Genomic DNA, 57,671 nt, shown 5'->3' on the forward strand with positions numbered 1-57,671 from the left:
ATGTAACCTACCATGGCGCCGCTGGATTGTTCATTGACCGGCAGTTTATCGACCTTCAAGGCCCAGACGGTGAATTGATAGCGATGCGGTTTATCGCCGGCCGGCGGGCAAGCGCCGCCGAAGCCTGATTGGCCATAGTCGGTGCGACCCTGGACGGCACCTGCGGGCAGTTGGCTGGCAGCAGGGTTGCCTGCGCCAGAGGGCAATTCGTGGGTGGAAGTCGGGAGGTTGACGACTGTCCAGTGCCACCAGCCGCTGCCGGTCGGAGCATCAGGATCGTAGACAGTGATGGCGAAGCTTTTGGTGCCGGCCGGGGCGTCTTGCCAGGACAGTTCAGGCGAAGTGTTGCCGCCTTCGCAGCCAAAGCCCTGGAACACCTCGCGGCTGCTCAACGGCTTGCCGTTGGCGATGTCGCGGCTGGTGAGGGTGAAGTCGGCGGCCTGGGCGCTGAGGCTCAGGCCGAGGGTGAGGGCGGTGAGGAGAAATCGGGTTTTCATGCTGATCTCGTCTTGGTAGGGAGAGGAGATACAAGTGTATTGAGGGACTGAACGGGTCGTTGTGCCGTTGCGCTCGACCATTGTGCCGAAACGCTCTCGGTGTTTTCTGTAGGTGCTGCCGGTCGGCGCCGGATTGTTTGCGATGTTTGTCGCAAGAGAGCGGAGCGTCAGGCGCTCCGCATCATCGTTGACGTTTATCGCCAGCAAGCCGGCTCCTACAAGGGCTGGTATATCACTGACGCTTGAACAACTTGCGGAAGAACCCGGCAACCACCACCAGTCCCACCACGATAAATTTCTTCAGCGCCAGCAGCATCACGCCGATCTTGGCGAACAACCCCGCCTTGGCCGCAATACCGCCCGCCACCAATGCCGCCAGCCCGTAAGGCGCCAGCTTGTCAGTCTTGGAGTCATAGTCGGCATAACGGTTGCCGTCGGTGAAGTTGGTGAACGCCAGAATCTTCGGCGTTTCCAGCTTGATGGTCTGCAAATCGGCCATCGCCGCCACCGCGTTGAGCTCCAGGACTCCCTCGCGACCCAGCACTCGGATGCTGTAGTTCAGGGTGGTCTGTTGCGCATCGTCGGCCTTCAGCTCACGGGCCCAGTACATCTTGTGGCTGCCCTGGTCGTAGCTCGGTGGCTCGGCCCAACCCAGCAGCGACAGGCCGGCGTAACCCTGCTTGTGACGCTCCTTGTTGTTTTCCTCATCATCGGCCTGCATCTGCTTGAGCAGGTCGGCGTAGTCGATCTTGGCCGCGTCATCGTCGGAAATATGCCCGTCGTTCTTGTAGCTGACGATCACGCCCCAGCCATTGTCCGCCAGCGGGCTGGTCGACTTGGGAATGATCATGCCCAGGGTCTTGTGACCGGGCGGGTTGCCCCAGCCTTCAGTCAGCAGACGCTCGGTGTCGGCCGGCGACAGGTAGTAGAAATCGTCATTGAGTTGCAGCGTGGCAATGCCACTGGGCAGGGTAATGGTGCCGTGCTGCTGCTTGAGGGTAGCCAGCCATTGTTCAGTCGTTTGGTGGGGCGGGGTGCTGGCGGTCGGCGCCGGAGCGGGAGAGCTGGCGGCCAGGGCAGGCAAAGTGAGGCTGCTGAGCGCCACTGCGGCCAATAGCTGGCGCAGGTGATGTTTCATCGTAGTCCCTTACATTTTGAATTGATTTGGTCGGCAGGATAGCTGAAGGGGCGAAGGTCGCGCTAGAGAAGGCGTGTAGTCGCTTTCAGGGGGCTTGGGGTGGTGTGACGATGGATTTGTGACACTCTGGTGCCATTGACACAGCGTGTTTTTGGCCAGGATTGCGAGGCAGCAAATGGCGCGAGAACAGTATCCATTCCAGGCGTCCTCACGAATCTACAAGCAGGCTCGCGAGTTGGCCGACAAGCTGCGTAAAGCCAGCATCGCGGGGAGCCGTCATTGCTTTTCCAGGGCGTCGGACAGCCTGGCCGCCCAAGGCCTGGGGCTCTTGCAGAGCGATGAGCAATGGCAGTCGGCGATTGAATGGGCAAGGAACGATCTGGATGCCCTGGCGCGCCGGGTTGACCCGAGACTCGCCATTCCCGCACTGATCGAGGCGGTGGACGATTTCTATTACGGCCAGAAGAACTGGCGCAAGAAGGTGCCTTGGTGTGGCTCTTCGTTGAAAACGACGATCGCGCTCATATGGCCCAATCGCAAGGAACCGTTGGCCGTTGATAGAAGCGCCGCCCAGTTGCTCAATCTGGTCAATGCGGTGATTGCCTGGGAGCAATTGAGAGAGATCTACGAGAGCAGCCAGGTTTTCAACTTTCAAGCGGTCAGTCTCAGGTCCCATGGATTTGAGTTTTCAGACAAGGCTGACCAGCGGCTGTTGGGGCGCTGGAACGCCATGGCAGCGCCCTACGGTGAAAACCAGAGAACGCTTGAACATTCGAAAGCGGTTATCTGGAAGGACCTCTTGCAGTTTTCCCAGGCCGTCTCTCTCGTCCTGTCGGGGCGCGACTCCACCACGATTGAATTGTTTGCCGGAACGGTCTTTGCGCTGGCTGGAAAGAACCCGGCATTCTGGATTGGGCTCAATGCCCGGCTGGTGTTGCTGGCCTGTGTGCGTCACATCAAGTCGACCGGGTCGAAGCGTATGGCCGGCGTGGTGCTGTTTGAGGATCTTCCTATTGTCACCGATGCTTTCGGTGATGATCCCGTGCTTGCGAAACAGTCTCTCGAAGCCTGTTTTTGGCAGGAGTCCTGGTACCCGGACCGAGTGAGGAGCTATCCCTCGAACATGTTGGTCGAGCGGCCTGTCGTGCGAATTGATGGCAGGACATTTGCCACAAGTGTCATGACCATAGTCGACTCCGTGAATTGTTTTGTTGAACACTCTGTTTTCCGCTACGTGGGCTATGGCGGGGCTCCTGTGGACGATGAGTCCTTTCGCGTGCATGTCTCGCAGCCTTTTGAAAATGCCGCGGTGCAATTGCTCCGCAAGGCCGGCTGGAAAGCCGGTGGGGTCAGTGATTCCGGATATTGGCAAGCCACAGAGTCTCGCCTGGAGCACGAGAGTGGCCAGAAAGTGCCCGGGGAAATCGATGTATTGGCATTGCACCCCTCCGGGCAGGTCGCCCTTCTGATCGAGTGCAAAGTGCTCAGCCAGCCTTTTTCAATGAGCAAGTTGAGCAATGTGGTCGGTAAGTTGGGCCCCTCCGACAGCGAGGGTTTTCACGCGAAGCTCGAGAAGAAAGTTGCTTGGGCCGAAGCGACCAGCGCCATGAAGGGCGCGCAGGTCGTTGGTCTGCTGTTGGTGGAGCATGGGAGTTTTCTCGGGAGAAACGCTGCCCATCTGGTCGTCGAGATGCGCCAACTGGAAAAGCTTGTCGCGCAGATCAATGAAAAAACCGCTGAGTGATCAGCGATCCCTCTGTTCCAGGCGCTCCTGCAACAGCCGGGCAAACGCGTCGCGAGCCGGATGGCGAGTTGTCTCCTTGTGCCAGATAAAGCAGTTTTCCACCGGCGCCAGTTCAGCGAAGCGGTGGGTTTCGAGCCTGGCGGACTGCTCATAACGTTGCAGGATGCCCTCGGGCACCAGGGATACGCCGGCACCGGCATGCACGCTGCCGATGATGGTGGCCCAACTGGCGTAGCTGGCAATGGTCGGCTGCGGGTCATGGGGCTGCACCCAGTTTTTCAGGGCCGCGCGATAAGGGCAGCCGTTGGGCCACATGATCAGGGTCCTGCCGCGCAGGTCGGCGGCCTCCTGGATCGGACCGCTGCCGGCGGCGCTGATCAATACCAGCTGTTCACGGTAAAGTGCGTTGCTGGCGATTTTCGGGTGCTGGATATCGGCGGCGATCAGGGCGCCATCAAGGCGACGTTGCCGTACGTCTTCCAGCAGTTGTGACCAGTTGCCAGTGGTCAATTCCAGGCTGACGCCGGGATAGGCCTGCTGATACTCGGCCAGCAGCGCGGGCAGGTGCACGGTGGCGCAGGACTCGATCGCACCGATGCGCAGGAGGCCCGACGGTTGGGTGTTGGCGTCGACGGCGCGCTTGGCTTCGTCCACCAGCCCGAGGATTTTCGTGCAGTAGTCGAGGAATACCGTGCCGGCCGGGCTCAGGCTCAGGCCGCGTCCGGCGCGGATAAACAGGTCGGTACCCAGTTCGCTTTCCAGCTGCTTGACCCGCGTGGTGATGTTCGACGGTACGCAGTGCAGTCGCTGCGCCGCCTGGGCGATGCTGCCGGTTTCGGCGACCGCTTTCACCATGCGCAGTTGCGCCAGTTCCATGATTCACTCCCGGTGAATTCTCGACTCAATATTGATCAATTGTTCTGGCTGACAGGCCGCTCGAGACTGTGCGCACACCTCGGATCATCTTGGATATCGCACGCTCGTGAAAGCCCTGTCCGCTTTAAAAGTCCCTCTGGCCACCACTGTCGTCATCCTCTGCTGGGCCTACTCGCCCGTGGGAATCCATATCGGCCTGGAAAGCTACAGCCCCGGGCACCTGGCGCTGTTGCGGTTTTTGATTGCCTCGCTGTTCATGGCGCTGGTCGCGCTGCTGAAGGGGATCGCGCTGCCACGCCTGAGGGATTTGCCCTGGTTGTTTGCGCTGAGCTTTTTCGCGATTTTCCTCCATCACATCAGCCTCAACTACGGTCAGCAGTGGGTCAGTCCGGGGGCGGGGAGTGTGCTGTCGCAGTCCACGCCGCTGTTCAGCACCTTGATCGCGTTTTTCTGGCTGAAGGAGTCGGTGTCACTCGGCCGTTGGCTCGGCGTGCTGTCGGGATTGGCCGGTGCCCTGGTGGTGGTCTGGGGCGATCATGGGGTGGGGACGTTCGATCCCCGGGCCTTGCTGATTCTCTTCGCGGCGCTGTCCTGGAGTCTTTATTTCGCCTTGCAAAAACACTATTCCGGGCATTACAGCGGGCTGACCACGGTGTGTTACATGGTCTGGGCCGGGACCTTGTTGCTCTGTGTCTATGCGCCGGGGCTGGCGCAGGAGGTGGTGGCGGCGCCGCTGCGGGTCAATGTCGCGGTGCTGTTGCTGGGGATTTTCCCCAGTGCCCTGGCCTACCTGGCCTGGGCCTATGTGCTGAGCCATTCGCTGGTAAGCCGTTCGTCCATTGCGCTGTATCTGATTCCGCCCGTGGCGATGCTGTTGGCGGCGCTGGTCCTGGGGGTAGGGGTTTCAGTGCTGGTGATGGTCGGCGGCGCGATTGTCCTGGGCAGTGTGCTGGCGCTCAATCTGGAAGGGCGGCGGCAACCCGCCACGGTGTCCGCCCAGCCCCGCAGCAGCGGGGTGGGGCAGCGCAGTGTGTAGCCATTTGGCGAGCGTATCCTGGTAACAGACAGGCGTGAGACTAAGGCTTGGACAAGGCTAGATCGACCGCCGCGATCAGCTTTCCCAGGTCCTTCGGGGGAGCGTTGTGGATGACGCCGAACAGGTAGGCACGCTGCTCGTCTTCGTCAGCCAGATCTGTGAAAAAGGCTTTAAGCTTCACCCCCAGGACATCGGCAAACAGGAACAAGGCCTCGACGCTGGGGGTGTAACTGCCGGTTTCGAAGCGGCTGATGGTTTTGGGGTCAAAACCGGTTTTCTCTCCGAGTTCAGCCTGAGTTAGCCCCGCTACCTTGCGGTAGCGCCTGATGGCCGTACCCAAACTTGAAATTTCCATCGCTCAATTCCCATTTAGAATCAAGAACTTAACGATAAATCTTTACATTAGACAACGCCATGGTTCATCACCTTCTATTGCATAATGTGATGTAATTCGTAGAATCAGCATTTAGGACAGGTATTTGGTGATCCGGTTTCCGGTGAAATATTTGTGAAACGGGAAATCCAGGCATTTCTTGGGTGCCCATGCCGTGACGGTCATAAGCCCTGAACAACGCATTGTCTCAGGACAGCCAAAAATACCTGTCCCAGCCAATGATGGCCTTCATTTAATCCTAGTTGATCTTCGTCGAAGTACGGCCAGGCGATGCCGCCAGGCGCGGTTGTGCTGCGAATTCGGGACAACCTCTAGCCGCCCAGGTGAGCTGATTCATGGATGAGACGTATCGCAGGGTCGTGGACGTCGCCGCCATTTTCTCCGAGACCGACCTGAACGGGCGGATCACCTACGTCAATGATCCATTCTGTGTGATTTCCGGTTATAGCCGTGATGAACTGCTGGGGCAGAATCACCGCATCTTGAACTCCGGCTACCACCCGTCCGGATTTTTTGTCGATATGTGGCGCACCATTGCCCAGGGCCGGGTCTGGAAAGGCGAAGTCTGCAACCGCGCCAAGGACGGTTCCCTGTATTGGGTCGACAGCACCATGGTGCCGCTGCTGGATGAGGCCACCGGGCAGGTCCGCAAATATGTGTCGATCCGTTTCGATGTCAGCGAAAAGCTGCGTCTGCTGCATACCCTGCAGTGGCGGGTGGGGCACGATGTACTGACCGGCCTGCCCAATCGGGCGTTTCTGTCGGACCTGCTGAACCAGGCCCTGGATTTTTCCCGACGCGAAGCCATTCCGCTGGCGGTCTGCATGCTTGACCTGGATGGTTTCAAGGCGGTCAACGATGGCTACGGGCATGCCAGCGGCGACCGGCTCCTGGTGGAAGTGGCGGAGCGCCTGCGTGGCATCATGCGCGGGGAGGATGTGGTGGCGCGGCTGGCGGGTGACGAGTTCGTGCTGATTCTGCGTTATGTGCACGACGCCGAGGAACTGAACGCCGCGTTGCAACGGGTGCTCGGCGCCATTTCGGCACCCTATTCGATACTCGGCCAGACCGTCCATGTGGATGCGAGTATCGGCGTGACACTGTTTCCCTCCGACGACGAGGACGCCGATACCCTGTTGCGCCATGCCGACCAGGCGATGTACCTGGCCAAGCAAGGTGGGCGCAATCGTTTCCATTTGTTCGACGTGTCCCTGGACCAGGAGGTCAAGGCCACTCACCAGACCGTGGCATTGATGCGTCAGGCCCTGGCCAATGGTGAGTTCCGCCTGGTCTATCAGCCCAAGGTCAATATGCGCACCGGCAGCGTGGTCGGGTTCGAGGCGCTGATGCGCTGGCAGCACCCGCACGAAGGTCTGCTCCAGCCCCAGGCGTTCCTGCCGCTGGTGGCCCAGACCGATGTGGTCATCGATATCGGCGAATGGGTCATGGACCAGGTCATGGCGCAGATGCAGGCCTGGCGCCAGGCGGGGCACGAGTGGCCGGTCAGCCTCAATATCGCCGCCCGGCATTTCCAGCGTGGCGATTTCGTCGAGCGTCTGCGCGCCTTGCTGATGCGCCACGCCGAGGTGCCGCCGCATATGCTCGATCTGGAGATCATCGAGTCGGTGGCCATCGAGAACATCCAGCGGGTCAGCCAGTGCCTGCAAGACTGCCAGACGCTGGGGGTGCGTTTTTCCCTGGATGACTTCGGCACCGGTTACTCGTCCCTGAGTTACCTCAAGCGCCTGCCCAGCCAGACCATCAAGATCGATCGCTCGTTCGTGCGCGATATTCTCCATGACCAGGATGACCTGGCCCTGACCACGGCGGTGATCGGCCTGGCCCGTGCGTTTGGCCGGGAAGTGATTGCCGAGGGGCTGGAGTCCGCCGAGCACGGTCGGTTGCTGATGAGCCTGGGTTGTGAGGTGGCGCAGGGCTATTTCATTGCCCGGCCGATGTCGGCGGACGAGGTGCCGGCCTGGGTCGAGGCGTTCGAGCCACCGGCCTTATGGCGCAGTGTCACCTGAGTCGAGCGCGTCCCTCTGGTCGTCATGCCCGGTATAGAGGTGGATGGTCCGGTCGATTTCCCCGGACATTTTCATGCGCAGCAAGGTCCTGAGGATGCGCTGTACCGGCAGGGCCGGGTCGTTGCGCACAAAGCAGCCCACGGCGTCTTCCTGCACGACCGTCACCGCGTGCAACTGTTGGTCCGGCATGCGGGTCTGGTTGAACCAGTCCAGTGCCCATTGGCTGCTGATGGCGTAGGCGTAGCGGCCGACCTCAAGTTTTTGCAGGACCTGTTGCTCATTGCGCGCCTCGTCGCGGATGAACCGACCGCTTTCGAACTGCGCCTGTATGGCCGGGTACGAGTAGCCCAGTACGGTGCCGAGTCGTTGTGGCTCAAGATCTTTCAGGGTCATCGCTTTGGGCGGCCTGGCCTTGCTGACCAGCAGGTTGCGTTGGGTGAGGAAGGGGATGCTCCAGATATAGTCGCCGGACTGGTTCGGTAGCCAGGATTGCGCGGCATAGCAGCGCACATCGATTTCACCGCGTTCCATGGCGCTCTGCACTCGGGCGCGGGCCAGCACATGAAACTCGGCCGGGCTGCCGACCTGGTGGGCCAGGCTGGTCATCAGGTCATACAAAATACCTTGGGTCGGTTGGCCGTGCTCGATCTCTATGATCGGCATGCTCCAACTGTCGGCCACGGAGAAGCGCAACGGCGCCGGGGCAGCGAAAGCAGGGGCGGTCATCAAGGCCAGGGCGTAAAAAACTGCACGCATCAAACTCTCCGGCGGGAGCATCACAAGGCCGCCAATCCATGCACAAAGTGCAGCTTAACCAGATTAGCATCCCATGCCGGATGCATTTTTACCCCTGCTCCGCTAGCATTAGCGGTCTTCCGCTTCCCCGACGCGATGGTTATCGATGAGTTATCAGGTTCTTGCACGTAAATGGCGTCCGCGCTCGTTCCGCGAAATGGTCGGCCAGACCCATGTGCTCAAGGCTCTGATCAATGCCCTGGACAGCCAGCGGCTGCACCACGCCTACCTGTTCACCGGTACCCGCGGTGTCGGCAAGACCACCATCGCGCGGATCATTGCCAAGTGCCTGAACTGCGAGACCGGCATTACCTCGACCCCCTGCGGGACCTGCTCGGTCTGCCGGGAGATCGACGAGGGGCGCTTCGTCGACCTGATCGAGATCGATGCCGCGAGCCGGACCAAGGTCGAGGACACCCGCGAACTGCTCGACAACGTGCAGTACGCCCCGAGCCGCGGGCGCTTCAAGGTCTACCTGATCGACGAAGTACACATGCTCTCCAGCCATTCCTTCAACGCGCTGTTGAAAACCCTGGAGGAGCCGCCACCCTACGTCAAGTTCATCCTGGCGACCACGGACCCGCAGAAACTTCCGGCAACGATTTTGTCGCGCTGCCTGCAATTCTCCCTGAAGAACATGACCCCCGAACGGGTGGTCGAGCACTTGACCCACGTGCTCGGGGTCGAGAACGTCCCGTTCGAAGAGGATGCCCTGTGGTTGCTGGGACGCGCCGCCGACGGTTCGATGCGCGATGCCATGAGCCTGACCGACCAGGCCATTGCCTTCGGTGAAGGCAAGGTCATGGCCGCCGATGTGCGGGCGATGCTCGGTACCCTCGACCATGGCCAGGTCTTCGACGTGTTGCAGGCGTTGATCGACGGTGATGCCAAGGCCCTGCTCGAAGCGGTGCGGCATCTGGCCGAACAGGGGCCGGACTGGAACGGCGTGTTGTCGGAAATCCTCAATGTGCTGCACCGCGTGGCGATCGCCCAGGCGTTGCCGGAGGGTGTCGACAATGGCCATGGCGACCGCGACCGGGTGTTGGCGCTGGCCCAGGCCCTGCCGGCCGAAGATGTGCAGTTTTATTACCAGATGGGTTTGATCGGCCGGCGCGACCTGCCGCTGGCGCCAGACCCGCGAGGCGGTTTCGAGATGGTGCTGCTGCGCATGCTGGCGTTCCGTCCGGCCGACAGTACGGCGCCGCCGAGACCGCCGCTAAAGCCAGTGGGGATCAGCCAGGCCACAGTTGATTCCGCACAGAGTGTGGCTGGCGCAGCCGTTGCCGCGCCAGCCGCACCTGTGGCACCCGTGGTCGCTGCTGTTGCCGAGACGCCGGTGGTAGCGGCTGCGCCTGCCGAAGTGGCAGCGCCGATTGCCGCGCAACCGGTGCCCGTTGCTGCGCCGGTCGAAGCCGTGCCGGTGACCCCTGTCGTGGCGGCCGCGCCGCCACCGGCCGAGCCCGTTGTCCCGGCGGTGGAGGTCGTGGATCTGCCGTGGAACGATCCGGTCGAGCCCGAGGAAATACTGCAGGAGCCTGCTGTCGAACCGGTGCTGGAAACCGTCGCCGAACAGCCGGAGCTGGCGGCCATGCCGCTGCCGACGTCGGACAGCGTGGTTCCGGATGCGCCCGAGTGGGTCGCCGCGACCCTGCCCGAGCCGACGCCCGCCCAGGTGGAGGCCGCGACGCCGGGTCCGGACCTGGACGACGAGCCGCCGCTGGATGAAGACTATATCGAGCCGGATATCGATTCGGCCTACAGCTATCTCGACGAACTGGCCAGCGAGCACGCCGCCGATCCGGCCCCGGAGCCCGAGCCGCAACCCGCGGCGGCCCCGGCCACCGGCCTTGCGCTGGAGTGGCTGGAATTGTTCCCGAAACTGCCGGTTTCTGGCATGACCGGCAGCATCGCGGCCAACTGCACCTTGATGGCGGTCAGCGGTGACGACTGGTTGCTGCACCTGGACCCGGCCCATAGCGCCTTGTTCAACGCCACGCAGCAACGCCGTCTCAATGACGCCCTGAACCAGTATCACGGGCGTGCGCTGAAGCTGACCATCGAGCTGATCAAGCCCGAGCAGGAAACCCCGGCCCAGGCGGCTTCCCGTCGGCGCCACGAACGCCAGGACGAAGCGGTGGCGTCGATTCATGCCGACCCGCTTATCCGGCAGATGATGCAACAGTTCGGTGCGGTGATCCGTGGCGATACAATCGAACCTGTCGATGCCCTGGTGGTCCAGGGCTAATAACTGAACGATGCCAGGCCTTTGCCTTGCATCTCTTTGTACATGTAACTCTTGAGGTGATTCCCATGATGAAAGGTGGCATGGCCGGCCTGATGAAGCAGGCGCAGCAGATGCAGGAAAAGATGGCCAAGATGCAGGAAGAACTGGCCAACGCCGAAGTGACCGGTCAATCCGGCGCCGGCCTGGTGTCCGTGGTGATGACCGGTCGTCATGACGTCAAGCGCGTCAGCATCGACCCGAGCCTGAAGGACGAAGACCTGGAAGTGCTGGAAGACCTGATCGCCGCGGCGTTCAACGATGCGACGCGCAAGATTGAAAGCAACAGCCAGGACAAGATGTCCGGCATGACCGCCGGCATGCAGCTGCCGCCGGGCTTCAAGATGCCGTTCTAAGGCGCCAGTTGCCTTACCTTGTAGGAGCGTGGCTTGTCGGGACGCCGCACCGCCGCGAAGCTTTTAGCGGTCCGAGGGCTTCTTCGTCGGAACGACGCCGGACCAAGCTTCGCTCCTACAAGGAATTGTGTTCCAGCGTGATCCCCGGACGCTGGCTGGAGGCGCGGCTATAAACCGCGTCTCGTGTTCTGTCGGACCCTTTGCCATGAGCTTCAGCCCCCTGATTCGCCAACTGATCGATGCCTTGCGGGTACTCCCCGGCGTCGGCCAGAAAACCGCCCAACGCATGGCCCTGCAACTGCTCGAACGTGATCGCAGTGGCGGCTCGCGCCTGGCCCAGGCCCTGGGCCAGGCCATGGAAGGCGTCGGCCACTGTCGCCAGTGCCGCACGCTCACCGAAGACGACCTCTGCCCACAGTGCGCCGACCCTCGGCGTGATGACAGCTTGCTGTGCGTGGTCGAAGGCCCGATGGACGTCTATGCCGTGGAGCAGACGGGCTACCGTGGCCGTTATTTCGTGCTCAAGGGACATCTGTCGCCCCTCGATGGCCTCGGTCCGGAAGCGATCGGTATCCCGCAACTGCTGGCGCGCATCGAAGAGCAGGGCAGTTTTACCGAGATCATCCTCGCCACCAACCCGACGGTTGAAGGCGAAGCCACGGCTCATTACATCGCCCAGTTGCTGGCCAACAAAGGCCTGATCACCTCGCGTATCGCCCATGGCGTGCCGCTGGGTGGGGAGCTGGAGCTGGTGGACGGCGGAACCCTGGCGCATTCGTTTGCCGGACGTAAGCCGATTTCGCTGTAAGCCCGCCCGGCGCTGGCCGCAACCTTTGAGGTCGCGAGGTTCCCGGGCGCGCCCCGGCGGCGCGACGCGGGTAACGGGTGAGGTCAGGAGGTCAGCAGCAGCAGGATCTGGTCCATGCGATTGTTGGCAATCCAGACCAGGGGCGCGCCGATGACCGCCGCGGCGCCAGCTATGTAGGTGAGTCGGCCCTTGATGGATTTCACATCGTTGCGCACCTCATTGAGGTCACGGTGGATGTATTCGAAGCGGGTTTCCAGCTCTGTGATTCGGGGTTCCATAGCATCGCCTCCAGGGGTACGGATCGTCTTGGCCTTGTCATGGCGGGGCGGGCGTTGCGGTTTGGCGTCGTGATGGCCCGGCTCGTGGGCCGCGGCGCTCAAGTGCGGTGCCGCGCAGTGCTGTAGCTCGACTTCCATGTGAATATGCTTCCTCGATGGTTCAGGTCCAGAGTGTTATTCGCTCGATAAAAAGAGCTTGAAGAAGTTCGCCTTATTTCGTCTCTGGGTCAATTGGGGTTGTTCGCTGATGGTTATCGGAAAAATCCTCATCGTTTGAAGGTCTGCCAAATCAGGCGTGCGGGCTGTCCCAGTAGCGCTTGTACATGCCCAGGTTCTTTTTCAGCCGCCTGGGCAGATGCCGCTCTTGCTGGCTCAGTTTGTAGGCGAGCAGTTTCACCGCATTGCGCCACAGTGAGCCGGGCCAGGCCAGGCAACGGGCGGGGCCGAGGAACTTCAGCTCCGAGATCACGTAGCGCAGGCCCTCGCCGCCGGCCCCGCCGAACTGCTGGCGGATCCACGGCTCACGGGCGTGAAAGACGCCGATATCGAAGTAGCGTCGGAACTCTTCACCGAGGCTGTAGTTATGGGAATGCCGGCAACGGGCGCTGCCTTCGTAGGCGACCTTCCACCCGGCCTGGAGCATTTTCGCGGCGACGTACATGTCTTCCGACAGGATCACATGCTGCGGGAAGCCGCCGACCTGCATCAGGGCCTGGCGCCGATAGGCGGAAAAGGAATTGGAGATGAAGGCGGTCTTGATGCCCAGCCGGGGGGCGTCGGCCAGGCTCTTGACCTGGGAGTCCGGCGGGTAGTTGAACAACCTGGCGTGCTCGGCCAGGGGGGTGGCATCCAGGTGCGGCAGTTGCCGGCCGCAGACGGCGCCGACCTGCTCGTCGGCAAACGGCCGGACGATATTGGCAATGCCGTCGGGATCGTCCAGGTAGGCATCCTGGGTCATGAACACGTAGAGCTCGTAGCCGGGGTTGTGTTCGACCATCCATTGGCGGGTGCCACCATGGTTGAAGTCCTTGCTGTCGATGCGTTGCACCCGTGGGCAGCGCGCGCAGGCCAGCTCGAAGGTGCCGTCGCTGGAGCTGGAGTCGACAATCAGGGTGTCGAAGGTCGCGGTCTGGAGCGCCAGGGAGTCGAGCAGGCGTTCCAGGTCGCGGCGTCCGTTGTAGGTCGGAATCACTACGGCCACTTGAGGGGTCGACATTGTTCGGTCTCCAGGTTCAGCCGGGCAGGGCGCGCCAGGGGCGCAACCACGCCGCCAGGGCAATCAGCAGGATCAGGCTGCACAGGCTGCTCAGGCCCAGTTGCAGCCAGATGCCGTGCAGCGGATGCAGGACCCGCGCGGCCACGACCATCACTGCCAACCCCAGCAAGGCGTGGCTGCGCCACGGTACCAAGGTTTGCAACTGTTGGCGGCGGATCAGCAGCAGGCCGGTGAGTATCACCCCGCAGATGGCGGCCAGGGCGATGCCGATCAATCCGAGGAAATACGGCAGTACCGCCAGCAGCAGGGCATTGAGCAGGCTGCCGGTCAGTTCGCAGGTGAGTGGCAGGCGGGTGTCGCCGGCGGCGTAGGCGTAGCGGGCGAGCAGGGCGTTCCAGGCACCGAAGACCAGGGGGATCGAGAACCAGGCCAGCAGTTCCGGCAGCGGGCTGTCGGCGGCCTGGTGGGGCAGCAGCAGACTGACCAGGGCCCCGGCGGCACCGATCAGCCCGACCACGGCGGGCAGGGTCAGCAGGCTGGCGCTGGCCAGGCCCTTGCGCAGCAGGTCCAGGCGTTCGCTGCCCTGGCTGCCGCTCATCAGGCCGAGCAGCACCTGGTTCAGGCTCATCAGGGCGATCAGCGGCAGGTTGATCAGTTTGCGCGCCAGGTTGATCCAGGTCACGGCACCTTCGCCGAGCAACGACGCGACCATGCGTTCGAGCAGGGCCAGGCCCTGGCTCGCGAGGTTGCTGCTGAGCAGCGGGCCGATGCGTTGCAGCAGTTCTTTGACGGCGCCGGGTGCGTGGCCAAGTTGCCAGGGTTTCCAGCCGCCGCGGTACAAGGCCGGCAACAGCAGCGTCGGCATCAGCAGGCTGCCCAGTACGCAAGCACTGGCCAGGCCGTTCGGAGTGGCGGCCTGGCGCAGGAAGGCCAGGTACAACACCGGCGGCAGGTTGAACAGCAGCGAGCCGAGTCCGGCCAGGACAAAGCGTGAACGAGCCTGCAAGGGTACGCAGAACAAGGCATGCAGGATAAACCCGGGGGCGCACCAGGCCAGCCAATGCAGACTGGCCCCGGCCAGTGCGTAGCCGTCGCTGTCGAGTCCCGGTCCGATCAGCCGAACCCATAATGGTGAGCCGACGCCCAGCACCAGCGCCAGCAGCAGGCCGCAGAGCAGCAGCCGGGGGGCCATCGCGCCGAGCCAGGCGGTTTGTTCGGTGGCGGTGCGTTGTTGGTAGAGCGGTAGCGCCGCCGCGCTGAGCAGACCGGCCGCCAGCGCCATGCGCAAGGCTTCGGGCAGGAACAGCGCCACCAGGAAACTGTCGCTGCGCCCGCCGGCGCCCCAGGCGGCGACCAGCAGCCACTCGCGGGCGAACCCGGCGACGAGGCCGGTGAGGGTCGCCAGGGTCAGCCACAGGGTGGAACCGAGCAGTTTCGAGTCAGGCATGCCCGCGGCTCAATGGAACAAAGTGAACAGGCCTTTGCCGCCCACCTTGTAGTTCAGGCCGCGGCAACGTTCGCCCTTGATCGCCGCGTCCGGCCCGCCGACGATGGCGTAGGCCGGAACCGGCTTGGAGACCACGCACTGGCCACCGACCACCGCGCCTTCGCCGATATCGGCACCGAACGAGAGCAGGGCGCGACTGGCAATCCAGGCATAGTCGCGGATATAGATCGGCCCGCCGACCGCCCAGAACTCCGGGGCCTGGATGTCATGGCCGCCGGCAATGATCAGCACGTGGGAGGCGATGGTCACATGGTCGCCAATGATCAGGCCGCCACGGGCATCCAGTTGGCAATGCCAGCCGACGGTGCTGTCGTTGCCGATGCGCAGGTTGTTCACCCCCAGCACCTCGGTGTTGCGCCAGACCGTCGAGCCCTTGCCGATCTTCGCCCCGCCCGCGCGCAACCAGAGCAGCCTCAGCGTATGGCTGGGAATCTTGCAGATGAGTATGTTGTAGGCCAGTTCCCAGCCGCGCAGCATGCGGTCGCGCAGGGTCGGCCAGTTGATCCCGTACAACGGGATCAGCTCGCCCTTGACCTCGCGGCCGAGCAAGGCATAGAACCGCCGGGCCAGGGGCGGCTCGATTCGCGATTCGATGTTCAGGTAGCTGATGAAACACAGCATATTGCCCTTGAGCGGCTGTTCGAAACACACGTCGTTTTCCAGCATCCACTGGTAGCTGCTTTCCAGTTCCTCCAGCCCTACGCCCATCTTCTCGGCGTATTCGGGCAGTGCCTGCCTCAGGTTCAACGAGTGGAATATGCGGTGTTTCATGGGTGGATTCCTGGCAGAGGGGTGGCCTTGAGCTTGAGACGCCGTGTTTCGTGCAGGTTCAGGCCCAGCATCAGCCAGAACAGGGCGATCAGCACATTGGTAAAGCTGAAATAGTGGTCGAAGAAGCCGCTGAGCAGCGCCGCCATCAAGCCGCAGGTAGTGCCGAGCCAGATGGCGTTGTCTTCATTCAACTGGAAGGCGGCCAGGGAAGAGCGGGTGTCGCTCCACCAACTCCAGATCACCGCGGCAAACAGGACCAGACCCGGCACGCCGAGTTTGTAGATGAAGTTCAGCCACAGGTTGGAGATACCCCACAGGCCGGTGCCGGGCACGGGCGGCTCGACCTTGAAGCCGATGCCGAAGGGGAACATGGCCATGGCGTTGGGGAAGTGTGAGTATTCGTCGAAACGCACATTGGTACTGGCGTCGTTGCTGGAAAAGAGCCCCAGCAGACGGTCCTGCAACGGCGGGTAGAACATCAGCAGCAGGCTGCCGAACACCAGGCCGGCGAGGATCACCTGACCGGCGTAGGGCACGCGTTTGCGGGCCATCCAGAACAGGACGATCAGCAGGCTGACCAGCGCCCCGCGTGAGCCCGAGAGCAGCAGGCCGATCACGCCCAGGCTTGCCACCGCCAGGCCCAGCGTGCGCCTCCAGCCTTGGCGGGCCAGCCCGTAGCAGAACGCCAATGGCAGCAGCAGGGTCATGGCGCCACCCAGGGCGTTGGGGTGCATCCAGGGCGAGCCCATGCGATTGGACAGTGCCGACAGGCTGTCCCCCAGCACCTCGATGCTGCCATAGCCGAGTGCGGCCAGGATCGGAGTCATGCCGGTGGCGCTGCCGTTCTTGAGGAACACCGGGATCGACAGCAGCAACAGCAACAGGGTCCCGAGCAGCAGGCCGGTGACCACCTGATCGCGAGCCTTTTGCTGATCGAGCAGGCGGGGCACCAGGAACAGCACCGACAGGTTGAGCAGCCAGCGGATCCAGTTCACCAGGCCGTTACCTTCGGCGTTGATCGTCAACTGGCCGACGATAAACGGAAAGGCACTGAACAACATCAAGGCCACCAGCCAGCGCTCGGTGCGCAGCAGGGGCTTTTTTTGCGGCAGGTTGTTGAACAGGCTTTGTACCAGCACGCTGCCCCAGACCAGCAGGATCAGGGCCTCGGACACCGTGGTGCGCAGGCCGATCTGGATCGTCGAGTAGGGCAGGAAGGTGGCGAGCACGCTGAACAGCAGCAGGCCCCAGAGCGGGTGGCGGATGATGGTCACCACGCCACCGATGGCGACCAGCACGACCGCCACCTTGAACGGCGGCAGCAGCCAGGCGAGGATGCCGAACAGCAATCCGAACAACAGGGCGATGGGCAGCGCCAAGGGCATTATTTCAGCTCCTCGATCAGGTGGTTGAAGCGCTCCTGGTAGGCCGCGGTGCCATAACCCGCGGCCCAGGTCCGAAGTGCCTCGGGGTCCTCGGCGGGGGCGTCTGCCAGACCGATCATCAGCGCGCTGAGGGCCGGGCCGTCAGTGGGCGAGAAGCGTGGGCTGTGCGGTGGCGTGATTTCGTCCAGCGCCGACCCGCTGGCGACGGCCACCGGGGTGCCGACGCTGAGGGCTTCGATCACCGGCAGACCGAAACCTTCGGCATAAGACGGTTGCCACAAACGCTCGGCCTGTTGGTACACCCCGTGCAGTTGTGCATCGCTGAGGCCGGTCAGGTAATGCAGGCCCGGCAGGTGTTGCAGCGACGCGGGCAGGTCCTCGGGGGCGCCGATCAGCACCAACTCCGGTACCTGCGGCGATTGCTGGCGGGCGGCGTGCCAGGCGCTGACGAACCAGGGGATGTTCTTGCGCGGCTCACGGGTGCCGACGGCCAGCCAGTAGCGTTCAGGCACTTGCAGGTCGCTGATGTCGGCGGCCTCACCGACGAAACCGGTGACCAGGTTGGGCAACACGCGGACCTTGTCGCGGGCTTCGGGAAACAACTTGACCAGTTCGTCGGCGGTGTATTGCGATGGGGTCCAGATCCGGTCGGCGACCTTTACCGAATGGCCGATGGAGAGGCGGTCGGTGGCCCGGTAGACGCGTTCCTTGAGTTTCGAACCGTGGCTGTTTTGCAGGGTCAGCTGGAACAGGTCATGGAGTTGCAGCACATAACGCATGCCGGCGGGCTTGCGCCCTGGCGGCAGGCCCATGTTGAAGTTGCAGAGGTAGACCTCAATCCCTGCTTCGCGCAACGCGCCGGGCAGGAAGCCGGCCTCGAAGCGCAGGCGTATCGGCAGACGGTGTACGCCGAACAAGGGCGAGCCCCATTTCGGACAGTGGACGCGGCGACGGATCGGGTGATCCTCCGGAGCTACCCCGAACAGTTGCAGGCTCACCTCGGGATGGGCGCGCAGGGCTTGCTCCAGGGCCAGGTTCTGACGGCCGATGCCGCTGTGGGTGTAACCCGCTGCCGGGCGATAATCCAGACCTATGCGCATACGGATTCTGCTTCCTTGAGGTGGGGGAGGCGGTTATAGACCGCTTCCAGTTGTGCGGCGGCCACGGACCAATCGTGTTCGGCCTTGACGTAGGCCCGGCCGGCTTCGGCGATCTGGTGCAGGCGCGACGGGTGTTCGAGAAGTTCGGCGAGCATCCGGGCCAGGGCTTGCGGGTCCTCGCTGCCCAGATAGTGTTGGCCGTTTTCGACCTTCAGTCCCGACACGCCCTGGCCGGTGGTGACCACCGGCAGGCCGGCGGCCATGGCCTCGAGCACCTTGAGCTTGGAGCCGCCGCCCTGGCGCAGCGGTGCGAAGAACACCGAGGCTTTGCTTTGCAGGGTGCGCAGGTCGGGGACAAAACCTTGCCATTCGATTCGCGGATCGGTCCAGCGCGCGCGCCAGGCATCCGGCAAGCCGAATCCGGCAATGGCGAAACGGACCCCCGGATTGAGCAGCCACAGGGCCGGGAGAATTTCCTCCAGGGCCCATTCGACGGCGTCCAGGTTCGGACTGTATTCGTAGTTGCCGATAAACAGCAGGCGTCGGGCGTGGAGGTCGGGTTGGACGCCGGCATAGAGGCCAGTGTCGACGCCGTTGACCACCACCGCCACCGGCTTGCCGGTCTGCTGGCGCAGTACCGTGGCGTCGTCGCGGGTCACCGCGATCAGTTCGGCGGCCTGGCGAAACACCCGGCTTTCCCAGCGCCGATAGCGTCGCTGGTCATATTGCGTGAAGGGCTTCATCCAGCCTGGCAGGCGGTCATAACTGGCGGCGCCGAGGGCCGACTCGACATTGTGCTCGGTGAGAATAAAAGGCTTGCCGGCATCGAGCAGTGGTTGTTCGAAGGGCTGGAAGCTGTAGCTGTGCTCGATCTGGATCACGTCCCAGTCTTCTTCCAGCAGGGTGCGCAACCGGGCCTGCAACTGCGGCGCCAGGCCGTTGATCGTGGCCAGCATCGGGTAGGGCGCGAGCAGCACGCCGAGCAGGGTTTTCAGGCTGCGTAACGAGCGTCGCGGGACCACGATCAGGCGTTCGACAATCGGCGCCAGGGCGTGGCGGGTAGCCTCGTCGACGTCGGTTTTCGATTGCACCAGCAGGGTAATCCGATGCCCGCGCGCGGCGAGGCTGCGCAGCAGGTGAAATTGCCGGGTCTTGCCGCCACTGGTGGTGGGCCAGGGCAGGTAGGGCAGGGTCCAGAGGATTTTCATGGCGTCCACACCAATAGCTGCAGGCTGGTTTTCAGCGGCACGGTAATGGCTGTGCTGTCGCTCAGAGTTGTCTGGGTGCCGGTCAACGGGTCGAACAGCGCCGCTTGGGTCACACCGGGCAATTGCAGGCTCTGGCCGCTGGCACTCCAGAACATCCAGACATGGGCGCCGTCATTGCGGGTCCAGGTGATGTTGTAGAGGTCGGCGGGCGCATTGCTCGACGACGGGGCGTCGGCCGGCTGGAGGGCCGGGCCGGTGACCGTGAGGAAGTTCTTCAGGGCGTTATACACCGGTTTCGGCTCGCCGTTGAGGTCGAGCAGGCCGTAATGCTGGTCGCGCGGGGTGGTTCGCTGATCCAGGTCGCTGAGGTTGAACAGGAAGATCCGTTGGTAGTCCATGGCGCTCATCAGTGCCAGGCGTCGCAGAGTGTAGTCGGCCTGTCCGTCGACGCCGATCAGTGCCTGCATTTCCTTGGGACCGTCATAGCTCGACCAGCCCCATTCGGTGGCCCAGACCTGGGTGACGCCCTTGCCGTGCAGATCGCTGTTCATGGCATTGCCCCTGAGCAGGAAGTCCTGGGCCGCGGCGTCGTCGCCTTCCGGGAATTGGGTATAGGGGTGATAGGCGGCGATGATGTTCTGGCCGGCCAGTCCCTGGCCCAACAGGGCGTCGAGCATCAAGCCGGGGGTACTGTGCATCTGGCCGAAGTAAGCGACGCCGGCGGTGGCGATGGCTTTGCCCGGCACCTGGGTGCGGATGGCATCGGCGGTGGTGCTCAGCATCTGGTAGTAGGCTGCGGGATCTTCCTTGGGCCGCCAGATGATGTTCGGTTCGTTCCATACCTGCCAGGTGCTCACCTGGGGGTAGCGCTGGGCCAGGGTGACCATGCGCGAGGCGAACAGCTTGAAGTCCGTCGGTGGATACTGGTCGCTGCTCGGGGTGCCGGCCGGAGCGCTGCTGGCGAACGGCGGCGAGCCGACCAGGTAGGCGACGGTGTTGTAGCCATGGCTCTTCATCGCCGCCATGGCAGCATCGAGTTCGCTGAACTGGAAAGCCCCCTGTTCGGGTTCGATGATGAACCAGTGCAGGGTCAGGCGCACCCAGTTCAGGCCCAGTGCATCGAGCTGCGTCATCTGTTTCTGGTAGATGTCCGGATCGAAATACTGGAACTGGGCGTTGACCCCGAGAAAGTTTTTCCACTCCACCGCGCGGGGCGCCTTGAGCGTCGTCTGGGCGGCGACCTGGGGACTCCAGGGGATCAGGCTGACGGCGAGCGCCATCAGCAACAGGGCCGGGAACCATAAAAAGGCTCTACGCCACATCTTGATGTCCTCCGCAGGCCTGTTGGAACAACTGCAGGAAGCGCTCGGCGGTGTGGCTCCAGACCCGCTGTGCGCCGATCGCGCTGGCCTGTTCGGCCCAACTGATCGCCAGTTCCGGCTTGGCGCACAAGTGGCTCAGCTCCGTCGCCAGGGCCGTGACATTGCCCTGGGGGAAAATCACGCCGTTGCCCTGGGACACTTCCTCGGCAAAGGAACGTGCGTCCGAGGTGATGACGCCGCGTCCGCAGGCCACGGCCCAGGACAGCGCGCCGCTGGTCCCGCGCAGGCTGCCCAGCAGTTTGAGTTTGCTCGACTCGCGGTACGGCAGCACCATCACGTGGTGGGCCTGGATTACGGCGGGGATCTCGGCGGCCGGCAGGTCCAGTTGCCAGTCGACGTTGTCTTGCAGGCCAAGGCTCTGGATGTGCTGGCGCAGTTGATCGAGATAGCTGCCCGAAGGGCCGAAGGCCATCTCCGGCTCGCTGCCCCCGGCCAGGGTCAGGCGCACGCGGGTCCGCAAAGCCGGTTGCTGGGTGAAGGTGATGGCCAGGGCGTCGAGCAGGTCTTCGATGCCCTTGCCGCGGTAGATGAAACCGAAGTACAGCAGTCGCAGCGGCTCCAGCGCGGGCAGGGGCTTTGCCGCGATGGCCAGGTTACCGTGGGCAATCACTGCCATCTGTTCGTTGCGCAACCCCATGCGCTGGCGCAGGCAATGGCCGCCCGAATGGGTGAGTGTCACCAGGCGGGTCAGGCTGCGGGCCAGTTGCCGCTCCTCGTACAGGCACAGCGGATCGGCCAGCACCGTGGCCATCTGTGGTAGCGGCGAAGGCAGCCGTGCGGCCAGCGACAGCGGCCAGGGCAAGCGCTCGCGGCGCCAGACCAGGCGTTCCGGGTCATGCAAGGTCGCGGTCAGCGGCAGCGCCGGGAAGCGTGCGCGCAGGGCCTTCAAAGCATGGAACTCGGCCAGGCGCCCGCCCCCGATTTCGGCGTGGACCAGATCGATGCCCTGCCACGATGCCTGCGCTACAAGCTCCCTGGCCCGTTGCGGGTCGTTGCCCACTCCCGCCAGGGGCGTGCTGACACGCACCCCGAGGTTTTCCAGCGCCGCTTTCAGATGCCCGGCGTAGTCGGCTATGCCATTCTGTTCCGGTGGCAGGGGCGCTATCAGGGCGATATGCATCAGGCATGGCTCCGGATGCGGGCCAGGGTATTGAGTACACGCTCGGGGATCTCGAAACGCCGGCGATTGAGGATGATGCCGTCGACGCGCTTGAACGCGGTATTGAGTGTCGACAGGGCATTTTCCAGGATCGGTACGGTGGTGCTTTCCGCTTCGATGATCAGCGCGATCAGGTCGGCCTGGCGCAGGGTCACGAAGGCTTCCTGGTTGGAGAAGAACGCGCCGGCATTGAGCAGCAGGATTTCCCCCGGATGCGCCGGGCCTTGGCCGTCGACGCGGACCCGATGGCCGCGTTCCTGCAGCAGGTTGGCCAGGTGCTCGATGACGAAGCTGACCCCTTCGCCACGCCGGGCCGAGGTCAGGCCGATGGCCAGTCCGTGTTCGGCGACCTGTTCCAGTGGCAGGACCCCATAGAGCCGGTACATGCTGGCAGTGAACGCGGTGCGACGCTGGATGCTGCCGTTGCTGATGTCTTGCAGGCTGGTCCAGATCTTGACCCCGAAGCGTGACTCGATCTTGTCGCCGTCGTGGATGCGCTGGTCCAGCAGATAGAAGAAATACAGGGCCAGCAGGCCGACCCCCAGGCTCAGCGGAATGGCCAGCAAGAGCATGGTCAGGCTTTTCGGGAAGACCCGGCTTTCGTTGAGGGTGGCCTGTTCGATCACCGCGATGTTGCTGATCTGGCTCTTGTCCAGTTCACGGTCGATCCGCGCTTTCTCGGTACTGGTGCTGTACAGGGCGAAGCTCTTTTCCGCGGCATCGAGTTCACGTTGCAGGCGGGCCATTTCCGGCTCCAGGGCCAGGGCCTGACGGCGGTCCTGTTCCAACTGGTTGAGCTGGGTTTCCTGCTGGGCGGCCTGGGTCTGCAAGCGGCTGAGGCTGGCCTCCTGGTCGGCGAAGCTGTTCTGCAGGCGGGTGTAGACCGGGTTCGGCGCCAGGTTATCGGTGCGCTGGACTACCGCGTTCTGCGACTTGAGCAGGTCTTCCAGGTTGGCAATCGCCTTGTCCATGGCCTTCACCGGCGGTGCGCCTTCCTTGAAGGTGCGGAGCATTTCCTGGCGTTCGATCTGCTTGGCGTTGATCCGCTGTTGCAGGTCCTGGCGGTCCGGGTTGATGCTCATCTGCCGACCGATGCTGATTTCTTTCTTCATGCTGTCGAGCTGGGCTTTGATCCGGTCCAGCCCGCTCTTGGTCGAGGCCACCGCACGGGTGGTGTTCAGGTGCTCGCCGCGCAGGTTGTTGAGGTTGCGCGAGATATCGTTCAGGCGCTCGCCGATGCTCACCGCTCCGAGCTCGTTGAGATGGGCCTCGATCTGTTTCTTGTAGTCGAGGATGCGTTTGGTGGTCGCGGTACTTTCGCCTTCATAGAAGGCGTACAGGCTTTTACGCCCCAGGGTGCGGGTGCGTTCCTGTTCATACTGCTCGATCCAGCTCTTGACGATGGTCTGGGCGACCTGCGGGTCGTTCCAGGTGAAGCTGATTTCCATCACCGAGGAGCCCACGGCGTGGGTCACGCTGAAGTACTTCGTCAACTGGTCGGCGAGGCGTTCGACCGGTGTCTGCTTCTCCACCAGACCGAGCAGTTGCAGCAGGCCGCGACCGACATCCAGCAGGCCCTGCACCGTGCTCTTGACCAGGGTCTTGAGGGTGGCGATAAAGCCTTCCTGGGGCGGTACCCTGGACAGCTCGTCGAGGTATTGCTCGGCTACCAGCCGGGCGATCGGGCGCCCGGTGAGGATGCGTTCCTCATCGATGATCGGGTCGCGCTGGGCGCTGGGGATAATAGTTGCCTGGCGGTCGGAGATCTCGATCGGCAAGGTGCTGGTGTCCCGGCCCGGCTTGACCAGCAGCAGGGCCGTGGACTCGTAGCGGTTGGGCAACAGGAAGGCTCCCAGCAGGATGACGACGAAAGTCACTAGCACAGTGGTTTTCACTTCGCGCTTGAAGATGAAGAATAGGCGCAACAAGTCTCGGAAGGAGCGGATATTGATCATGTCTGTTGTCCTTAACGATCAGTTGCCAGTGCTGGTGGAGTTGTTCAGGTTGTAGTTCGCGCCGATGCCAATGGATTTCTGGAAGGGAATCAATTGGTTCAGATACAGGTCGACCCACTCGATGCCGTTGCCCACATGGGACTTGGGCACGAACACCACGTCGCCGCGTTGCAGCAGCACCGGTGCGCGGTTGCTGGCGCCGGCGAGCATGGTGTCGCGATAGTCGAAGAAGTAGGTCTTGTAGCGACCGTCGTCGTCCTGGCGCAGCAAGGCGATATTGCGGCTGTCGCCCACCGGCAGCAGACCGCCGGCACCGATCAGGGCCTGTTCCAGGGTGGTGACGGTGGTCACCGGCAGGCTGGCCGGGGTGCGCACCGAGCCACCGACGAACACGGTGTTGCTCGGGGCCTGGGAGATATTCACCGTCAGGGCCGAATCCTGGTAGATATTCTTCAGCTTGTCTTCGAGGATCAGGGTCAGCTGTTGGGGGGTCAGGCCGGCGGCCTTGACGTTGCCGACATAGGGGTAGGAAAAGCTGCCGTCATTCATCACGATGAACAGCGTCAGTTCGTAGATCGAGTTGGCGGTGAAGGCGGAAATGGACGGCGCTTCACCGGTATTGCGCACGATACGCAAGGTGTCGCCGGCGCGGATGCGCTGGTCCGGCAGCGGCTTGCCGGCCAGGGCGTCGCCGGCCCGGTGACCTTCGCGCAGGACGTCGTTATCCGGTAATGCCACCTTGGCCGGTATGCTGCACGCGCTGATTAATAAAACACTGAGGATCAGCAGGAGTTTGTTCATTGGTCAGTCTTCCCTTTATGCATGGTTACCCCCCCCTTGACGGACCCGGGTCCGCGCATGTGGGTGCTCCTACTGTTTCAGGTGTCTCAGGTCTTGCTGGTTTCGACGGGAACCCGTCCATAAATATCGGTGAAACGCACGATGTCGTCTTCGCCGAGGTATTCGCCGCTCTGTACTTCGATCATCACCAGGTCGATCACCCCCGGGTTGACCAGCCGGTGCTGTTTGCCCGGCTTGATAAAGGTCGACTCATTGGTATCGAGCATAAACTCGTTGTCGCCGTTGGTGACCCGCGCCATGCCGCTGACCACGATCCAGTGTTCGCTGCGATGGTGGTGCATCTGCAGCGACAGCGACGCATTGGGCTTGACCACGATGCGCTTGATCTTGAAGCGCTTGCCTTCCTCGAGCACGGTGTAGGTGCCCCATGGACGGCTCACGGTACGGTGCAGGCGATAGGCGTCGTGGCCCTGGCGCTTGAGTTCCTGGGCGATCAGCCTGACGTCCTGGCTGCGTTTGCCGTCGGCGATCAGCAAGGCGTCCGGCGTGTCGATGATGATCAGGTCCTTGAGCCCGACGCCGCCCACCAGGCGCTTGGGCGAATCGATGTAGCAGTTGCTGACGTCATGCAGCACGGTCTCGCCGTTGCACTGGTTGCCCTGGGCATCGGCCGGTGTCAGTTCACGCACCGCCTGCCACGAACCGATATCGCTCCAGCCGAGTTGGCAGGGCACCACCGCGACTTTGCGCGAGCGTTCCATCAGGGCGTAGTCGATGGAGATGTCCGGCGCCCGGGCCAGGCTCTTGCCATCCAGTTCCAGTTGAAGTTCCTGGCTGCCTTCGCGGCTGTGGCTGAGGGCCAGGCACTCGGTCATGGCCTCGAGGACGTCCGGGGCGTGTTCGCGCAGTTCGCGCAGCACGGCGTCGGCCCGCATGCAGAACATGCCGGCGTTCCACAGGTACCGGCCGCCATTGAGGTACTGCTGCGCGGTCTTCGCATCGGGCTTCTCGACAAAGCGGGCGACCTGGAACGCCTCATCGCCCAGGGCCTGGCCTTTCTCGATATAGCCGAAGCCGGTCTCGGGGTGGGTCGGTACCAGGCCGAAGGTCACCAGCCAGCCTTGCTCGGCCAGGAGTCGAGCGCTGTCGATCGCCTTGGCGAAGGCGTCCAGGTCCTTGATCAGGTGATCGGCCGGCAGTACCAGCAGTTGCGCGTCGTCGCCGTAGAGCCTGGCCACATGCAAGGCCGCCGCGGCGATGGCCGGGGCGGTGTTGCGACCAAAGGGTTCGAGGATGAAGTCCAGCGCCGCGTCGGCCTTGTTCAACTGGCGGTAGTCATCCAGGGTACGGAAGAACACCTCGCGGTTGGTCACCGTCAGTACCCGCTGGACACCGGGCAGTTCGGCGGCCCGGCGGAAAGTCTTCTGCAACAGGCTTTCGCCGTCGGGCAGGCGCATGAAGGGTTTCGGCATGGCCTCGCGGGAGACCGGCCACAAACGGGTGCCGGCGCCACCGGCGATGATGCAGGGAATGAGTACGCCCATTCAGAAGGCCTCGCGGGTCATGAGCACTGCCGGGACAGTGCGGAACAGGATGTAGAGGTCGAACCAGATCGACCAGTTTTCGATGTACTCCAGATCGAACTCGACACGTTTTTCGATTTTTTCCAGGGTGTCGGTTTCGCCGCGGTAGCCATTGATCTGGGCGAGTCCGGTGATGCCTGGCTTGACCCGGTGGCGTGAGGTGTATTCCTTGACCGCTTCCTCGAACAGGATGCCCGCCGCCTTGGTGGCCGTGGCGTGGGGGCGCGGGCCGACCATCGACATGCTGCCGATGAAAACATTGAATAGCTGTGGCAACTCGTCGAGGCTGGTTCTGCGGATAAAACGTCCGACCCGGGTGATCCGCGGATCGCCGCGGGTGGTTTGGGTTTCGGCGTTGGCATCGCTCTGGTGCTGGTGCATCGAGCGGAACTTGAAGACTTCGATCAAGCGGTTGTTGTAGCCGTAGCGCTTCTGGCGAAACAGCACCGGGCCCGGCGAGTCGATTTTGATCGCCAGGGCCGTCAGCAGCATGATCGGCGACAAGAGGATCAGTGCGAGGCTCGACAGGACCATGTCCTCCAGGCGCTTGAACATCGGCGACCAGCCGCGCAGGGGAACCTCGGAGGCGTTGAACATCGGCAGGTTGGCGACTTCGGTGATGCGGTTGTGGGCATGCCGGAAGGCAACCATGTCCGGCACCAGCAGCACATTGACCGGCAGGCGGCGTAGTTCGCGGATGATGTAGTCCATGCGGTTTTCCGCCGACCAGGGCAGGGCGACCAGGACCTGGGTGACCTTTTCTTCGCGGATCAGGCGTTCCAGGTCATTGGAGTTGCCCAGCAGCGGCTGGTTGACCAGGGTCTTGGGCAGGCGGCCGATGCGGTCGTCGATAAAACCGATGACCCCGGAGCGGATGTCCTGGTGCTGGGCCAGGTATTCGGCCAGGCGCTGGCCGTTTTCAGTGGCGCCGAGGATAACCGCGTGCTGCAGGAAAAACCCCCGTTGCATCAGTTGCTGGAACAGGGTCAGCAGAACCAGGCGTTCGACACCGAACAGTATCAGGCTTGAAATAAACCAGATAAACAGTTCGGTGTTGGTCAGGAAGTTGAACAGTGACAAACCATGGTGCATGAACAGCAGCAGGCAGAACGCCGATGACCAGGCGAAGAGTGTGAGTTGAAAACGCAGCAGGTTGCTGAAGATGGTCTCGGCATACACGCCCAGCGCCTGGAAGATCAGCACGCTGATGAAACCGAAGAACAGCAGCAGGGTGAGGTAGCTCTTGATGACGGTCGGATCTTGCTCGCCCAGGTATACCAGCAGCATCAGGCCCGGCAGCATCGCGGTCACGCCATGGATCAGGCGGATGCCGAACAGGAAGTACTCGACCATACTGGGTCGTGTCAGTAACAGGCTGTCAACCGGCTGCAGGCGCATAAACACCCCTCCCGTCTTACCATCGTGAATGGTAATTACGAAATGTCGTGGCAGTTGTTTCAGTAGAAAAACCAAGGCTTTGTTGCGCTGACCCCATCCCTGAAGGTTGATCATTTTGCAGATTGAACAGCGTCAATCCAAGTGAGTCCTCCTACTGTCGTCTTGCGATTTTCATCGACCTGACGCTTCGTGTTTGCTTCCTGCTATGGGTGTTATGGGGTTGAGTAAAGCGCATGAAACAGCAGACTGCTATCCAAATGACGGCTTATTGTAAAAAAAATCCGACTAATTCTTTCGTATTAGGACTACATAAATAGCAGATAAATTCAATGGGTCGAGAGTCTTTTTGCTTCGGCCGCGGTCAACATCTTTCACGGTCACGTTGAAGGAAGACAAGGCTCATGAACGAGCGCAAGGCATTGTTGATTCTGCATGGCAAACAAGCCCTCAACGAGGCTGTGCGGGCCGCTGTCGAGGGCAAGCGGGCCGAGGGCTGGGACCTGGCGGTGCGCCTGACCTGGGAGGCCGGCGATGCCCGGCGCCTGGTCGGCGAAGCGCTGGCGCTGGGCTATCGGCAGTTGATTGCCGGCGGCGGCGACGGCACTCTGCGCGATGTCGCCGAGGCCCTGGCCAATGCCGAAGTGGACGCCAGCCTGGTGTTGCTGCCGCTGGGGACTGCCAATGACTTTGCCCGTTCGGCCGGTGTGCCGCTGGAGCCGGCCCAGGCCCTGGCGTTGCTTGAGGTCCCGGCGCGGGCGATCGACCTTGGCGGCGTCGGCGAGCAGATATTCCTCAACATGGCCACCGGCGGCTTTGGCAGCCTGGTCACCGCCAATACTTCGGAAGATCTGAAAAAACTGCTGGGAGGCGCTGCCTACCTGTTTACCGGCCTCAGCCGTTTCAGTGAGTTGCATGTCGCCTATGGCGAGCTGCAGGGGCCGGATTTCCACTGGAAGGGCGATCTGCTGGCATTGGGCATCGGCAACGGTCGCCAGGCGGGAGGTGGGCACCCGCTGTGCCCCGAGGCGCTGGTCGACGACGGCATGCTCGATATCAGCATCCTGCCGGCCCCCCAGGAGATGATCACGACCTTGCGCGAGTTGATGGCCGGTGGCTGGGGGCTGGACAACCTGTTTGTCCGGGCTCGCCTGCCCTGGGTCGAAATCAAGGTGTCCGAGGGGTTGTACCTCAATCTCGACGGTGAGCCCTTGCTCAGCGACAGCCTGCGTTTCGAGGTCCGTCCGGCGGCCCTGCGGGTGCACCTGCCGGAGGATTCACTGCTGCTCAGTCGTCGAGGCTGATGATCTGCTCACGCACGGCGAACAGCACCAGGCCGGCGACGTCGAAGATCTGTAGCCGTTTCATGATCTGCGAACGGTGGGTTTCCACGGTCTTGATGCTCAGGCCCAGGCCATTGGCGATTTCCCGGGTCGACTTGCCGCGCACGATCAGCCGCAGGATCTCCAACTGACGCCCGGTCAGGTTGTGGTTGGCGCTCCGTTCGGCCGGCAGGTTGCGCTGGACCTGGGTCAGGGCCTGGTTGATCACCGTATGGGCGATGGCCGGGCTCAGGTAGCGCTCGTTGCTGCGCAGGGCATCCAGGGCCTGGGCCAGTTCGGTGGCGGTGGTGTCCTTGAGCAGGTAGCCGTGGGCACCGATTTCCAGGGCCTGCATGATCAATTGCGGGTCGGTGTGCATCGACAGGATCAGCACCTTGCTCTGCGGGCGCACCGCCTTGAGCTTGCGCAGGGCATCCAGGCCACCGGTTTCGCGCATGGACAGGTCGAGCAGGATGATGTCCGGGTTCAGCCGTTCCACGGCATCGAGCAACTGCGCGCCGTCGCTGGCTTCGCCGATCACGGCGTAACCCGGGATATCCAGTACCAGGGCGCGGACACCGGCCCGGATCAGTGAGTGGTCATCCACCAGGAGTAGGGTGCAGGTCATGGAGCCTTATTCTTGCTGGCGCGTTCCAGGGCGCGTGGCGCCCAGGGCAGCAGTGCTTCGATCTGCGTACCTTTGCCGGGTCCGCTGGTGACTGTCAATGTTCCGCCTGCCTGTTCAATGCGTTCAGCCATGCCGGCCATGCCGCGCTGGCCCGCCTCGCCGGGATTGCGCGCCGGCGAAAAGCCCTGGCCGTCGTCGGCGATGTGCAGGGACAAGCCTTCGGGCAAGCGCTGGATACGCACCAGCAGGTTACGCGCCTGGGCATGGCGCAGCATGTTGGTGACGGCTTCCTGGGTCACGCGGAAGGCGGTCACCGCCATCTCCTCGGGGATGCCGGTCAGCCGCTGGTGACACTCCAGGCTCCAGAGCACGCTGGTGTTTTCCAGGGTCTTGAGCAAATGCGCGCGCAGACTGGCCTCCAGGCCAAGGCTGGTCAACTGGCGGGGATTGAGAATGGCTGAAACGTCGCGAACCTTGGCCAGGGTTTCGTCGAGGGTGTGGCCCAGGGTCTCGCAGTGACTTTGCAGGTCGTCGGGCAAGCGCCGTTGCAACCACTGGGTCTGGAGCTTGGCCGCGGTGAGCAACTGGCCGATGTCATCATGCAGTTCGCGGCTGAGGCGATGTCGCTCGTTCTCTTGCACCTGGAGCAGGCGATCAGCCAGTTCCTGCGGCTGGAACTGGATGGAGGTGCCGGCGTCGCGGTGCTGGAGCCAGACGCTGGCCAGGGCGGCCAGGTTGAGGATCAACAATCCCGTCGGGAAGCCTGTACAGGTGCTGTAGATGAGCAGGCTGGCGATAGCCGAACTGACGCATAGCACGACTGTCAGCCGGCGGGCATTTTTTCGAGACGGGAGCCAAGGCTTGAATGACTTGAGGCTGGCGTACATAGCGTATGGAGCCGATGAATGTTCGCTACGGGTAGACCGTCAGGACAACCGACAGGCCAAGTTTGAAAAACGGGTACGGTTTAATGTGTGCGTTCGAGGTGAAACAGTGTCAGGGTGAGAAACTTTGCGCAATGATGTCATTTTGATATCTATTTACAAAATTACTAAGCTGTACAAGTACATATGCGAATAAACGGCATGGTAGCACGCGATTCGGGAGCAGTCGCTCTCGGCCGGTATATGTCCGAGTGGTCAACTTTTATCGTACGTTTGTTCCACAAAATACCCTTGGGCAAGCTTACTCCAACTGAAGCCCGATGGCTGTTCCGGGGGGCTTTATCGCGTAGACGCTAGTTATTCTTTTTGCATTAAAAAACCATCGCCTGAAACCTGAAAGTTCGAGGGGAGTTGTTATTGTCGTTTTTAGGTATGAAGAGGGCGGGTCGAAGGCGCGAGGAGGGCGAACGGTTCAAACGGATCGTTCGGGGAAGGTGATCAGGGTGAAGGTCCTGGGCTCGGTGATAGCGGAGCCATATTGGCCGGTCTGGATGGCGAGCGCGGTGATCAGTTCGGACTCTTCGTCGTCGTCCAGGCCCAGTTGACCGGTACGCGGGTCGATCAATTCGACTTGCCAGGCCAGCAGCGTCAAGCAATTGCGCAGGGCCAGCAAGGCGTCTTCATGCAGGTTCAGCGGGTCCTGGGGCTGGCTCAGGAGGGCGTGGATCTGGCGCGAGAACCGGGCCATGGAGCGTACGCCCAGGCCTTGCGCGCAGATGGCCAGGGTGTGCAGCGAGACGAGAAGGCAATCGATGGCGTCCTTGTCGTTGCGGATCAGCTCCAGGTGCTGGCAGCACTCCTGCATTTTCGTTTGCAGGGCTTGGGCCTCGACCAGGAACTCCGGCAGGCTGGCTTGCCGTTCTTTACCGTTCAGCATGCTTTATCTCCTTGAATGCATAGGCAGGCGATAGAAGGTCGCACGGGGCGAACGGTTTTAAAGTTAATGCCGACAGGGCGCGTGTGTCTGTAGTCTGTTTCTGATTGTTTCGAATTACAGCTATTGCATTTCGTTCTCAGGTGCAAGTTGGCGGGCACCCGAAAGCGCCGCGGGCAGGTCCGCAGAAATTCACCGGAAGCGGCGGCCCAGAGGGCTTGAGCACGATGGGTGAAGGTGTTCACCGGGCTGTCTGGCCGAGGTCCTGCAATCGAAAGCAAAAGCCTGACTCCATTCATGCAATGAGAATGGCGTCACATTAATGGCTATTGGATATCGCGAATATCAGGTTGGGCCTGATTGTCACTAGGGGATTCCCCTAGTATGGGGAACTCTGACTGCCATTTGCGGTCGCGCATGGCAACAAGGAGGGGGTGAACTGAGTAAAGCATGATGCTAATGTGACATCAATGCTTTTGGCAGGTATTTGGCCGGAGGGTCAAGCTCCGATATTCTCCGCCGATAACCTATTCAATGTCACTTTCAGCAGCAAGCCCAGGAGTCATTAATGGCCGGCATTCTCGACACAGTAGATCAACGTACGCAACTGGTGGGTGAGAACCGGCTGGAAATTCTCATGTTCCGTCTGGCGGGGCGCCAGCTGTTTGCGATCAACGTGTTCAAGGTCCAGGAAGTGCTGCAACTGCCCAAGTTGACCTTGATGCCCCAGCGTCACCCGTTTGTCTGCGGCGTGGTCAACCTGCGCGGCCAGACACTGCCGGTGATCGACCTGTCCCAGGCGATCGGCATGCGTCCGCTGGTGCCGGGGCCCGACAGTACTATCATCGTCACCGAGTACAACCGTTCGGTGCAGGCGTTCCTGGTCGGTGGCGTGGACCGCATCGTCAACATGAACTGGGAAGCCATTCTGCCGCCGCCGACCAGCGCCGGTCGCCAGCATTACCTGACCGCCATCAGCAAGGTGGACGACCAGTTGGTGGAAATCATCGACGTGGAAAAGGTCCTGGCCGAGATCGTGCCGTACAACGCCAAGGTGTCCCGTGAAAAGCTCGACGACCCGATCATGGAGCAGGCCCGTGGCCGTGAAGTGCTGTTGGTCGACGACTCGAACGTGGCCCTGTCCCAGTTGCGCGATACCCTCGGGCAACTGGGGGTGAAAATGCACATCGCCAGCGACGGCTTGAAGGCCCTGAACATGCTCAAGGGCTGGGCGGATGGCGGTGCGGTGATGACCGACAAGCTGCTGATGGTTTTCACCGACGCGGAAATGCCGGAAATGGACGGTTACCGCCTGACCACCGAAATTCGTAACGACCCTCGCCTGCGCGGGCTGTATGTGGTCCTGCATACCTCGTTGTCCGGCAGCTTCAACGATGCCATGGTGAAGAAGGTCGGTTGCGACAACTTCCTCTCCAAGTTCCAGCCGGACAAGTTGGTGGATGTGGTACGTCAGCGGTTGATGCTGGATAACGCCTGATCCCCGCGGACTTGCAAACACCGCTGAACCTGTAGGAGCCGGCTTGCCGGCGATGAGGTCGGTAAGCCTTGCATTGATCTTGCGGGCATCATCGCCGGCAAGCCAGCTCCCACAAAATCGCGTTCCAGCGCAAAAATGCCGTCGTGCCCGTCCTCCTGTAGAATCGCTGTTTTGTCTCTCCGGGAGCTGGACATGTTGCGTCTGAGCGCGCTGTATCGATATCCGTTGAAATCAGCCCGGGGCGAGGCCTTGCGCCAGAGTCCGCTGGACGAGCTGGGCCTGGCCGGGGACCGGCGCTGGATGCTGGTGGACGAGGCCAGTGGACGCTTTCTGACCCAGCGCGCGGTGGGCAAGATGAGTCAGTTGTCGGCGCTGTGGAACTCTGCCTGCGGCCTGACCCTGAGTGCTCCCGGCCATTCGGCGCTGGACGTGGCCTTGCCCGGCAAGGACGACACTTTGCGTGGCGTGACCATCTGGAGCGACACCTTGCGTGTGCCGGATGCCGGCGATGAGGCGGCGGCCTGGCTGAGCGGGTTTATCGGCAAGCCGACCCGCCTGGTGCATGTGCCGTTGGAGCGCGCCCGCCTCACCGAGGCCGGCTATGGCAGGGAAGAGGATCGGGTGGCGTTTGCCGATGGTTTTCCTTTGCTGCTGATCGGCCAGGCTTCTCTGGATGACCTGTCGCAGAAGGTCGGGCGTAAGCTGGAAATGCTGCGCTTCCGGCCAAACCTGGTGATCGAGGGCGGCGATGCCTTTGCCGAAGACGGCTGGAAGCGAATTCGCATCGGCGACGTCGAGTTTCGGGTGGTGAAACCCTGTTCCCGCTGCATCCTGACCACCCTCGATCCGCAGACCGGCGAGCGCAGTGCCGACCGCGAGCCCTTGACGACCCTCAAGACTTACCGCGAGCAGGGTGGCGATGTGATGTTCGGGCAGAACCTGGTCAATGATGGCCAGGGGGTTCTGGAGGTCGGGATGCCGGTGACGGTGCTCGAATAGCAGGGTTTTACAGGCGCGGTCACTGTAGGAGCCGGCAAGCCGGCTCCTACAAAACCAGATTATTGGTCGTCGAAATAGCGCTCGTTCCAATCCACCAACGGCTGTGGTGAGTTGAGCTTCTGGCCGTAGATCACCGAGTATGACAACACGTTCTGCACGTATTGGCGGGTTTCGTCGAACGGAATGCTTTCCACCCACACGTCGAAGCCCAGGTGGTTGGCACCCTTGAGCCACTGCCTGACGCGGCCGGGGCCGGCGTTGTAGGCGGCGGTCGCGAGCACGCGGTTACCGTTGAACTGGCCGTGCACCTGGCTCAGGTAGGCCGCCCCCAGTTGGACGTTCTTGTCCGGGTCCAGTACCTGCTGCGGCGAGGCCAGTGGAATGCTGAACTTGCGCGCGGTTTCCTTGGCGGTCCCCGGCATCAGTTGCATCAAACCGCTGGCCCCCACGCCTGAGCGGGCATCATCCATAAAGGCGCTTTCCTGGCGGGTAATGGCAAACACCCAGCTCGAGTGCAGCCCGCGAATCTTGGCTTCACGCACCAGGGTGTCGCGATGGGCCATGGGGAAGCGGATATCGAGGTCATCCCAGTATTGCGCCTGGCTGATGGTACGGATGGCTGGGAAATACCATTTCAGGTCATAGGCCAGCTTGGCCTGGGCGACCATTTCATCACGGCTGAACAGACGGCTGACGTGGTACCACTCGCGGCGCCCGTCGACCACCTGGCCGCGGTCATGCAGTTCCAGCGCGCGGAGTATGCCCGGGGTATTGCGGACCTTGTTCATCACCTGTGCGCTGAGCACCAGGGGGCGGTTGGTCAGTTGGTAAGGCGTCTGCGAGCGGTCCGCGGCCAGGAAACCATAGAAGTCGCGTTCGCGGGCGACGTTCTTCAGCAGTACCAGGGCTTGCGGATTTGCCGGTTCCGCCAGCTCCAGGCTGCGGGCTTGCCAGTAGCGCCAGCGATTGGTGGTCGCCAGGTCCTGTGGCAGTCGGCGTGTCAGTTGGTAGGCGTCTTCCCAGCGGCCCAGGCGCAGCAGCAGGCGCAGGCGCCATTCGGTCACGGTGTTGTCGCGCAACTCCGGGTCGTACTGGGTCATGATCTCCAGTGCGCGGCTGTCGTAGCGGCGGGCCAGGGTCAGGCCGATTTCGCGGGCGATCGCAACCTTTTCGTCACGGGAGAAGTGCATGCTCGCGGCATAGCTGTCGAGCAGGGGCATGGCCTTGTCCGGGTCCTGGCGAGCCAGGCGACGCAGGCCGAGGCCGACGACATCGGACATGGCCTCATCCGCCGGAAGGAAGCGCGAGGATTGGCTCAACAGTTCCGGCTTCTGCGCCACGTCGATCAGCAGGCGTCCCTGGGGCGCAAGGGTGGTCAGTCCGCTGGCCAGGCTGCTGGCCAGGCCATAGTTGCGTGCATCGGCTGCCAGTTTTAGGCGCTGCCAGCGTTTCTGTTCGGTCAATTGGCCATCGGCGGCCCAACTGCTGAACAGGGCGTCGCAGGCACTCGGTTGGGTCTTGCCGGTCATCCAGAGTTTTTCCGCCGTGGCATAGCCCTCGGCGCGCAGGTTATGGCTGAGCTGATACTGGCCGTAGAGGCAGTCCAGTTCGGTGAAATTCAGTTTGGGGTCGTAGTACTTGACGAAGGGCTGCCAGTCGCCGCGTTCGGCCAGCCAGCGCAACCAGCGCAGCTTCATCCAGTTGGCCTGGGGCAGGTCGCCATGGGCGGCGAGGAATTGCTCGATCTCGGCATTGCTCGCGGTTTTCAGACGCGCGGTCAACTCGTCGTAGGCCAGGTAGGGCTCCAGCGGATAGTTCTGGAGGGCGTCCTGGTAGCGGAAATAAGGGCCCGAGTCGCCGTTGGCGAGGGCGCGCTTGGCTTCATCGTAAAACTGGCGTTGCTGGGAGAGCTCTACCGCCTGGGCGGCTTGGACGGCGCAGGTAGAAAGAAGCAGACACGATAAAAAATTGAACAGACGGCTGCGCATGGGAGTTCCGAGAAAATAAAACCTGGCAAGCCGTGGAAAATTCCGCGGCTGATTACTAATAGCTTAGCTGTTTGCCATCCGTGGGAGAACGTTTTACCGGTTGTCGTACGTAACTTGATACCAATTGTCATCTTGAACCGAGGTGCCGATAAAATTGCCGGCCGCCTCCTGGCTCAAGTCAGGTAGAATGCGCGCCCGGTTTTTGGAGAAGCTCATGACCCTGCTCAAATTCAGCGATGTGTCCCTTGCCTTCGGCGCCATGCCGTTGTTGGACAAGGTGTCGTGGCAGATCGCCCGTGGTGAGCGGGTGTGCATCATCGGCCGCAACGGCACAGGCAAGTCCAGTATGTTGAAGCTGGTCAAGGGCGTGCAAAAGCCCGATGACGGCTCCGTCTGGCGTGCGCCCGGCCTCAAGATCGGCGAGTTGCCGCAAGAGTTGCCGCTGGCCGACGATCGCACCGTGTTCGATGTGGTTGCCGAGGGCCTGGACGGGGTCGGCGCGTTGCTCGCCGAGTACCACCACCTGAGCCAGAACATCGTCACCGATGCCGACCTGGACAAGCTCATGCATGTCCAGCACGACCTCGAAGCCCGCGATGGCTGGCGCTTGCAGACCCTGGTCGACAGCACCCTGAGTCGCCTGCAACTGCCGGCCGACAAGACCCTCGCCGAGTTGTCCGGCGGCTGGCGTCGGCGCGTCCTGCTGGCCCAGGCACTGGTCTCGGAACCGGACCTGCTGCTGCTCGACGAACCGACCAACCACCTGGACATCGGTGCGATCGCCTGGCTGGAAGAAGCCTTGAAGGATTTCCAGGGCGCGGTGCTGTTCATCACCCACGACCGTTCTTTCCTGCAGAACCTGGCCACCCGCATCCTCGAACTGGATCGCGGCGGCCTGATCGACTGGAACGGCGACTACGCCAGCTTCCTGGTGCACAAGGAAGCCACGCTGGCGGCCGAGGAAACCGCCAACGCGCTGTTCGACAAGCGCCTGGCCCAGGAAGAAGTCTGGATCCGCCAGGGCATCAAGGCCCGCCGCACCCGTAACGAAGGCCGTGTGCGCGCCTTGAAAGCCCTGCGCGTTGAGCGTAGCGAGCGTCGCGAGCGCACCGGCAAGGCGAACATCCTGCTCGATACCGCCGACAAGTCCGGCAAGCAGGTGATGGTGCTGGAAAACGTCAGCTTCGCGCACCCGGGTGGCCCGTTCCTGATCAAGGATTTCTCCATGGTCCTGCAACGTGGCGACCGGATCGGCCTGCTCGGAGCCAACGGCACCGGCAAGACCACTCTGCTCAAGCTGATGCTCAATGGCCTGCAGCCGACCAGCGGCACGGTGGAAGAGGGGACGCGCATCGACGTGGCCTACTTCGACCAGTTGCGCCATCAACTGGACCTGGAAAAGACCGTGATCGACAACGTCGCCGAAGGTCGCGACTTTATCGACATCGACGGCCAGAGCCGTCACGTGCTGAGCTACCTGGGCGACTTCCTGTTCAGCCCGCAGCGTGCGCGTACGCCGGTCAAGGCCTTGTCCGGTGGTGAGCGCGCGCGCCTGCTGCTGGCCAAGTTGTTCAGCAAACCGTCCAACCTGCTGGTACTCGACGAACCGACCAACGACCTCGATGTGGAAACCCTCGAGTTGCTGGAAGAAGTGTTGTTGACGTTCAGCGGTACCGTGCTGATGGTCAGCCACGACCGGGCTTTCCTCGACAACGTGGTCACCAGCACCCTGGTTTTCGAAGGCGAGGGCAAGGTGCGCGAGTACGTCGGTGGTTACCAGGACTGGCTGCGCCAGGGCGGTTCGCCGCGTTTGCTCGGTGTGACCGAGAACAAATCCGGCAAGGCCGAGCTCAACTCCGCGGTAGTGGCGGCTGCGCCGGCACCTGCGGCAGCGGCCGAACAGCCGGTGGCGAAGAAAAAGCTCAGCTACAAATTGCAGCGCGAGCTGGAAGCGTTGCCGGGTGAAATCGAAGCCAAGGAACAGCAGATTGCCGCCGTTGAAGCCGAAATGGCCGAGTCGGGGTTCTATCAGCGTCCGGCGGCGGAGACCGCCGCGGTCATCGCCGGGCTGGAAAAACTCCAGGCCGAGCTGGAAGTGATGGTGGAACGTTGGGCCGAGCTGGACGCCTGATGATCGGGCAGTGACAAAAAAGCCCGGCCCCATTTGCGTGGGTGCCGGGCTTTTTATTGGTGTTGCCGATATTTTATGACTTGCGCGAACCTGTAGGATCAGGTCGGGCGTTTGACCAGGTGCACCGCCAGCACATCGCAGGGCGCACCGTGCAGGACGTCATTGGCGGTGGAGCCCAGCAGCAGCGCCAGGCCGTGGCGGCCATGGCTGCCGACCACGATCAGGTCGCAATGCTGTTCCTTGGCCAGATGGTGGATTTCCTGGCGCGGCTGGCCGTAGGTCAGGTGGCAGTTGTCCCGCGAGACCTCCGGGTATTTGACGATCAGCCGATCGAGGCGCTCCTTGGCCTGGTCGAATTGCTGTTGCTGCAACTGCGAAAGGTCCATCGGCACGTCACCGCCGAACGCCATGGCCATGGGCTCGACGATATGCACCAGGGACAGCTTGGCTCCGCTGCTGACCGACAGTTCGCGTGCGCGCTTGATGACCGGGTCGCATTCTTCTGTCAGGTCGACAGCTACCAGAATGTGTTCGTAGCTCATGAAAGGCACTCCTGAGGATCGCATTAGCTTTAAGTATGGCTGGTTTCAAGCGGATTGGTTCGGCGGCGAACCCATCGCTCATCAAGAATCGAGAGAGTTAGATATGACGGTATGGATAGTGGTGTCAATCCTCGCGCTGGTATTGAGCCCCCTGGCCTGGTTGCGTCCATCGCGCCGCCAGAGCGGGATGATGGCCGTGCGCATGGAGGCGCGGCGCATCGGCCTGGGCATGCAACTGGCGCCCCAGGAGTGGCCGCACTGGCTGCCTCACGAGCCGCCGAGCCCCTGTGCGCAATACCATCGGCCGCGCCTGCGCGCCGACAGCCCGTGCTGGTGCTATTGGCAGACCGCCCCGGGAGTCTGGGCCAACCAATGGCGGGAAATCTTGACCGATGACAAGCTGCTGGCGCATTTGCGCACGTTGCCGGACAACGCCTACAAGATCGAGGCGGACAAGCAGATGATCGCCGTGTATTGGGGCGAGCGCGGCGATGCCCAGGCCTTGCCGGCCATCGCGGCGGTGCTCAAGGCCCTGGCTTGACGCAGGGCGGGATCGGCCGCTCGCCGCTACACTATTGATTCGCTGAATGGTCGGCCATAAAGCCAGGCGCCCACGGGGCTTTCACGCCCGGAATATGACCGGGAAGTCGTTTTTTTCGCGATGTTTTCGGCAATTGACAATTGCCGCGAATTCCGTGAAGGTGTCCACACCCAAATCAAACGGGCGTATGAATTGAGCGTTTGTCTGATCAGACGGCTCCAAACAGAATCCCGACTATCGCGTTGGCGGGTGTGCCTGGCGGCTTGGCGTAGCATCGACGGTAACGTCAGTGCCGTACCATCCGCTCGCGTCCGACGTGTACTGTTCAGCTTCCATATCGTGGAGATCAGTTGATGATTTACGAAGGTAAAGCCATCACGGTTAAGGCTCTTGAAAGTGGCATCGTCGAACTGAAGTTCGACCTCAAGGGTGAGTCCGTCAACAAGTTCAACCGTCTAACCCTGGGCGAATTGCGCCAGGCCGTGGACACCCTCAAGGCTGATGCGTCCGTCAAGGGCGTGATCGTCAGCAGCGGCAAGGACGTGTTTATCGTCGGCGCCGACATCACCGAATTTGTCGACAACTTCAAGTTGCCGGATGCCGAGTTGGTCGCTGCCAACCTCGAAGCCAACAAGATTTTCAGCGATTTCGAAGACCTGGCCGTGCCGACTGTCGCCGCGATCAATGGCATCGCCCTGGGCGGCGGTCTGGAAATGTGCCTGGCCGCGGACTTCCGCGTCATGTCCAGCAGCGCCAAGATCGGCCTGCCGGAAGTCAAGCTGGGCATCTACCCGGGCTTTGGCGGTACCGTCCGTCTGCCGCGCCTGATCGGTGCGGACAACGCCATCGAGTGGATTGCCGCCGGTAAGGAAAACCGTGCCGAAGACGCCCTGAAAGTCGGCGCCGTCGATGCCGTGGTTGCTCCGGAAAAACTCCAGGAAGCCGCTCTGGAACTGCTCAAGCGCGCCATCTCCGGCGAGCTCGACCACAAGGCCAAGCGCCAGCCGAAGCTGGACAAGCTCAAGCTCAACGCCATCGAACAGATGATGGCCTTCGAAACCGCCAAGGGTTTTGTTGCCGGTCAAGCCGGTCCGAACTACCCGGCTCCGGTCGAAGCGATCAAGACCATCCAGAAAGCCGCCAACTTTGGCCGCGACAAGGCCCTGGAAATCGAAGCCGCCGGCTTCGTGAAACTGGCCAAGACCTCGGCTGCGCAAAGCCTGATCGGTCTGTTCCTGAACGACCAGGAACTGAAGAAAAAGGCCAAGGCCTACGACGAAATCGCCAGGGACGTGAAACAGGCCGCCGTATTGGGCGCCGGTATCATGGGTGGCGGTATCGCTTATCAGTCGGCCTCCAAAGGCACGCCGATCCTGATGAAGGACATCAACGAGCACGGCATCGAGCAGGGTCTGGCGGAAGCCGCGAAACTGCTGGTCGGTCGCGTTGATAAAGGTCGCATGACCGCGGCGAAGATGGCTGAAGTGCTCAACGGCATTCGTCCTACGCTGTCCTACGGTGATTTCGGTCACGTCGATCTGGTGGTTGAAGCGGTCGTCGAGAACCCTAAAGTCAAGCAAGCGGTACTGGCGGAAGTGGAAGCCCAGGTCAAGGAAGATGCGATCCTCGCCTCCAACACCTCGACCATTTCCATCAGCCTGCTGGCCAAGGCCCTCAAGCGTCCGGAAAACTTCGTCGGCATGCACTTCTTCAACCCGGTACACATGATGCCGCTGGTGGAAGTGATCCGTGGCGAGAAGTCCAGCGAAGAAGCGGTCGCCACCACCGTGGCCTACGCCAAGAAAATGGGCAAGAACCCGATCGTGGTCAACGACTGCCCGGGCTTCCTGGTCAACCGTATCCTGTTCCCGTACTTCGGCGGTTTCGCCAAGCTGGTCAGCGCCGGTGTGGACTTTGTCCGTATCGACAAGATCATGGAGAAGTTCGGCTGGCCGATGGGCCCGGCCTACCTGATGGACGTGGTCGGCATCGACACCGGCCACCACGGTCGTGACGTGATGGCTGAAGGTTTCCCGGACCGTATGAAGGACGATCGCCGTTCGGCGGTGGATGCCCTCTACGAAGCCAATCGCCTGGGTCAGAAAAACGGCAAGGGTTTCTACGCCTACGAGACCGACAAGCGCGGCAAGCAGAAGAAAGTCGCCGATTCGTCGGTGCTGGAAGTGCTCAAGCCGATCATCTACGAGCAGCGTGAAGTGACCGACGAGGACATCATCAACTGGATGATGGTCCCACTGTGCCTGGAAACCGTGCGTTGCCTGGAAGACGGTATTGTCGAAACCGCCGCCGAAGCCGACATGGGTCTGGTCTACGGTATTGGTTTCCCTCCCTTCCGTGGCGGTGCGTTGCGCTACATCGATTCCATCGGTGTCGCCGAATTCGTGGCCCTGGCCGATCAGTACGCCGACCTGGGCGCGCTGTACCACCCGACCGCGAAGCTGCGTGAAATGGCCAAGACCGGCCAGCGGTTCTTCGGTTAAGCGCCCACACTAGAGCGAGAGTGAACGATATGAGCTTGAATCCTAGAGACGTCGTGATTGTCGACTTCGGTCGTACTCCGATGGGCCGCTCCAAGGGCGGCATGCACCGCAACACCCGCGCCGAGGACATGTCGGCGCACCTGATCAGCAAACTGCTGGAACGCAACGTCAAGGTTGACCCGAACGAAGTCGAGGACGTGATCTGGGGCTGTGTGAACCAGACCCTGGAGCAGGGCTGGAACATCGCCCGCATGGCGTCGCTGATGACCCAGATCCCGCACACCGCGGCCGGCCAGACCGTCAGCCGCCTGTGTGGCTCGTCCATGAGCGCGCTGCACACCGCCGCCCAGGCGATCATGACCGGCAACGGTGACGTCTTCGTCGTCGGCGGCGTCGAGCATATGGGCCATGTCGGCATGATGCACGGTGTCGATCCGAACCCGCACATGTCGCTGTACGCGGCGAAAGCCTCGGGCATGATGGGCCTGACCGCGGAAATGCTCGGCAAGATGCACGGCATCACCCGCGAGCAGCAGGACGCCTTTGGCGTGCGCTCCCACCAGTTGGCCCACAAGGCCACCGTGGAAGGCAAGTTCAAGGACGAGATCATCCCTATGCAGGGTTATGACGAGAACGGCTTCCTGAAGGTGTTCGACTACGACGAAACCATTCGTCCGGAAACCACCCTGGAAAGCCTGGCGGCCTTGAAGCCGGCGTTCAACCCCAAGGGCGGCACCGTGACGGCGGGGACTTCCTCGCAGATCACCGACGGCGCCTCGTGCATGATCGTGATGTCGGCCCAGCGTGCCCAGGACCTGGGGATCCAGCCTTTGGCGGTGATCCGTTCCATGGCCGTGGCGGGTGTGGATCCGGCAATCATGGGCTATGGTCCGGTACCGGCGACCCAGAAAGCCCTCAAGCGTGCGGGCCTGGCGATCTCCGACATCGACTTCTTCGAACTCAACGAAGCCTTCGCCGCACAGGCCCTGCCGGTGCTCAAGGATTTGAAAGTGCTCGACAAGATGAACGAGAAGGTTAACCTGCACGGCGGCGCGATTGCCTTGGGCCACCCATTCGGTTGTTCCGGTGCGCGGATTTCCGGCACCTTGCTCAACGTGATGAAGCAGAATGGCGGTACCCTTGGGGTAGCCACCATGTGCATTGGCCTCGGCCAGGGCATCAGCACCGTCTTCGAACGCGTCTAAGCGTCTCGTCGAAGGAAGCCGGGGCCTGGTGCCCCGGCTTTTGTTTTTCCGAATTTTTTTATTTTTATTTGTAAGGAGCCGATACATGAAATTGGAACCCGGGCTCTATCAGCATTACAAGGGGCCGCAGTACCGTGTTTTCAACGTTGCGCGGCACTCCGAGACCGACGAGGAGCTGGTGTTCTACCAAGCCCTGTATGGCGATTACGGCTTTTGGGTACGTCCCTTGAGCATGTTCCTGGAGTCGGTCGAGGTTGACGGCGAACAGGTCCCGCGCTTTGCTTTGGTGCAAGCTGAACCGAGCCTTTTTTCAAGGCCTTGAGGAGAGGTCGCGCAGAACCCTGCGCTTGACCTCACCTTGTAGCCACTATATATAGCGGTGCCGCGTCAGGCGCAGGCCGCCTCTCACTTCTAGCATTCAGGAATTTTCTGATCCATGGGCAAATCGCTGGTCATTGTGGAATCCCCGGCTAAGGCCAAGACCATCAACAAGTACTTGGGTACCCAGTACGTGGTGAAGTCGAGTATCGGCCATATCCGAGACCTGCCCACCAGCGGTTCGGCGAGTGCCACCAAAGAGCCCGCTGCCAAGCGCGGCAAGGCGGCGGTTGGCGAAGCCCCCGTGCTGACGGCGAAGGAGAAGGCGCGCAAGCAGCTGGTCTCGCGCATGGGCGTCGACCCGGATCACGGCTGGAAAGCTCGCTACGAGATCCTTCCCGGCAAGGAGAAGGTGATCGAGGAGCTGCGCCGCCTGGCCAAGGATGCCGACACCATCTATCTCGCAACCGACTTGGACCGCGAAGGGGAAGCCATTGCCTGGCATCTGCGCGAAGCCATCGGTGGTGACGACAGCCGCTACAAGCGCGTGGTGTTCAACGAGATCACCAAGAAAGCCATCCAGGAAGCCTTCTCGGCGCCCGGCGAGCTGGATATCGATCGCGTCAATGCCCAGCAGGCCCGCCGTTTCCTCGACCGGGTCGTGGGTTACATGGTCTCGCCGCTGCTCTGGTCGAAGATCGCCCGTGGCCTCTCCGCCGGTCGCGTACAGTCGGTGGCGGTGAAGCTGGTGGTCGAGCGTGAACGCGAGATCCGTGCGTTCAACCCCGAAGAGTACTGGGAAGTCCACGCCGACCTCGGCACCGCCAAGGGCGCCAAGGTGCGCTTCGAAGTGGCGCGGGAGAAGGGCGAGGCGTTCAAGCCGCTGAATGAAGCCCAGGCCATGGCGGCCCTGGAGAAGCTCAAGGCGTCGGCCTACACCATCGCCAAGCGCGAGGACAAACCGACCAGCAGCAAGCCGTCGGCCCCCTTCATTACGTCCACCCTGCAGCAGGCCGCGAGCAACCGCCTGGGCTTCGGCGTGAAGAAAACCATGATGATGGCCCAGCGCTTGTACGAAGCGGGCTACATCACCTATATGCGTACCGACTCCACCAACCTCTCGGTTGATGCCGTGGCGATGGCGCGGACCTATATCGAAGGCGAGTTCGGCGCGAAGTACCTGCCGGAAAACGCCAACGTCTACAGCAGCAAGGCCGGCGCCCAGGAAGCTCACGAAGCCATCCGTCCTTCGGATGTGAATACCGACCCGAGCAAGCTGTCGGGCATGGAACGTGATGCCGAGCGCCTCTACGAGCTGATCTGGCGCCAATTCGTGGCCTGCCAGATGCTGCCGGCGCAATACCTGTCGACCACCGTCAGCGTCGCCGCCGGTGACTTCGAGCTGCGTGCCAAGGGCCGTATCCTCAAGTTCGACGGTTACACCCGTGTCTTGCCGCAGATGAGCAAGCCGGGCGACGACGATGTGCTGCCGGACATGGCCCAGGGCGAGGTGATGAAGCTGATCCAGCTCGATCCGACCCAGCACTTCACCAAGCCGCCGGCCCGTTACTCCGAAGCCAGCCTGGTCAAGGAAATGGAAAAGCGCGGTATCGGTCGTCCTTCGACCTACGCGGCGATCATCTCGACCATCCAGGATCGTGGTTATGTGGCGCTGCACAACCGTCGCTTCTACTCCGAGAAGATGGGCGACATCGTCACCGAGCGCCTTTCGGAAAGCTTCTCCGACCTGATGGACTACGGTTTTACCGCCAGCATGGAAGAGCATCTCGACGACGTGGCCCAGGGCGAGCGTGACTGGAAGAACGTGCTCGACGAGTTCTACGGCGACTTCAAGAAAAAGCTCGAAGTGGCTGAAAGCCCTGACAGCGGCATGCGCGCCAACCAGCCGGTGATGACTGACATCCCGTGCCTGACCTGTGGCCGGCCGATGCAGATTCGCACCGCCTCCACCGGCGTGTTTCTCGGCTGCTCGGGTTACAGCCTGCCGCCCAAGGAACGCTGCAAGGCCACCGTCAACCTGGTGCCGGGGGATGAAATCGCCGCCGACGACGAGGGTGAATCGGAATCCCTGGTGCTGCGCGGCAAGCATCGCTGCCCGATCTGCAGCACGGCGATGGACGCCTACCTGCTGGACGAGAAGCGCAAGCTGCACATCTGCGGTAACAACCCGGATTGCGACGGCTACGAGATCGAAGAAGGCAGCTACCGCATCAAGGGCTACGAAGGCCCGAGTCTGGAATGCGACAAGTGCGGTAGCGAGATGCAGCTCAAGACTGGCCGTTTCGGCAAATTCTTCGGGTGCACCAACGCGACCTGCAAGAACACCCGCAAGCTGCTCAAGAGCGGTGACGCGGCGCCGCCGAAGATGGACCCGGTGAAGATGCCGGAACTCAAGTGCGATAAGGTCAACGACACCTATATCCTGCGTGACGGTGCTTCCGGCCTGTTCCTGGCCGCCAGCCAGTTCCCGAAGAACCGTGAAACCCGCGCGCCGCTGGTGATCGAGATCCTTCCCCACAAGGACGAGATCGATCCCAAGTACCACTTCCTGTGTGATGCTCCGCAGAAGGACCCGGACGGTCGTCCATCGGTCATTCGCTACAGTCGCAAGACCAAGGAGCAGTACGTGCAGACCGAAGTGGAAGGCAAGCCGACCGGCTGGAAGGCGTTCTACGACGGCGGCAAATGGACGGTGGAAGACAAGCGCTCGTAAGCTGAGCACCTGATCCGCTGATCGGGTGTGAGCACCGGGGCCGCGTGAAAACTTGGGTTTTCACGCGGCCTTTGTCTTTTTTGGCTTGCGGCGAACTTGGTCGATCCCTGAAACTGACTGACCTGCCTGTGGCCTTTTTCCCTGGAGCGCGCCGTCATGGCCAACGAACTCTATACCCGTACCAACCAGAAGATCTTTTACGCCGGCCTGGCCCTGGAAGCCCTGGGCAAGGCCGAGACGAGCGGGGCGATGAATGCCCTGGCGCTGATCCAGGCCGAGCGCGAAGCCGCGGTGTTTCATCTATACGGTGCGCTGCTCGGGCTCTGCCATGAGATTGCCGGCTTCTACCGCCTGCCCCAGGCCGCCGCGCCGCGGGCCGAGTTGCTGCTGACCCGCGAAGTGCTGGAGGCGATCGCCATTCCGGAAATGGCCGAGCTGGTGGAGTTGGCCCATGGCCCGCAGACCTGGCTGGCCCGCTTGATCAGTGCTCATGCTGCACTGTATCTGCCGCCCCAGGCCCCCAGGAAGGTCAAGGGCGACGTGTTGCAGCCGTTGATCGTGGCGGTGAGCCTGGATGAGGACGAGGCGCCCGAGCTGGGGCGTGAGGAGTTGGAGAGCTGGCGGCAGAACCTGAAGGCGCTGGCGATCCGTTTTCGCGATGGGCTCAACGAGTGCTGAGTGATTGAACGGGCATATGGATGAACAGAGGGCGATTATTTTGTCGCCTTTTTCTTTGAAAAAAGTAGTCTCCATCTGTCAGATGTTCATCAAGTGGTAAAGAAAGCGCTTCAGTTCTCCTGCGAGGTGCCGTTGATGACTGATACAATAATGGCCTTTCGTGGAGAACTGACACTATGCCTACGTCCTTTCTAGAAATTGTCGAGCTGCCGGACGGCCGCATCGAGCTGCGCCGGGCCGAGGACGAAGGTTCTCTGGTGACCCTTAACTTTTCCGAAGATGCCAAGGCGTTCCTGCAGGGCCAGCATGTCGAGGTGGCCAAGGCCATGTTGAGCGTCGGCGTGCAGATGGCTGGGCGTTTGGCCGAAGGTGAAATCGAGAAAGACGACGGCGGGCCACGGGTTCTTCATTGAAACCGAGGCTCGTTCGACGCTGGATGACATTTCAGATCGGCTTCTCTGTCCTGGAGAAGCCCTGAGCGATCAGCATGCCACACCGGCCCTGACGGCCGCTCAATCCGTCAGCCCAAACGAATATTCAGACTTTGCGCATCGCCTTGGCGAGCCGCGCTGATCAGTTGTTGGCGCGCACTGGCGTTCAGCGGGTTCAGCCAGCTGACCACGGTGTGGCTACGGCCCAGGCGCAAGGCTTCACAGGTCAATTGCTGGGCGTTTTGAGCGCTGCTGGGTTGCAGGAGCAGAATCCGCTCCCGGTTGAGCCCTGCATCCCGCAGCCAGGCCTGGGTCAGGCTGGCTGGCGGGGCGATCAGGGTCAGCCAGCGGGCCTCCTGATCCTGGCTCAACTCCCGCAGGATCGGTGCCAGCAGGCTCAGGCAACTCCCGGCAGCGCCCCGCAACGACAGCTCACTGAACACTTCTGGCTCAGTGCTCCAGGGGGCTTCGACCACCTCCTTGAGCAGGGGCGCGAGGGGTTGCGCCATGAACGCTTCGAACAGGGAAAGTTGTGCATGTTGTGGGGTTTGCTGGAATTGCATGACGCCTCCTTCAGCGGCGAATAACGCCGACACTCAAACCTTCTATGACGAAGTCCTGGTCTTTCAGGTTGACTTCGATGGGGGCGAACTCGGGGTTTTCCGCCAGCAGCCAGACCTTGCTGCCTTCGCGCTTGAAGCGCTTGACGGTGACGTCGTCGCCGATCCGCGCCACCACGATCTGGCCATTGCGGGCTTCGCGGCAGGTGTGCACGGCCAGCAGGTCACCGTCGAAAATGCCGACGTCCTTCATGCTCATGCCGTGAACGCGCAACAGATAGTCGGCCCGGGGATGGAAGAAGGTCGGGTTGATGTTGCAGGATTCCTCGACGTGCTGCTGGGCGAGAATCGGCGCACCGGCGGCCACGCGGCCGATGATCGGCAGGGTGGATTCATCGCTCTTGGCTTCGAAACCGGGGATACGAATGCCGCGGGATGCGCCCGGGGTCATTTCGATCGCACCCTTGCGGGCCAGGGCCTTGAGGTGCTCTTCGGCCGCGTTCGGTGACTTGAACCCCAGCTCCAGGGCGATTTCCGCGCGGGTCGGCGGATAACCATTGTCATCCAGGCATCGTTTGATAAAGGCCAGAATCTCGGCTTGGCGTGGCGTCAGTTTTATCATGTTGAGCGCTCTGTCTTTTTATACAGTGACTGGGATTATATACAGTGCAAGGCGCTTGGCAATCCTCCTTTTTCTCGTGTCCGCCGGACGGTCTCCGGGCTATGGCCGCCGAGGATGGCTACAGGCCAGGATTTGTATGATTTAATGCTCGACCGGTGGGCCACGAACGGACCGCCAGACTTGACATTCCCAGGGCTGAAACGTATGTTTCAAACAAGTGTTTGTCAGGCGGAGTAACCATGGCCCAGTCGGAAACCGTTGAACGCATTCTCGATGCTGCCGAGCAATTGTTCGCGGAAAAAGGTTTCGCCGAGACCTCATTGCGGTTGATCACCAGCAAGGCGGGGGTCAATCTCGCGGCGGTGAACTACCACTTCGGCTCGAAGAAGGCCCTGATCCAGGCGGTGTTCTCGCGTTTCCTCGGCCCGTTCTGCATCAGCCTCGACCGTGAGCTGGAGCGACGCCAGGCCAAACCCGAGGTCAAGCCCGGGCTGGAAGAGCTGCTGGAAATCCTCGTCGAGCAGGCGCTGGTGGTACAACCGCGTAGTGGTAACGATCTGTCGATCTTCATGCGTTTGCTGGGCCTGGCCTTCAGCCAGAGCCAGGGCCACCTGCGGCGTTACCTGGAAGACATGTACGGCAAGGTGTTCCGACGCTATATGCTGTTGGTCAACGATGCCGCGCCACGGATTCCACCGATCGAGCTGTTCTGGCGCGTGCACTTCATGCTCGGCGCGGCGGCGTTCAGCATGTCGGGTATCAAGGCCTTGCGGGCGATTGCCGAGACCGACTTCGGGGTCAATACCTCCATCGAGCAGGTCATGCGCCTGATGGTGCCGTTCCTCGCGGCCGGCATGCGTGCCGACAGCGGTGTCACCGATGCCTCCATGGCGGCGGCGCAACTGCGCCCGCGCAGCAAGTCGACACCGGCACCGGCTGCGGCTGCCAAGGTTTGATAAGGTACGGGTGGGCGCGCCGGCTTTGATCCGCTAAGCTGCCGCCCATGCCTGATTTCTTTTTGTTCCAAGCCTCCCTTGCCCGTTCCTGCTTGCCTGGCGCTGTCCATGGCAAGGTGTTGCCGTGCCTGTCTGTCGCCGCCTGGCGTGCAGGTCCGCGAGGGCAATGGGCACTTTTGTCCAAGGATTCCCTATGAGTACTGCCCTGCAAGGCTCCCTGATGGTGGACGTCGCCGGTACCTGGTTGACGGCTGAAGATCGCCAGTTGTTGCGCCAGCCGCAAGTCGGCGGGTTGATTATCTTTGCGCGCAATATCGAGCACCCGCGCCAGGTTCGCGAACTGAGCGCGGCGATTCGCGCCGTGCGCCCGGACCTGCTGCTGGCGGTCGACCAGGAAGGCGGACGGGTGCAGCGCCTGCGCCAGGGCTTCGTACGCTTGCCGGCGATGCGCGCGCTTGCCGACAATCCGAACGCCGAATACCTGGCCGAGCAGTGCGGCTGGCTGATGGCGACCGAGGTGCTGGCGGTGGGCCTGGACCTCAGCTTTGCGCCGGTCCTGGACCTCGACTATCAGCGCAGCGCGGTGGTCGGCAGCCGCGCCTTCGAGGGTGATCCCGAGCGTGCGGCGTTGCTCGCCGGAGCCTTTATCCGCGGTATGAACAGCGCCGGCATGGCCGCCACCGGCAAGCACTTCCCCGGCCATGGCTGGGCCGAAGCCGACTCCCATGTGGCGATTCCCACCGATGAGCGGAGCCTGGATGAGATCCGCGCCAATGACCTGCTGCCTTTCGCCCGCTTGAGCAAACAGCTTGCCGCGGTGATGCCGGCCCATGTCATCTATCCACAGGTCGATGCGCAACCCGCCGGTTTCTCGCGCCGTTGGCTGCAGGAGATCCTGCGTGGCGAATTGCAATTTGACGGGGTTATCTTCAGTGATGACCTGTCGATGGCCGGTGCTCACGTTGTTGGTGACGCCGCCAGTCGGATCGAAGCGGCGTTGTCCGCCGGCTGTGACATGGGCCTGGTGTGCAACGACCGTGCGGCCGCCGAGTTGGCCTTGAGTGCCGCCCAGCGCCTGAAGGTCCAGCCGTCGCCGCGTATTGCGCGGATGCGCGGCCAGGGGTTCGCCCGCACCGATTATCGCCAGGATCCACGCTGGTTGTCGGCGTTGATGGCGCTTAAAGATGCTCAACTGATTGACTGAGGAATCCCGCATGACGGTTTACGCGATTATCGGCGGCACGGGCCTGACCCAGCTCGAAGGCTTGAGCATTCGTCAGTCGTTGACGCTGGATACGCCCTACGGCGCCCCTTCGGCGGATATCCAGATCGGTGAATACGCCGGGCGTGAGTTGCTGTTCCTGGCGCGTCATGGGCACCCGCACCGTTTTGCGCCGCATCAGGTGAACTACCGGGCCAACCTCTGGGCGCTGAAACAGGCGGGAGCCGAGGCGATCCTGGCGGTCAACGCCGTGGGCGGGATTCATGCGGCAATGGGCACCGGGCATTTCTGTGTGCCGCATCAGTTGATCGACTACACCAGCGGTCGCCAGCACACTTATTTTGCCGATGATCTGGAGCAGGTGACCCATATCGATTTCAGCTATCCCTACAGCGAAGGCCTGCGGGCACAGCTGATTGCGGCGCTGGCGGCCGAGGGGTGCGCCTATAGCAGTCATGGCGTCTATGCCTGCACCCAGGGGCCGCGCCTGGAGACAGTGGCCGAGATCGCCCGGCTGGAACGCGACGGCTGCGATATCGTCGGCATGACCGGCATGCCGGAAGCCGCACTGGCCCGCGAGCTGGAACTGGACTATGCCTGCCTGGCATTGGTGGTGAACCCGGCGGCGGGCAAGTCGACGGCGGTGATCACCATGGCCGAGATCGAGCAGGCCTTGCATGACGGCATGGGCCAGGTGAAGTCGACCCTGGCGCGGGTGCTCGCGGCGGGCCGTTAACGACCGGCTTTCTTGTCCGGCAGCGGCGCGAACAGGGCTTCGATATCGTCGTTCTGCAACTGCCAGTCGCCGGCCTGACGGCCGTCGAGCACACCGGCGGCCAGGTCCGATTTTTCCCGTTGCAGGTGCTGGATCTTTTCCTCCACCGTGCCGCGGGCAATCATCTTGTAGACGAACACCGGCTTCTCCTGGCCAATCCGATAGGCGCGGTCGGTGGCCTGGTGTTCGGCGGCCGGGTTCCACCACGGATCGTAGTGGATCACCGTGTCGGCTTCGGTGAGGTTCAGCCCCACGCCGCCGGCCTTGAGGCTGATCAGGAAAATCTGCAACTTGCCGCTCTGGAAGTCCTTGACCGGCGTGCGCCGGTCACGGGTCTGCCCGGTCAGCAGCGCATAGGCCACCCCGCGTTTACGCAACTCCACCTCGATCAGTGACAGCATCGAGGTGAACTGCGAGAACAACAGGATCCGCCGCCCTTCGTCGAATAACTCCTCGAGCATCTCCATCAGGCTGTCGAGCTTGCCGGAGGCGCTGCCGCGCGCGGGCAGGGGCGCGTCGTTGACCAGGCGCAGGTCGCAGCAGACCTGGCGCAGCTTGAGCAGCGCCTCGAGGATGATGATCTGGCTGCGGGCCACGCCCTTGCGGGTGATCTCGGCGCGGACTTTCTTGTCCATGGCCAGGCGCATGGTCTCGTAGACATCGCGCTGGGCCTCGTTGAGTTCGACCCAGTGGATGATCTCGGTCTTGGGGGGCAGTTCGGTGGCCACCTGTTCCTTGGTGCGGCGCAGCAGGAAGGGCTTGATCCGGCCGTTGAGGTGTTGCAGGCGGACTTCACTGGCGTGTTTTTCGATCGGAGTTCGATAGTCGCGGTTGAAGCTTTTCACGTCCCCCAGCCAGCCCGGCAACAAAAAGTGAAACAACGACCAGAGCTCGCCCAGGTGGTTTTCCAACGGCGTTCCGCTCAGGCACAGGCGTTGCCGCGCATCCAGCTCGCGGGCGGCCTGGGCGGCCTTGCTGCCGGGGTTCTTGATGTACTGCGCCTCGTCGAGTACCAGCACGTGCAGCGGCTGGGCCTTGAGCAGCTCGATATCCTTGGGCAGCAGGGCATAGGTGGTGAGCAGCAGGTCGTAATCCTGCAATTGCTCGAAATGCTTCTTGCGTCCGGCGCCGTACAGCGCCAGCACCTTGAGCTGCGGGGTGAAATGCGCCGCCTCGTCCAGCCAGTTGGGAATCAGGCTGGTGGGCATCACCACCATGCAGGGACGGTCCAGGCGCCCGGCCTGCTTTTCGCTGAGAATGTGGGCCAGGGTCTGCAAGGTTTTTCCCAGGCCCATGTCATCGGCCAGAATGCCGCCGACTTCCAGTTGCCGTAGCGACTGCATCCAGCTCAGGCCTTCGTGCTGGTAAGGGCGCAGCGTCGCGTTGAGGCCTTCGGGGATCGCCGCGCTGTAGTCGCGGATATCCCGCAACCGCTGGGCGAAGCCACGAATCTGTTCGCCGCCTTCCCAGAGCAGCGACAGCTCGTCCAGCGGGTTGAGCCGGGTCGCATCGGCATGGCTCAGGCGCAGGCGGGTGGTACCGGGCTCCTGCAGGTAGAACTCGCCCAGGGTGTTCAGCACCGGCCGCAGGCGCCCATAGGGCAAGGCGACTTGCAGCGGCCCGTGGTTGCCGGCGGGGGAGGCCGGGATATTCACCAGGATCAGTTCGTCGTCGCGGCGCCGGGCCAGGCGCTCGGGATTGAGCAGTTCGGTATGCGAGCGCACCAGGTTCAGCAGGATCGGTAGCAGGCTCAGGCGCTCGCCATTGACGATGATCCCCAGCTCCAGGTCGAACCAGTCGCGTTCGGGGGCTTCGTCAACCGTGGCGTACCAGTCCTCCACGGGGCTGAGGTCGAAACCGAAGTCCTCCTCGATCTGCAATTCCCAGCCCTGGGCGCGCAGGCCCGGCAGTTCGTTGAGGGTGAAATTCAGCCAGGCGCTGTCATTGACCATTTCGAACAGCTCGCCGGCACTTTCCGGCAATGCCTTGCTCTGGCGCGTGGCGATCTTGAACCCCAGCAGGCGCAATTGCTCGCGACAGGCCTTTTCCGCTTCAAGCTGACGCTTGATACGCAGGCTCTGGTGTTCCTGGCGCAGGATGATATCGGCGTTTTTCTGCCCGCTGACGTACTCGCCCAGGTACTCGAAGGAGAGGGCCGCACGGTGCTGGATATAGCGCTGCATCCGCCCGTTGCGCGGCTCGAAGGCACTGAACTCGATGCTCGCCAGCCACAGGCGTGGCACCGGCATCAGGTCGTCGATCTGCTGTTGTGGCAAGGGTGACGGCGTGCGTGCATCCAGTACCGCCTGGAGTTTTTCCAGCAATTGGGCGTCTTTTTCCGCCGCCGGGTAGGCCAGGGTTTCCTGGACCTGCAGCAACACCGCGGCGGTGTGCTTGCAGCAGCTGCGCACCGGGCAGGTACAGGTGGCGTCGACCACCAGCAGCGTGCCTTTGGCGGACTCACGCAGGTGAATGGTCTGGCGATAGGTATTGCCGCCCGAGCCTTCGCAACTGGCGGTAATGGTGCTGTCGCCGGCCTGGACGATCCTCACGCGGTTTTCCAGGGCGTAGCGCCGGCCCCGTTCGAGGCTCTGTTCCTTGAAGCGACTGACCCAGGACGCGGCGAGCGGTTTCGTCAGGGCGGGCGTCAGGGACGAGGGCATCGGACGTTCACTGGTCGAGATTCTGTGACGGCGCTTCGCGTTTCGATGCGGCGAGTGAGGTCACCTTGAGCAGCAGGGCGAGGTGGCCGGCATCGAGGAAGTTGAGTTGACCGTTCTTGGTCTGGCTGGTCTGGTTCAGGCGTTCGCTGGCACTGACCACGCCGTTGCTGTCGAACTGGTTGACCCAGAACTGTGCCTGCACGTCGGTGAAGCGCTTGAGGGTCAGGCTCAGCGTACCTTCTACCGGGAACTGGCCGAACTGTTCCTGGCCTTCGGTGATCGAGACCAGGCTCGGCTGGTCGCTCAGGGGTTGCTGCCAGGCCTTGTGCAGCAGCACCTCGTAGTTGCCGCTGGCGCCGAGCTTGGCGGTCATCTCATTGAGGCTGGGGGTGCGCTCCTGGTCGGCGGTGACCGGTTTGGCACCCTTGGCCCAATCCTCGGGCGCCGGTTGGCTCTGGAAGGGTTGCTCCAGGTTCTGCCGGATCAGGATCATTTCGATCTGATACAACTCGTCGGCCAACGCCGCCGGGGCGATCAGGACCAACAACAAGGCCAGCGAGGGTATCAGGCGCATACGGCGTCCTTCAGGCAGTTTTCGGGGTGAGGCGTTCGAACAGCGCCTCCAGTGTATTAAAGCGTTCTTCAGCACGTTCCATCGGTACCATGAACTTGAACAGGGTGGCACCTTCGAACTTGTAGCGGTTGGGCTGGCCCTGGATCAACTTGATCAGCGACAGCGGATCGACCGGGGTGTCCGCGGCGAACTCGATGCGCCCACCTTGCGGACCGCCATCGACCTTCTTGATACCCAACTGCTCGGCCTGCAGTTTGAGCAGCGTCAGGCGCACCAGGTTCTTGGTCGGTTCCGGCAACAGGCCGAAACGGTCGATCATCTCCACCTGCAGGTCCTTGAGACCCTCTTCGTCGGTCGCCGAGGCGATGCGTTTGTAGAGGATCAGTCGTGCATGCACGTCCGGCAGGTAGTCTTCGGGGATCAGTGCCGGCAGGCGCAGGTTGATTTCCGGACCACCGCCCAGGGGCTGGTCGAGGTTGGGTTGTTCGCCCTTGCGAATGGCCTTGACCGCACGTTCGAGCATTTCCATGTACAGGGTGAAGCCTACCGCCTGGATCTGCCCGCTCTGACCGTCGCCCAGCAGTTCGCCGGCGCCACGGATTTCCAGGTCATTGGTGGCGAGCACGAAGCCGGCCCCGAGGTCCTGGGTATTGGCGATGGCCTCCAGGCGTTTTTCCGCGTCGGAAGTGATCTGCTGGCGACCCGGGGTCAGCAGGTAGGCATAGGCCTGGTGGTGACTGCGTCCGACCCGGCCGCGCAGCTGGTGCAACTGGGCCAGGCCGAACTTGTCGGCACGCTCGATGATAATGGTGTTGGCGCTCGGCACGTCGATGCCGGTCTCGATGATGGTCGAGGCGATCAGCACGTTGAAGCGCTTGTGGTAGAAGTCGCTCATCACCTGTTCGAGATCGCGTTCGCGCATCTGCCCGTGGCCGATGCCGATGCGCGCTTCCGGCACCAGTTCGGCGAGGTCGGCGGCGCATTTCTCGATGGTCTTCACATCGTTGTGCAGGTAGTAGACCTGGCCGCCGCGCAGCAATTCGCGCAGCAGGGCTTCCTTGACCGTGCTCTTGTTCTGCTCCATGACGAAGGTGCGCACCGACAACCGGCGCGCCGGCGGGGTGGCGATGATCGACAGGTCGCGCATGCCCGATACCGCCATGTTCAGCGTGCGCGGGATCGGCGTGGCGGTCAGGGTGAGGATGTCGACTTCGCTGCGCAGGGCCTTGAGCTGTTCTTTCTGGCGCACGCCGAAACGGTGTTCTTCGTCGATGATCACCAGGCCCAGGTTCTTGATCTTCACATCGTCCTGCAGCAGCTTGTGGGTGCCGATGACGATATCGATCTTGCCTTCGGCGAGGTCGGCCACCGCGGCGTTCACTTCCTTGGCGGACTTGAAGCGGCTCATCACTTCCACGCTCACCGGCCAGTCGGCGAAGCGATCGCGGAAGCTGTTGTAGTGCTGCTGGGCGAGCAGGGTGGTGGGCACCAGGATCGCCACCTGCTTGCCGCCGTGCACGGCGATAAACGCCGCGCGCATGGCCACTTCGGTCTTGCCGAAGCCGACGTCGCCGCAGACCAGGCGGTCCATCGGCTTGGGCGCGAGCATATCGGCGCGCACGGCGTCGATGGTGGTCTGCTGGTCCGGGGTTTCCTCGAACGGGAAGCCGGCGCTGAAGGTGGCGTAGTCGGCTTTCGGGTCGGCGAACGCATAACCTTCGCGGGCGGCGCGGCGGGCATAGATGTCGAGCAGTTCGGCGGCGACGTCACGGACCTGTTCGGCGGCCTTGCGCTTGGCTTTCTGCCAGGTTTCCGAGCCCAGCCGGTGCAGCGGGGCGAGGGCGTCGTCGCTGCCGGTGTAGCGGGCGATCAGGTGCAGGTTGGCCACCGGCACATAGAGCTTGGCGCCCTCGGCGTAGGCCAGGGTGAGGAACTCGGCGACCTGGTTGTCGATCTCCAGGGTCGCCAGGCCCAGGTAGCGGCCGACACCGTGGTCGATATGCACCACCGGTGCGCCTTCGCGCAGCTCGGTGAGGTTCTTGATCACTGCGTCGTTGTTGGCGTCGGCGCGTTTTTCCCGACGCCGGCGCTGCATCACGCGCTGGCCGAACAACGGGCTTTCGGCAATCAGCGCCAGGGCCGGATCGTCCAGCACCAGGCCTTCGTCCAGCGGCGCGATGGTGATTGCCAGGCGATCCTTGCCGGCGGCGAAGTCCGGCCAACTGTCGACGGTCTTCGGCCGCAGTTTCAGGCGTTCGAGCAGTTCCAGCAGGACTTCCCGGCGCCCGGCGGATTCGGCGGTGAACAGCACCCGGCCAGGGAACTCGTCGAGGAACGCGGAGAGGGCCGCCAGCGGCTGGTTGGCCTTGGCCTCGATCGCCAGGTTCGGCAGTTCACGGGCGGCGAAGCGTTCACGGCCGATGCCGGTTTCCACGTCCTGCTGGCTGGCGACCACCCGCGGCCAGCTTTTCAGGCGGGCGAAGCAGTCTTCCACCGGGAGGAACAGCTCGGCCGGTGGCAGCAGTGGCCGGGTCGGGTCGACGCGACGCTCCTCGTAGCGGTTGCGCACATCGTTCCAGAAGTTTTCCGCCGCCTGCTCGATGCCCGGCAGGGAGAACACCTGGGTGTCCTGGGGCAGGTAGTCGAACAGGGTCGAGGTTTCCTCGAAGAACAGCGGCAGGTAGTACTCGATACCGGCGGGGGTGATCCCGCTGTTCAGGTCTTGGAAGATCGGGCAACGGCGGAAGTCGACATCGAAGCGTTCGCGAAAGCGCGCCTTGAAGCGGGTGACCGCTTCTTTCTGCAGTGGAAACTCCTTGGCCGGCAGCAGGCGCACCGAATCGACCTTGTCGATGGAGCGCTGGTTTTCCGGGTCGAAGGTGCGCAGCGTCTCGATCTCGTCGTCGAACAGGTCGATGCGGTACGGCAGTTTGCTGCCCATCGGGAACAGGTCGATCAGGGCGCCACGCACGGCGAACTCGCCATGCTCGTAGACCGTGTCGACGCAACGGTAACCGGTGGCCTCCAGCCGCGTACGCATCTGCTCCACATCGAGCTTCTGGCCGATATCCAGCACCAGGCTGCTGCCCAGCAGGAACTTGGTCGGCGCCAGGCGGTGCAGGGCGGTGGTGATCGGCACCACCAGTACGCCATGGACCAGCTCCGGCAGCCGATAAAGGCTGGCAATGCGCTGGGAGATGATGTCCTGGTGCGGCGAAAACAGATCGTAGGGCAGGGTTTCCCAGTCCGGGAAATGCAGCACCGGCAAGTCCG

At 62.4% G+C, this 57,671-nt stretch carries 48 protein-coding genes (2 of these 48 running past the window's edge); 20 read left to right on the top strand and 28 right to left on the bottom strand.

What is annotated here, in order from left to right; translation table 11 throughout:
• Positions 1–497, bottom strand: partial view of a kinase inhibitor gene (locus M5C01_RS03235; protein WP_152737298.1) — the 5' portion only. It extends 55 nt beyond the left edge of the window; only the first 497 of its 552 coding nucleotides appear in the window; the start codon lies at positions 495–497; the stop codon falls past the left edge of the window.
• Between the two features lie 232 nt (positions 498–729).
• On the bottom strand, positions 730–1,635 hold the full coding sequence (locus M5C01_RS03240; RefSeq protein ID WP_152737299.1) for a DUF2167 domain-containing protein: 906 nt from the start codon (positions 1,633–1,635) through the stop codon (positions 730–732).
• Between the two features lie 175 nt (positions 1,636–1,810).
• On the opposite strand from M5C01_RS03240, the gene M5C01_RS03245 reads away from it, so the two are divergent.
• Positions 1,811–3,379: a hypothetical protein gene (locus tag M5C01_RS03245; protein WP_152737300.1), complete on the top strand. Its 1,569-nt coding sequence runs from the start codon at positions 1,811–1,813 to the stop codon at positions 3,377–3,379.
• On the opposite strand, the gene M5C01_RS03250 is transcribed toward M5C01_RS03245, so the two are convergent.
• Positions 3,380–4,255, bottom strand: coding sequence for a LysR substrate-binding domain-containing protein (locus M5C01_RS03250; RefSeq protein WP_152737301.1), 876 nt, complete (start codon positions 4,253–4,255; stop codon positions 3,380–3,382). It lies immediately after the preceding gene.
• A 106-nt stretch (positions 4,256–4,361) separates the two neighbouring features.
• On the opposite strand from M5C01_RS03250, the gene M5C01_RS03255 reads away from it, so the two are divergent.
• Complete coding sequence (locus M5C01_RS03255; RefSeq protein WP_177102528.1) at positions 4,362–5,291, top strand: DMT family transporter; 930 nt, start codon at positions 4,362–4,364, stop codon at positions 5,289–5,291.
• Between the two features lie 40 nt (positions 5,292–5,331).
• Here M5C01_RS03255 and M5C01_RS03260 read toward each other — a convergent pair whose 3' ends face one another.
• Complete coding sequence (locus tag M5C01_RS03260; protein ID WP_103496699.1) at positions 5,332–5,646, bottom strand: helix-turn-helix transcriptional regulator; 315 nt, start codon at positions 5,644–5,646, stop codon at positions 5,332–5,334.
• Positions 5,647–6,020: 374 nt separating this feature from the next.
• Between M5C01_RS03260 and M5C01_RS03265 the strand changes: the two genes are divergently transcribed.
• Positions 6,021–7,712 carry a GGDEF and EAL domain-containing protein gene (locus M5C01_RS03265; protein WP_103496700.1) on the top strand — a complete coding sequence of 564 codons (1,692 nt, stop codon included), beginning with the start codon at positions 6,021–6,023 and terminating at the stop codon, positions 7,710–7,712.
• On the opposite strand, the gene M5C01_RS03270 is transcribed toward M5C01_RS03265, so the two are convergent.
• Positions 7,692–8,468: a transporter substrate-binding domain-containing protein gene (locus M5C01_RS03270; RefSeq protein WP_152737302.1), complete on the bottom strand. Its 777-nt coding sequence runs from the start codon at positions 8,466–8,468 to the stop codon at positions 7,692–7,694. The genes M5C01_RS03265 and M5C01_RS03270 overlap by 21 nt on opposite strands.
• A 145-nt stretch (positions 8,469–8,613) precedes the next feature.
• Here M5C01_RS03270 and dnaX point away from each other — a divergent pair, with 145 nt between their 5' ends.
• The 3 genes from dnaX to recR all read left to right on the top strand — a co-directional run bounded on the left by dnaX (position 8,614) and on the right by recR (position 11,952).
• Positions 8,614–10,752, top strand: coding sequence for a DNA polymerase III subunit gamma/tau (gene dnaX, locus M5C01_RS03275; protein ID WP_152737303.1), 2,139 nt, complete (start codon positions 8,614–8,616; stop codon positions 10,750–10,752).
• Positions 10,753–10,817: 65 nt separating this feature from the next.
• The gene (locus M5C01_RS03280) at positions 10,818–11,144 is read left to right on the top strand and encodes a YbaB/EbfC family nucleoid-associated protein (protein WP_100939147.1); all 327 of its coding nucleotides are present in this window, start codon (positions 10,818–10,820) and stop codon (positions 11,142–11,144) included.
• A gap of 205 nt (positions 11,145–11,349) precedes the next feature.
• Complete coding sequence (gene recR, locus M5C01_RS03285; protein WP_100939148.1) at positions 11,350–11,952, top strand: recombination mediator RecR; 603 nt, start codon at positions 11,350–11,352, stop codon at positions 11,950–11,952.
• 83 nt (positions 11,953–12,035) lie between these two features.
• Here the strand turns inward: recR and M5C01_RS03290 are convergent, their stop codons facing one another.
• The 13 genes from M5C01_RS03290 to M5C01_RS03350 form a co-directional block, all read right to left on the bottom strand.
• Complete coding sequence (locus M5C01_RS03290; protein WP_247263002.1) at positions 12,036–12,368, bottom strand: hypothetical protein; 333 nt, start codon at positions 12,366–12,368, stop codon at positions 12,036–12,038.
• A gap of 151 nt (positions 12,369–12,519) precedes the next feature.
• Positions 12,520–13,446: a glycosyltransferase family 2 protein gene (locus tag M5C01_RS03295; RefSeq protein WP_103496703.1), complete on the bottom strand. Its 927-nt coding sequence runs from the start codon at positions 13,444–13,446 to the stop codon at positions 12,520–12,522.
• Positions 13,447–13,462: 16 nt separating this feature from the next.
• A complete protein-coding gene (locus M5C01_RS03300) occupies positions 13,463–14,878 on the bottom strand; it encodes a lipid II flippase MurJ (RefSeq protein ID WP_152737568.1) in 1,416 nt (471 codons plus the stop codon).
• A gap of 24 nt (positions 14,879–14,902) precedes the next feature.
• Positions 14,903–15,724: an acyltransferase gene (locus tag M5C01_RS03305; protein ID WP_152737304.1), complete on the bottom strand. Its 822-nt coding sequence runs from the start codon at positions 15,722–15,724 to the stop codon at positions 14,903–14,905.
• Positions 15,721–17,109, bottom strand: a complete 1,389-nt coding sequence (locus M5C01_RS03310; RefSeq protein WP_152737305.1) for an O-antigen ligase family protein — start codon at positions 17,107–17,109, stop codon at positions 15,721–15,723. Before M5C01_RS03310 ends, M5C01_RS03305 begins: the two co-directional genes overlap by 4 nt.
• On the bottom strand, positions 17,109–18,209 hold the full coding sequence (locus tag M5C01_RS03315) for a glycosyltransferase family 1 protein (RefSeq protein ID WP_152737306.1): 1,101 nt from the start codon (positions 18,207–18,209) through the stop codon (positions 17,109–17,111). Before M5C01_RS03315 ends, M5C01_RS03310 begins: the two co-directional genes overlap by 1 nt.
• The gene (locus M5C01_RS03320) at positions 18,200–19,417 is read right to left on the bottom strand and encodes a glycosyltransferase family 4 protein (protein WP_103496707.1); all 1,218 of its coding nucleotides are present in this window, start codon (positions 19,415–19,417) and stop codon (positions 18,200–18,202) included. Before M5C01_RS03320 ends, M5C01_RS03315 begins: the two co-directional genes overlap by 10 nt.
• A complete protein-coding gene (locus M5C01_RS03325; protein ID WP_248764285.1) occupies positions 19,414–20,697 on the bottom strand; it encodes a beta-galactosidase in 1,284 nt (427 codons plus the stop codon). The genes M5C01_RS03320 and M5C01_RS03325 overlap by 4 nt, the downstream gene beginning before the upstream one ends.
• A gap of 31 nt (positions 20,698–20,728) precedes the next feature.
• The gene (locus M5C01_RS03330; protein ID WP_152737308.1) at positions 20,729–21,919 is read right to left on the bottom strand and encodes a glycosyltransferase; all 1,191 of its coding nucleotides are present in this window, start codon (positions 21,917–21,919) and stop codon (positions 20,729–20,731) included.
• Positions 21,919–23,913: a GumC family protein gene (locus M5C01_RS03335; RefSeq protein ID WP_103496710.1), complete on the bottom strand. Its 1,995-nt coding sequence runs from the start codon at positions 23,911–23,913 to the stop codon at positions 21,919–21,921. Before M5C01_RS03335 ends, M5C01_RS03330 begins: the two co-directional genes overlap by 1 nt.
• An 18-nt stretch (positions 23,914–23,931) precedes the next feature.
• The gene (locus tag M5C01_RS03340) at positions 23,932–24,714 is read right to left on the bottom strand and encodes a polysaccharide biosynthesis/export family protein (RefSeq protein WP_103496711.1); all 783 of its coding nucleotides are present in this window, start codon (positions 24,712–24,714) and stop codon (positions 23,932–23,934) included.
• Positions 24,715–24,800: 86 nt separating this feature from the next.
• A complete protein-coding gene (locus M5C01_RS03345) occupies positions 24,801–26,258 on the bottom strand; it encodes a mannose-1-phosphate guanylyltransferase/mannose-6-phosphate isomerase (protein WP_152737309.1) in 1,458 nt (485 codons plus the stop codon).
• Positions 26,259–27,695: an undecaprenyl-phosphate glucose phosphotransferase gene (locus M5C01_RS03350; protein ID WP_152737310.1), complete on the bottom strand. Its 1,437-nt coding sequence runs from the start codon at positions 27,693–27,695 to the stop codon at positions 26,259–26,261.
• Positions 27,696–28,096: 401 nt separating this feature from the next.
• Between M5C01_RS03350 and yegS the strand changes: the two genes are divergently transcribed.
• Positions 28,097–28,996, top strand: coding sequence for a lipid kinase YegS (yegS, locus tag M5C01_RS03355; protein ID WP_152737311.1), 900 nt, complete (start codon positions 28,097–28,099; stop codon positions 28,994–28,996).
• On the opposite strand, the gene M5C01_RS03360 is transcribed toward yegS, so the two are convergent.
• From M5C01_RS03360 to M5C01_RS03370, 3 genes are all read right to left on the bottom strand, one after another.
• On the bottom strand, positions 28,980–29,642 hold the full coding sequence (locus M5C01_RS03360; protein WP_103496715.1) for a response regulator transcription factor: 663 nt from the start codon (positions 29,640–29,642) through the stop codon (positions 28,980–28,982). The genes yegS and M5C01_RS03360 overlap by 17 nt on opposite strands.
• Positions 29,639–30,529: a sensor histidine kinase gene (locus M5C01_RS03365; RefSeq protein WP_152737312.1), complete on the bottom strand. Its 891-nt coding sequence runs from the start codon at positions 30,527–30,529 to the stop codon at positions 29,639–29,641. Before M5C01_RS03365 ends, M5C01_RS03360 begins: the two co-directional genes overlap by 4 nt.
• Before the next feature lie 469 nt (positions 30,530–30,998).
• Positions 30,999–31,463 carry a hypothetical protein gene (locus M5C01_RS03370; protein ID WP_103496717.1) on the bottom strand — a complete coding sequence of 155 codons (465 nt, stop codon included), beginning with the start codon at positions 31,461–31,463 and terminating at the stop codon, positions 30,999–31,001.
• A 565-nt stretch (positions 31,464–32,028) separates the two neighbouring features.
• Here M5C01_RS03370 and M5C01_RS03375 point away from each other — a divergent pair.
• Together M5C01_RS03375 and M5C01_RS03380 are read left to right on the top strand one after the other, a co-directional pair.
• Positions 32,029–32,958, top strand: coding sequence for a chemotaxis protein CheV (locus tag M5C01_RS03375; RefSeq protein ID WP_103496718.1), 930 nt, complete (start codon positions 32,029–32,031; stop codon positions 32,956–32,958).
• Between the two features lie 192 nt (positions 32,959–33,150).
• Positions 33,151–33,957: an MOSC domain-containing protein gene (locus M5C01_RS03380; RefSeq protein WP_152737313.1), complete on the top strand. Its 807-nt coding sequence runs from the start codon at positions 33,151–33,153 to the stop codon at positions 33,955–33,957.
• Positions 33,958–34,016: 59 nt separating this feature from the next.
• Here M5C01_RS03380 and M5C01_RS03385 read toward each other — a convergent pair whose 3' ends face one another.
• A complete protein-coding gene (locus M5C01_RS03385) occupies positions 34,017–35,945 on the bottom strand; it encodes a transglycosylase SLT domain-containing protein (RefSeq protein ID WP_152737314.1) in 1,929 nt (642 codons plus the stop codon).
• Positions 35,946–36,159: 214 nt separating this feature from the next.
• On the opposite strand from M5C01_RS03385, the gene M5C01_RS03390 reads away from it, so the two are divergent.
• Entirely contained in the window at positions 36,160–38,076 is a 1,917-nt protein-coding gene (locus M5C01_RS03390) for an ATP-binding cassette domain-containing protein (RefSeq protein WP_152737315.1), read from the top strand.
• Positions 38,077–38,174: 98 nt separating this feature from the next.
• On the opposite strand, the gene M5C01_RS03395 is transcribed toward M5C01_RS03390, so the two are convergent.
• The gene (locus M5C01_RS03395) at positions 38,175–38,618 is read right to left on the bottom strand and encodes a universal stress protein (RefSeq protein WP_103496722.1); all 444 of its coding nucleotides are present in this window, start codon (positions 38,616–38,618) and stop codon (positions 38,175–38,177) included.
• A gap of 103 nt (positions 38,619–38,721) precedes the next feature.
• On the opposite strand from M5C01_RS03395, the gene M5C01_RS03400 reads away from it, so the two are divergent.
• The 7 genes from M5C01_RS03400 (at position 38,722) to M5C01_RS03430 (ending at position 47,008) form a co-directional block, all read left to right on the top strand.
• Positions 38,722–39,159, top strand: coding sequence for a hypothetical protein (locus tag M5C01_RS03400; RefSeq protein WP_103496723.1), 438 nt, complete (start codon positions 38,722–38,724; stop codon positions 39,157–39,159).
• 353 nt (positions 39,160–39,512) lie between these two features.
• Positions 39,513–41,660 (top strand): fatty acid oxidation complex subunit alpha FadB, encoded by a 2,148-nt coding sequence (fadB, locus tag M5C01_RS03405; protein ID WP_103496725.1) that lies wholly within the window; start codon positions 39,513–39,515, stop codon positions 41,658–41,660.
• 29 nt (positions 41,661–41,689) lie between these two features.
• The gene (gene fadA, locus M5C01_RS03410) at positions 41,690–42,865 is read left to right on the top strand and encodes an acetyl-CoA C-acyltransferase FadA (RefSeq protein WP_103496726.1); all 1,176 of its coding nucleotides are present in this window, start codon (positions 41,690–41,692) and stop codon (positions 42,863–42,865) included.
• 85 nt (positions 42,866–42,950) lie between these two features.
• Entirely contained in the window at positions 42,951–43,187 is a 237-nt protein-coding gene (locus M5C01_RS03415) for a DUF1653 domain-containing protein (protein ID WP_100939173.1), read from the top strand.
• Between the two features lie 114 nt (positions 43,188–43,301).
• Positions 43,302–45,917, top strand: coding sequence for a type I DNA topoisomerase (topA, locus tag M5C01_RS03420; RefSeq protein ID WP_152737316.1), 2,616 nt, complete (start codon positions 43,302–43,304; stop codon positions 45,915–45,917).
• Positions 45,918–46,073: 156 nt separating this feature from the next.
• On the top strand, positions 46,074–46,595 hold the full coding sequence (locus M5C01_RS03425) for a DUF6586 family protein (RefSeq protein ID WP_103496728.1): 522 nt from the start codon (positions 46,074–46,076) through the stop codon (positions 46,593–46,595).
• A 176-nt stretch (positions 46,596–46,771) separates the two neighbouring features.
• Entirely contained in the window at positions 46,772–47,008 is a 237-nt protein-coding gene (locus M5C01_RS03430) for a hypothetical protein (RefSeq protein WP_100939176.1), read from the top strand.
• Between the two features lie 107 nt (positions 47,009–47,115).
• Here M5C01_RS03430 and sulA read toward each other — a convergent pair whose 3' ends face one another.
• Both sulA and lexA read right to left on the bottom strand, forming a co-directional pair.
• Positions 47,116–47,589, bottom strand: coding sequence for an SOS-induced cell division inhibitor SulA (gene sulA, locus M5C01_RS03435; RefSeq protein ID WP_152737317.1), 474 nt, complete (start codon positions 47,587–47,589; stop codon positions 47,116–47,118).
• 10 nt (positions 47,590–47,599) lie between these two features.
• Positions 47,600–48,208, bottom strand: coding sequence for a transcriptional repressor LexA (gene lexA, locus M5C01_RS03440; protein WP_103496730.1), 609 nt, complete (start codon positions 48,206–48,208; stop codon positions 47,600–47,602).
• 239 nt (positions 48,209–48,447) lie between these two features.
• On the opposite strand from lexA, the gene M5C01_RS03445 reads away from it, so the two are divergent.
• From M5C01_RS03445 to M5C01_RS03455, 3 genes are all read left to right on the top strand, one after another.
• Positions 48,448–49,164, top strand: a complete 717-nt coding sequence (locus M5C01_RS03445) for a TetR/AcrR family transcriptional regulator (protein WP_103496731.1) — start codon at positions 48,448–48,450, stop codon at positions 49,162–49,164.
• A gap of 205 nt (positions 49,165–49,369) precedes the next feature.
• On the top strand, positions 49,370–50,368 hold the full coding sequence (gene nagZ / locus M5C01_RS03450; RefSeq protein WP_177102616.1) for a beta-N-acetylhexosaminidase: 999 nt from the start codon (positions 49,370–49,372) through the stop codon (positions 50,366–50,368).
• A gap of 10 nt (positions 50,369–50,378) precedes the next feature.
• Complete coding sequence (locus tag M5C01_RS03455; RefSeq protein WP_152737318.1) at positions 50,379–51,122, top strand: S-methyl-5'-thioinosine phosphorylase; 744 nt, start codon at positions 50,379–50,381, stop codon at positions 51,120–51,122.
• On the opposite strand, the gene M5C01_RS03460 is transcribed toward M5C01_RS03455, so the two are convergent.
• The 3 genes in view from M5C01_RS03460 to mfd are tightly spaced (at most 19 nt apart) and all read right to left on the bottom strand, a layout consistent with a single transcriptional unit that may run on beyond the window.
• Positions 51,119–53,812, bottom strand: coding sequence for a DEAD/DEAH box helicase (locus M5C01_RS03460; RefSeq protein ID WP_152737569.1), 2,694 nt, complete (start codon positions 53,810–53,812; stop codon positions 51,119–51,121). The two genes, M5C01_RS03455 and M5C01_RS03460, sit on opposite strands and share 4 nt — an antisense overlap.
• 19 nt (positions 53,813–53,831) lie before the next feature.
• A complete protein-coding gene (locus tag M5C01_RS03465) occupies positions 53,832–54,398 on the bottom strand; it encodes a CsiV family protein (protein WP_152737319.1) in 567 nt (188 codons plus the stop codon).
• Positions 54,399–54,408: 10 nt separating this feature from the next.
• Positions 54,409–57,671, bottom strand: partial view of a transcription-repair coupling factor gene (mfd, locus tag M5C01_RS03470; protein WP_103496735.1) — the 3' portion only. 187 nt of this gene lie beyond the right edge of the window; only the last 3,263 of its 3,450 coding nucleotides appear in the window; its start codon lies beyond the right edge, outside the window — the gene reads right to left on this strand; its stop codon occupies positions 54,409–54,411.

Origin of the sequence: Pseudomonas sp. MWU12-2319, assembly GCF_023242525.1 — a bacterium.
GTDB classification, from domain to species: Bacteria; Pseudomonadota; Gammaproteobacteria; order Pseudomonadales; family Pseudomonadaceae; genus Aquipseudomonas; species Aquipseudomonas gingeri_D.

Bases quoted from the DNA above. Each gene is read 5' to 3' on its own strand.
- M5C01_RS03315 (WP_152737306.1), bottom strand. From the start codon at position 18,209: ATGCGCATAGGTCTGGATTATCGCCCGGCAGCGGGTTACACCCACAGC.
- M5C01_RS03270 (WP_152737302.1), bottom strand. From the start codon at position 8,468: ATGCGTGCAGTTTTTTACGCCCTGGCCTTGATGACCGCCCCTGCTTTC.
- M5C01_RS03335 (WP_103496710.1), bottom strand. From the start codon at position 23,913: ATGATCAATATCCGCTCCTTCCGAGACTTGTTGCGCCTATTCTTCATC.
- M5C01_RS03375 (WP_103496718.1), top strand. From the start codon at position 32,029: ATGGCCGGCATTCTCGACACAGTAGATCAACGTACGCAACTGGTGGGT.
- lexA (WP_103496730.1), bottom strand. From the start codon at position 48,208: ATGATAAAACTGACGCCACGCCAAGCCGAGATTCTGGCCTTTATCAAA.
- M5C01_RS03310 (WP_152737305.1), bottom strand. From the start codon at position 17,109: ATGCCCTTGGCGCTGCCCATCGCCCTGTTGTTCGGATTGCTGTTCGGC.
- M5C01_RS03390 (WP_152737315.1), top strand. From the start codon at position 36,160: ATGACCCTGCTCAAATTCAGCGATGTGTCCCTTGCCTTCGGCGCCATG.
- M5C01_RS03325 (WP_248764285.1), bottom strand. From the start codon at position 20,697: ATGGCGCTCGCCGTCAGCCTGATCCCCTGGAGTCCCCAGGTCGCCGCC.
- M5C01_RS03305 (WP_152737304.1), bottom strand. From the start codon at position 15,724: ATGAAACACCGCATATTCCACTCGTTGAACCTGAGGCAGGCACTGCCC.
- M5C01_RS03395 (WP_103496722.1), bottom strand. From the start codon at position 38,618: ATGAGCTACGAACACATTCTGGTAGCTGTCGACCTGACAGAAGAATGC.
- M5C01_RS03360 (WP_103496715.1), bottom strand. From the start codon at position 29,642: ATGACCTGCACCCTACTCCTGGTGGATGACCACTCACTGATCCGGGCC.
- M5C01_RS03415 (WP_100939173.1), top strand. From the start codon at position 42,951: ATGAAATTGGAACCCGGGCTCTATCAGCATTACAAGGGGCCGCAGTAC.
- M5C01_RS03400 (WP_103496723.1), top strand. From the start codon at position 38,722: ATGACGGTATGGATAGTGGTGTCAATCCTCGCGCTGGTATTGAGCCCC.
- M5C01_RS03340 (WP_103496711.1), bottom strand. From the start codon at position 24,714: ATGAACAAACTCCTGCTGATCCTCAGTGTTTTATTAATCAGCGCGTGC.
- M5C01_RS03260 (WP_103496699.1), bottom strand. From the start codon at position 5,646: ATGGAAATTTCAAGTTTGGGTACGGCCATCAGGCGCTACCGCAAGGTA.
- M5C01_RS03345 (WP_152737309.1), bottom strand. From the start codon at position 26,258: ATGGGCGTACTCATTCCCTGCATCATCGCCGGTGGCGCCGGCACCCGT.
- M5C01_RS03430 (WP_100939176.1), top strand. From the start codon at position 46,772: ATGCCTACGTCCTTTCTAGAAATTGTCGAGCTGCCGGACGGCCGCATC.
- M5C01_RS03265 (WP_103496700.1), top strand. From the start codon at position 6,021: ATGGATGAGACGTATCGCAGGGTCGTGGACGTCGCCGCCATTTTCTCC.
- yegS (WP_152737311.1), top strand. From the start codon at position 28,097: ATGAACGAGCGCAAGGCATTGTTGATTCTGCATGGCAAACAAGCCCTC.
- M5C01_RS03295 (WP_103496703.1), bottom strand. From the start codon at position 13,446: ATGTCGACCCCTCAAGTGGCCGTAGTGATTCCGACCTACAACGGACGC.
- M5C01_RS03350 (WP_152737310.1), bottom strand. From the start codon at position 27,695: ATGCGCCTGCAGCCGGTTGACAGCCTGTTACTGACACGACCCAGTATG.
- recR (WP_100939148.1), top strand. From the start codon at position 11,350: ATGAGCTTCAGCCCCCTGATTCGCCAACTGATCGATGCCTTGCGGGTA.
- fadB (WP_103496725.1), top strand. From the start codon at position 39,513: ATGATTTACGAAGGTAAAGCCATCACGGTTAAGGCTCTTGAAAGTGGC.
- M5C01_RS03370 (WP_103496717.1), bottom strand. From the start codon at position 31,463: ATGCTGAACGGTAAAGAACGGCAAGCCAGCCTGCCGGAGTTCCTGGTC.
- M5C01_RS03320 (WP_103496707.1), bottom strand. From the start codon at position 19,417: ATGAAAATCCTCTGGACCCTGCCCTACCTGCCCTGGCCCACCACCAGT.
- M5C01_RS03240 (WP_152737299.1), bottom strand. From the start codon at position 1,635: ATGAAACATCACCTGCGCCAGCTATTGGCCGCAGTGGCGCTCAGCAGC.
- sulA (WP_152737317.1), bottom strand. From the start codon at position 47,589: ATGCAATTCCAGCAAACCCCACAACATGCACAACTTTCCCTGTTCGAA.
- M5C01_RS03445 (WP_103496731.1), top strand. From the start codon at position 48,448: ATGGCCCAGTCGGAAACCGTTGAACGCATTCTCGATGCTGCCGAGCAA.
- fadA (WP_103496726.1), top strand. From the start codon at position 41,690: ATGAGCTTGAATCCTAGAGACGTCGTGATTGTCGACTTCGGTCGTACT.
- M5C01_RS03290 (WP_247263002.1), bottom strand. From the start codon at position 12,368: ATGGAAGTCGAGCTACAGCACTGCGCGGCACCGCACTTGAGCGCCGCG.
- topA (WP_152737316.1), top strand. From the start codon at position 43,302: ATGGGCAAATCGCTGGTCATTGTGGAATCCCCGGCTAAGGCCAAGACC.
- M5C01_RS03425 (WP_103496728.1), top strand. From the start codon at position 46,074: ATGGCCAACGAACTCTATACCCGTACCAACCAGAAGATCTTTTACGCC.
- M5C01_RS03385 (WP_152737314.1), bottom strand. From the start codon at position 35,945: ATGCGCAGCCGTCTGTTCAATTTTTTATCGTGTCTGCTTCTTTCTACC.
- M5C01_RS03380 (WP_152737313.1), top strand. From the start codon at position 33,151: ATGTTGCGTCTGAGCGCGCTGTATCGATATCCGTTGAAATCAGCCCGG.
- M5C01_RS03250 (WP_152737301.1), bottom strand. From the start codon at position 4,255: ATGGAACTGGCGCAACTGCGCATGGTGAAAGCGGTCGCCGAAACCGGC.
- M5C01_RS03465 (WP_152737319.1), bottom strand. From the start codon at position 54,398: ATGCGCCTGATACCCTCGCTGGCCTTGTTGTTGGTCCTGATCGCCCCG.
- M5C01_RS03245 (WP_152737300.1), top strand. From the start codon at position 1,811: ATGGCGCGAGAACAGTATCCATTCCAGGCGTCCTCACGAATCTACAAG.
- M5C01_RS03280 (WP_100939147.1), top strand. From the start codon at position 10,818: ATGATGAAAGGTGGCATGGCCGGCCTGATGAAGCAGGCGCAGCAGATG.
- M5C01_RS03330 (WP_152737308.1), bottom strand. From the start codon at position 21,919: ATGCATATCGCCCTGATAGCGCCCCTGCCACCGGAACAGAATGGCATA.
- M5C01_RS03455 (WP_152737318.1), top strand. From the start codon at position 50,379: ATGACGGTTTACGCGATTATCGGCGGCACGGGCCTGACCCAGCTCGAA.
- M5C01_RS03365 (WP_152737312.1), bottom strand. From the start codon at position 30,529: ATGTACGCCAGCCTCAAGTCATTCAAGCCTTGGCTCCCGTCTCGAAAA.
- dnaX (WP_152737303.1), top strand. From the start codon at position 8,614: ATGAGTTATCAGGTTCTTGCACGTAAATGGCGTCCGCGCTCGTTCCGC.